The sequence below is a fragment of the Agromyces sp. Soil535 genome (assembly GCF_001428255.1).
Lineage (GTDB): Bacteria > Actinomycetota > Actinomycetes > Actinomycetales > Microbacteriaceae > Agromyces.
Genome location: NZ_LMRW01000025.1, coordinates 167,103 through 224,155 on the forward strand (window position 1 = coordinate 167,103; position 57,053 = coordinate 224,155).

Genomic DNA, 57,053 nt, shown 5'->3' on the forward strand with positions numbered 1-57,053 from the left:
CGTTCTGGCCGCCGACGTACAGGGTGGTCGATGCGCCGCGAACCAGCACCCCCTGGCTGAACGCCGGATTCGAGAAGAGGGACTCGGGGTTCAGGTGTGTGATCTCCATGGCTCTGGTCTAGCGCGCCCCTCCGACACCTCGCCCGGTCGCCGCATGAGCCGGGAGCCGGGTCCGTCGAGCGGACCCGGCTCCCTGGCGTGCGTTACTGCACCGGTGCATCCGGTGGCGGCAGCTGCACGTCGCTCTCCGGCTCGACCGTGACGCCGTCGATCGACCGGAGCCGCTCTACGGTCTCCTCGTCGGCCCAGCCGGTGACGATGCCGATGGCGTCGAGGCGCTCGTCGACATCGAATCCGGCCGCGGCGAGCTCCTCGGTGGTCGGTGCCGGGCCGGGGCCGCCGAGGGTCACGTGGACCCGGCGCTTCCGCTGGTTCTCCACGGCCTCACCCTCCCGTCCATCGCCGCATCACGGCGCCGGCGGGATCGGGCCCGGGTCGATGATCGGACCCGGTCGCCACGGGGTGGGCGGCTGCACGACGATGCCCATCCGTCGCGTCGGCACGACGGCGAGGCCCTTGCCCACCTCCTGGGCTGACTGTGGAAGCGGCACAGCCGTGCGCTCGAGCTCGCTCCAGAGGGCGCGGCCGCGGAAACCGGTCTTCTGCGCGAGCGATGCCGCGATGCCGGCGACGTGCGGCGTCGCCATGCTCGTGCCGTTCTTGAACCCGTAGGAGCCCTTGTCGACCGGAACCGACGAGTACGTCGCCACGCCGGGCGCCGCGACGTTGATCTCGCCGCCGCCGCCGTTCAGCGCGACGCACGAGAACGACGCGCGCTGCAGCGACTGGTCGAGTGCGGCCACCGCGAGCACCGACGGGCTGTTCGCCGGTGCGCCGACGGGCGCCCAGCCGGAGTTGCCCGCGGCGGCCACGATGAGCGACCCCGCGTTCAGGGCCGCGACCGCGGCCTGCTCGTAGTAGACGAAGTACGTCTGCCCGACGGCCACCGCCGAGCCGAGCGACATCGAGATGACGTGGGCACCCTGCCGGATCGCCCAGTCGATGCCCGCGAGGATCTGGCCGCTCGTGCCGCTGCCCGAGTTCGACAGCACCTTGCCGATGAGCAGGCGCGCGCCATGCGCGACGCCGTAGCGGCGCTGGCCGCCCGGAGGCTTCTTGATGCCGGCCGCGGTCCCCGCGCAGTGCGTGCCGTGCGAATGCCCGTCCTGCACGGCCTGGTTGGGGATGAACGACTGGCTCGCCAGCACGCGCCCGACGAAGTCGGGGTGACCGAGATCGATGCCGGTGTCGAGCACCGCGATCCGGATGCCGGTGCCCGACCAGGGCGCCGTGTGCAGGATCGGCGGGACGGCACGCACGGCCTTCAGGCCCCATGCGTACGTCGCCGTGTCGACGTACGTCTCGGCCGCGTCCACCTCGTCGTCCTGCGTGTCGTCGCCGGTCTCGAGGTCCTCGAAGGTCGTCGTCTCCTCGATCGTGTCGAAGGCGTACACGTAGACCTCGGGCTCGACGGCGAGGATGGGGCTCGCCGAGTCGTCCACCGCCCGCGAGAGCGCGCCGGCCCGGTCGGGGGGAGCATCGACGATCGCGATGTTGAGCGCCTCCAGGTAGACGCCATCGGCGTCGACCTCCTCGAGCGTGCCGAACGCGCCGACGTCGCGGGCGTTCGCGAGGTCGAGTCCGGCGACGTCGTGCAGCTCGCGCATGGCCGTGCCGGGGTCGACCTCGGCGAACGTGATGATCTGCCGCCCAGTCGGGCCTTCGGGGACCCGACCGGAGGCGGTCTCAGTGCTCATGATCTGTTCCTCCATTCAAGGGGCGTCGTCACATGCCCCAAGAAGGGGTCGGGGTGCAACGCCCGTGTCGCACACAGTCTCCATCCGGATGGCGCGCGTAGCATCGGGGGACACCCCGAACCGTGTCGAGCCGGACGGAAACGCTCCGGGGCGAACCCGGTCCGAGCGCGATTTTGCCGCGCCCGCGGCATCCGGTACCCTTGTCTGAGCCGAAGACCGTTGGTTGTCGTGCCCACCACTGTGTTGATCACAGCTGTTGGAATCGACCGAAGTCTTGCGAAAGCAAGTGCCCACGCAGGTGTGACGAAGACTTTCCGGAGCGATCCGGGCCGAGCTCCGCGCGTCTGCGCCGGAGCTCTTTTCTTTCCCATTGCCGTTGTTCATGAGAACCCGCCAACGCTCCGAGGCCGTGCACCGCCACCGCGATGCACGTTGAAGACACAAGGAGTGGCCATGGCGAACAAGGAAGCCTCGGTTGCCGAACTCACGAACCTGTTCGAGAGCTCGACCGCCGTTCTGCTGACCGAATACCGCGGCCTCACTGTTGCCCAGCTCAAGACGCTGCGCAAGTCCATCAGTGGGGACGCGAGCTACGCCGTGGTGAAGAACACGCTGACGAAGATCGCGGCCAACAACGCCGGGATCTCCTCGTTCGACGACGAGCTCAAGGGCCCGTCGGCGATCGCGTTCGTGCATGGCGACCCCGTCGCCGTCGCGAAGTCGCTGCGTGACTTCACCAAGGCGAACCCTCTCCTCGTGGTCAAGGGCGGCTATTTCGATGGCAAGCCCCTGACCGCCGAAGAGGTAGGCAAGCTCGCCGACCTCGAGTCCCGCGAAGTGCTGCTGGCGAAGCTCGCCGGCGCCTTCAAGGCCTCGCTGTTCGGAGCCGCATATCTGTTCAACGCACCGCTGTCGAAGGCCGTTCGCACGGTCGACGCGCTGCGTGAGAAGCAGGAGTCCGCTGCGTAGGCGCGAGCCTCTCAAGCGGTGAGTAACCAACAAAGGAGATTAGAAATGGCAAAGCTGTCCACTGAGGAGCTGCTCGAGCAGTTCAAGGGCCTCACCCTCATCGAGCTCTCGGAGTTCGTCAAGGCGTTCGAGGAGACCTTCGAGGTCACCGCCGCTGCCCCGGTCGCCGTTGCGGCTGCCGGCGCCGGCGCCGCCGCCCCGGTCGAAGAGATCGAGGAGCAGACTGCTTTCGACGTCGTGCTCGAGGCCGCTGGCGAGAAGAAGATCCAGGTCATCAAGGTCGTCCGCGAGCTCACCTCGCTCGGCCTCGGCGAGGCCAAGGCCGTCGTCGACGGTGCCCCCAAGGCCGTGCTCGAGGGCGCGACCAAGGAAGCCGCTGACAAGGCGAAGGCCGCCCTCGAAGAGGCCGGCGCGACCGTCACCCTCAAGTAGTCGCGGCCCTCGCGAGAGGGTCGCAGCTTGAGGTGACGAGCGTCACCTGAATACACGGATGCCCCGTGGTCGATCATCGGCCACGGGGCATCCGTCGTTCTCAGGCTGCATTCGCCGCGTCAGCGATCGAAGCGGGCACCCGCCTCGACGGGCGGCAGCAGGAAGAAGACGAGCAGGATGATCCAGCCGACGAACGGGATGAGGCCGATGAACCACCACGCGCCCGACCGGTTGGTGTCGTGCAGGCGGCGCCACGAGAGCGCGAGCCACGGGATGATCACGGCGAGGTTCCAGAGGGTGTACGGGATCAGCGCCGCCGTGTAGACCGGCGTGGGGACGCCGCTCTCGTTGACCGTCATCGGTGCGCCCATCGTGTACGAGATGCCGTAGAGCATGCCGCTGATGACCCAGTTGGCCAGGAACCACCACCAGAACTCGCTGCGGCTGGCCCGCCCGTGGAAGGTCACGTACTTCTTGAAGAACCGGGTGAAGGCCTGCCCGAAGCTCGCTCCACGGAGCGGAGCGTCGAGCGGAACCTGGCCGCTGTTGGCGGTGACGTCGGTCACGGGAACTCCTTGCGTCGAGTGGAATCACGCCCCGGCGTGGCTCGCGGAGCTCAGGGTCATGATGGCGCGCACCGGAGCCCATGCGTGCGCGCCGCGCCGGAACGGCGCATGCTTCGGCGGCCAGACGGGTCACCCCTCGAGGCTCGATGTGAGCGACCGCGGGAGGACTCAGCGAGGCGCGCTCGTCGTCGCCCGCACCACGAGCCGGGTCGTCAGCGGCGCGCCCGAGTCGGGGAGCGGGTCGGCCGTCGCGTCCTCGCCGAGCAGGCGCAGCACCACGTCGACGGCGAGCCGCCCCTGCTCGCCTGGGTACTGCTCGACGGTCGTGAGCTCGAACATCTCGGCGTACTCGTGCCCGTCGACGCCGATCACCGAGAGGTCGCCGGGCACGTCGATGCCGAGCTTCTCGGCGGCCCGGATGGCGCCGATGGCCATCTCGTCGGATGCCGCGAACAGCGCCGTCGGGCGCGGGCCCGGGTGGCCCAGCAGTTGAAGTGCGCCGGTGTAGCCGCCCGGCAGGCTCACCTCCGCCTCCAAGATGTGCGTCTGCCCCTCGGCTGGGATCCCCGCCGCGGACATCGCGTCGAGGAAGCCCTCGCGACGCTGCCCCTGCACGCTCGCGGGTGTCTCGGACGCGCCACTGCCGGCGAGGTGCGCGATGCGCGCGTGGCCGAGGTGCAGCAGGTGCTCGGTGGCGAGCTGCCCCACGGCCCGGTCGTCGACCGAGAGGCGGGCATCGGCGCCGCCCGTGCCGCCGAGGGCGACGAGCGGCTTCTCGCGCTTCTCGAGGGACGCGACCTCATGCTCGTCGAGGTCGACGCTCACGGCGATGACGGCATCGACGCGCTTGCGCGCGAGGAAGAAGTCGAACACGCGCGCCCGCCCGGGCCCGCGCTCCGAGAGGTTGTAGAGCGTGAGGTCGTACCCTGCCGAGAGGAGCGCGCGTTCGATGCCCTCCAGGACCTCGCCGAAGAACCAGCGGTTCACGAACGGGATGATCACCCCGACGTTCTTCGTGCGCCCGGTGACCAGACTCGCCGCATCCGGCGAGACGATGTAGCCGATCTTCGCGGCGGCCGCCTCCACGCGCTGCCGCGTCTCCTCCGCGACGTAGCCGCGACCCGAGAGTGCCCGCGAGGCGGTGGCCTTCGAGACGCCGGCAAGGCGCGCGACGTCGCCGATGGCGGCCATCAGCGCCTCCCTCCTTCGGGCTGCTCCGATGCAGAGTGTAGTGCTCACGGGAGCGAATGTGGAACCGTTTCCCGACCGTGCCCCGATCGGCCGTCGCAGGCGACGATCATGGCGTGGGAGCGCTCTCGCGGAGCATCCTCGCCGATCGGGGTCGGTTGCCGAACCGTGACCTCTGCTCTCTTGTGAGGAGTCGCCCGCTTGTCCTACCGTGGAGGCTGGAACCGGTTCCCGGCTTCCCCTGCATCACACTCAACGAGGAGATGGACATGAGACTCACACGGCATCGCCGTTGGATGGCCCCCGTCGTGGCGGCCGCAGCGGTCGGCCTCGCACTCACCGCCTGTACTGGCGACGTCGCCGAACAGGACGCGGCCGACGTCGACTGCGGCGACTACGAGCAGTACGGCACGTTCGACGGCGCCGAGGTCACGGTCGGCGGCACGATCCTCGACCTCGAGGCCGACCGGCTGAACGAGTCCTGGGCCGACTTCGAGACCTGCACGGGCATCTCGGTCGAGTACCAGGGCTCGAGCGAGTTCGAGGCCCAGATCGCTGTGCTCGCCGAGGGCGGCAACGCGCCCGACGTCGGCTTCGTGCCGCAGCCGGGCCTGATGAACCGCCTCGCGGCAGGCGGCTGGCTCATCCCGGGCTCCGAGGCGGTCGAGGCGAACACCGACGAGTTCTGGTCCGCGGACTGGAAGCAGTACGGCACCTTCGAAGACACCTTCTACGGGGCTCCGCTCATGGCGAGCATCAAGGGCTATATCTGGTACTCGCCAGCGGAGTTCGAGGAGAAGGGCTACGAGATCCCCGCGACGCTCGACGATCTCACTGCGCTCTCCGAGCAGATCGCCGCCGAGGGCGACCACAAGCCCTGGTGTGTCGGCCTCGAGTCAGGTGAGGCCACCGGCTGGCCGGGCACCGACTGGGTCGAGGACTACATGCTGCGCCTGCACGGCGCCGACGTCTACGACCAGTGGGTGACCCACGGGATCCCGTTCAACGACCCCCAGGTCGCTGAGGCATTCGACGCGGTCGGCGCGTACCTCAAGAGCGAGGACATGGTCAACGGCGGCATCGGAGACGTGTCGACGGAGATCACCGAGGCGTTCCAGACGGGTGGCCTGCCGATCCTCGACGGCACGTGCTCGCTGCACCACCAGGCCTCGTTCTACGAGACCTTCTGGAACCCCGAGGGCGGCGACGAGAACGTGGTGGCCTCCGACGGCACCGTGTTCGCGTTCCTGCTCCCGCCGGAGAACGCCGACGACCCCCTGTCGGTCACGGGCGGTGGCGAGATCGTCGTGGCCTTCCGCGACGCGGAGGAGGTGGAGGCGTTCCGCGCGTACCTCTCGAGCGACACCTGGGCGAACAACCGGGTGAGCCTCGGCGGCGTGATCAGCGCGAACAAGGGGCTCGATCCCCAGGTCGCGTCGAGCGAGCTGCTGACGCAGTCGATCGAGATCCTGCAGGACCCCGAGACGACGTTCCGCTTCGACGGCTCCGACCTGATGCCGGGCGCCGTCGGTGCCGACTCGTTCTGGAAGGGCATCGTGGCCTGGGTCGGCGGTGAGAGCACGCAACAGGTGCTCGACACGATCGAGTCCAGCTGGCCGGCGAGTTAGTAGCGGATATCAGGCGACAGGGCGCATGATGAGGGGCGGGGTTTCACACCCCGCCCCTTGTCACCCCAGCTTCAACGACGAACCCGGGAGGCACGATGACCACGGCCGATCTGCTCGGCAAGCTCCTCCAGGTGGTGATGGCGCTCGTGATCTTCGCAGCGATCGTCGGCCTCCTGATCTTCTTCATCGACAAGGCCCCGAAGAGGGGCCGTGACTACTGGCAGCTGCTGGGGTTCCTCGCGCCCGCCCTGCTCTTCGTGGCGGTCGGCCTGGTCTATCCGGCGATCCGCACGAGCATCCTCGCGTTCCAGGACTCGAGCGGCGACTGGACCTGGGACAACTTCATCTGGGCGTTGACGCAGCCGGCGGCGATCCGGACGCTCCTCAATACGATCGTCTGGGTGCTGCTCGTACCCACGTTCGCGACCGCAGTCGGCCTGGCCTACGCGGTGTTCATCGACCGGTCGCGCGGTGAGCGGTACTACAAGGTCGTGCTCTTCATGCCGATCGCCATCTCGTTCGTCGGTGCCAGCGTGATCTGGAAGTTCGTCTACGAGTACCGCTCGGGCGAACGCGAGCAGATCGGTCTGTTGAACGCGATCGTGGTCGCGTTCGGCGGTGAACCCGTGCAGTGGCTGCAGACCGACCCGATCAACACGATCCTCCTCATCGTGGTGATGATCTGGGTGCAGACCGGGTTCGCGATGATCGTGCTGAGTGCGGCGATCAAGGGCATCCCGACCGAGCAGCTCGAGGCGGCGCAGCTCGACGGCACGAACGGATGGCAGCGCTTCACCAACGTCACGCTCCCGGGCATCCAGGGGGCGCTCGTGGTGGTGCTCACGGCGATCTCGATCGCCTCGCTGAAGGTCTTCGATATCGTGCGCACGATGACCGCCGGAAACTTCGACACGAGCGTCATCGCCAACGAGATGTACACGCAGGCGTTCCGGGCGAGCGAGATCGGGCGGGGTTCGGCGCTCGCGCTCATCCTGTTCGTGCTCGTGCTGCCGATCGTCATCTACAACGTCAACGTGCTCCGCAAGCAGAGGGAGATCCGATGAGCAGCGTCGCCCCCGCCGATCTTCCCGTCGGCAAGGACCTCGGCACCCTCGAGGCCGTCGAAGAGACCGAGTACGCCCAGCCCAAGACCGCGCGCGTCAAGAAGCGCCTGACGTCGCGCACCGCGACGATCGTGTCGCTGATCATCGCGGTCCTCTGGACGATCCCCACGTTCGGGCTGTTCCTCTCGTCGTTCCGTCCGGCGGAGCTCATCCGCACCACCGGGTGGTGGACCTACTTCCAGAACCCGGGCCTCACGCTCGAGAACTACGGGAGCGTGCTGTTCTCGGCGTCCTCGTCGTCGCCGCAGCTCGGCGCCTACATCGTGAACTCGATCGCCATCGCGCTGATCGCCACGATCATCCCGCTGGTGTTCGCGTCGATGGCCGCGTACGCGTTCGCGTGGATGAAGTTCCCCGGCGTGAACGTGCTCTTCGTCCTCATCTTCGCGCTGCAGATCATCCCGCTGCAGATGGCGCTCGTGCCGCTGCTGCAGATCTTCTCGACGATCTTGCGGCCCATGCAGGCCTGGCTGCACGACGTGGTCCCGATCATCCCCGAGCAGAACTACCTGCCGGTGTGGCTCGCCCACTCGATGTTCGCGATCCCGCTCGCGATCTACCTGTTGCACAACTTCATCTCGCAGATCCCGGGCGACATCATCGAGGCGGCGAGGGTCGACGGTGCGAGCCACGGCCAGATCTTCTTCCGGATCGTGCTGCCGCTCTCGGTGCCCGCGCTCGCCTCCTTCGCGATCTTCCAGTTCATCTGGGTCTGGAACGACCTGCTCGTCGCCCTGATCTTCTCGGGTGGCACGCAGGACGTTGCGCCGCTCACGCAGCGGTTGGCGGAGCTGACCGGCACGAGGGGCCAGGACTGGCAACTGTTGACCGCGGCCGCCTTCATCTCGATCATCGTCCCGCTGATCGTGTTCTTCGCCCTGCAGCGGTACTTCGTGCGCGGGCTGCTCGTCGGCGCGACGAAGGGCTGATCGAGGGACTCCACCCGAATGGGCAGGGGGAGACGGATGCCGCGTGCGGGGGCACGCGGCATCCGCCGTGTCCATGGCGACCACTGCCCCCCGGTCGTCGAGTAGCGCCGCCCGGTCGTCGAGTAGCGCGCCGCACAGCGGCGCGCAGGAGATCAGCCCCCATACCCGCGTGACAGCGCGGCGGGCGGATGTCGCGACGAACGGACGGAGGCGGGCACCCGATCGGGCGCCCGCCTCCGTCCGCTGTGCGGATCGCAGGTCAGCTCACGTCGCGCGAGCCGGCCTCACGTCGGCGGGCGGCGACGAGAGTCGCACCGCCGAGGCCGAGGAGCAGCAGCCCGCTCAGCACGAGCGGACCCACGCCGTCGACACCCGTCGCGGGCAGCGTCGTGGTCGATGCGGGCTTCACCGGGGCGGCCGGGCAGGCCGCGAGCGCGAAGTCGGCGCTCACCGAGAGCATCACCGTCTCGAGCGGCGTGAAGTTCCCGCTGCCGACGAACGGCGGCTCCTCCCACGGCGGGATCGCCTGCCACACGCCCTCGACCCAGACGGTGTAGGCGCGCCCGCCGGGTAGCGACGAGAGGTCCAGCTCCGCCGTGCCCGTCGGGTCACCTGTCACGGTCTGCACCTCACCGTACGGCGTGCCGTCGATTACGCCCTGGTCGGTGACCCAGACCAGGTACTCGACGCCGTCGACAAGGCTCGAGAGGGCAACGTGCACCGCGCCGGTGCCGACGGCCGACGTGCATTCAGTAGCGTCCACCGCGATGGCGGGCTGGCAGGGCTCGATCGCGAAGCCGACCCAGTCGTAGACCGGCGGAGCAGGCGCGGCCGCCTGCCCCGGACCCTCCGGACCCCGCAGGTGCTCGGCGTAGGCGTAGTAATTGCCCGGCGGGAGGCCGACGAGTTCGATGTCCTCGGTCTCACCGACCTCATCCAACTGGCCGCCCGCTGAGAAGTTCGGTCCCTGCACGTCGTACACGTAGAAGTCGCCCGGCACGAGCCCGGTGAGTGTGAGCAGCGCTTCGCCATTGCGATCGGTGCTGCATGCCAGGGGCGTCACGGCGACGCCCAGCTCTGGCGCGCAGGCCTCGACCGTGAACTCGCCCAAGACGGGGTCCAGGCCCTCGACCTCGGCGCTGGTGGAATACACCCCGGGCGCCAGGCCCTCGATCGCGATTTCCGTCTCGGCACCGGAGGCGACGAAGGACCCGCCGACCGAATACCCCTGGCCCGTCACCGTCCAGGCGTAGCCGTAGCCTTCGAACAGCCCGAACAACTGCAGCACCCCCGCGCCGTCGTCGCCGGTGCTGCAACCGACACTCACCTCCACCCAGGGGTCGGGGAGGGCTTTGGCAGCGGCCGGTGCCGCGGCGGCCAGGCCCGCGCCCGCGAGCAGCGCCACCGCGATGGTCGTCAGTAGCGCACGCCATCGCGACCGGGTCCGAGAGATCGCGTTCACGGGCAAGTTCGATCGAGGCATGGCGGACTCCCTCGGGTTGGAGCCGAACAATGCTCACTGTATTCCTGTCACGCCATGCGCGAACGCCCCACTTCGGGGCCGTCGTGCAGGCGGTGGTGTTTCAGACGCAGCTTAGGCTGGAGCGCATGAGCATGCACGGGAGCGCGCCGGGCGGGCAGACCGGCACATACGGAAAGGCGCGCACTCGCATCGCGTCGGCCGACGAAGTGACGCAGCGGGCCGAGAACGCGGTTGCGCCGAAGGTGCCGCACCTGCTCCGCCGCATCACGGAGTTGTTCGCGCCGCACAAAGCCGCACTCGTCACCACGGTCGTGCTCGTGCTGGTCGGTGCGGCCCTCAGCGTCATCCCGCCGCTGCTCACCCAGCGGGCGTTCGACGACGGGCTGTTCCCGGTCGGCGCCGACGGCCAGGTCACCGGGCCCGATCTCCCGGTGCTCATCCGGATCGTGGCCGCCATGGTCCTGGTGTACCTCGTGTCGGCACTGCTCGGCGTGTGGCAGACCTGGCTCACCGCCACGATCGGCAACAAGGTCATGGGCGCCTTGCGAGTGCGCCTCTTCACTCACCTGCAGTCGATGGAGCTCAGCTTCTTCACGCGCACGAAGACCGGTGTCATCCAGTCGCGGCTGCAGAACGACGTGGGTGGGGTCGCGAGCGTGCTCACGAACACGGTGTCGAGTGTGCTCGGCAACACGGTCACGGTGATCTCGGCGTTCGTGGCGATGCTGCTGCTGAACTGGCAGCTCACGATCATCGCCCTCGTGCTCATGCCCTTCATGGTCATCGCGCAGCGCCGCGTCGGCCGCGTCCGCGCACGTATCGCCGGCAAGACGCAGGAGTCGCTGTCGGAGATGACCGCCATCACCCAGGAGACCCTGTCGGTGTCGGGCATCCTGCTCTCCAAGAGCTTCACGCGTCAGAAGAGCGAGATCGATCGCTACGACGACGAGAACCAGAACCAGATCCGGCTCCAGGTCAAGCAGCAGATGACGGGCCAGTGGTTCTTCGCCATGGTCAGCATCTTCATGTCGTCGATCCCGGCGATCGTGTACCTCGCATCGGGGTGGCTGATGGCGGACGGTGCGGCGGATGTCACGGCGGGCACCATCGTGGCGTTCACCACGGTGCAAGCGCGACTGCTCTTCCCGCTCATGGGGCTCATGCGCGTCGCCCTCGACCTGCAGACCTCGAGCGCCCTCTTCGCGAGGATCTTCGAGTATCTCGACCTGAAGCCCGCGATCACTGATGCCCCCGGCGCGCGCGAGGTGCCGACCGATGGCGCCCTCGGCCGAGTCGAGTTCGACGACGTCACGTTCCGCTACCCCGACGCCGATGGCGAGACGCAGCCCACGCTCGACGGCGTGAGCTTCACGATCGAGCCCGGCCAGTACGCGGCGTTCGTGGGGCCATCGGGCGCGGGCAAGACGACGGTGTCGTACCTCGTGCCGCGACTGTACGAGGCATCCGGCGGCGCGGTGCGGTTCGCGGGCGACGACGTGCGGGAGCTCCGCCAGGAGTCGCTCATCTCGAACATCGGCATCGTGAGCCAGGAGACGTACCTCTTTCATGCGACCATCGCCGAGAACCTCCGGTATGCGAGGCCCGACGCCACCGACGCGGAGCTCGTGGCCGCGGCGAGGGCCGCGAACATCCACGAGACGATCGCTTCGTTCCCCGAGGGCTACGACACGGTGGTCGGCGAGCGCGGCTACCGGCTCTCCGGCGGCGAGAAGCAGCGTATCGCCATCGCGCGCGTACTGCTGAAGGACCCGCCCGTGCTCGTGCTCGACGAGGCGACGAGCGCGCTCGACACGATCTCTGAGCGCGTCGTGCAGCAGGCGCTCGACGATGCCGCGCGCGGCCGCACGACCATCGCGATCGCGCATCGCCTGTCGACCGTGGTCGCGGCCGACGTGATCTTCGTGGTCGTCGCGGGCCGCGTCGTCGAGCGGGGCACGCACGCCGAGCTCGTGCTCGCCGACGGCGTGTACGCCTCGCTGTACCGTCAGCAGGAGGAGCGCCCCGTCTTCGAGTCCTGAGTCGGGTCGGTCACGCGCCCGAGGTCGTCAATCCGGCTAGGCTGTGGCCGTGAGTTCATCCATGCTGTGTTGTCGTCGCTGAGACGAGGCGACCCCTTTTCAGCGTCGAGCACCGCATCCGGCGCCCAAGACGCACTGACACGAGGAAATGAACACGGCATGAAGTATGCAGAGACCATCGTCGATCTCGTCGGCGACACCCCGCTCGTCAAGCTCCACCGGGTGACCGAGGGGGTGACGGATGCCACGGTGCTCGTGAAGCTCGAGTACTTCAACCCGGGCGGCTCGGCGAAGGACCGCATCGCCGCGCGCATCATCGACGCCGCCGAGGCCGAGGGCAAGCTGAAGCCGGGTGGCACCATCGTGGAGCCGACGTCGGGCAACACCGGGGTGGGCCTCGCGCTCGTGGCGCAGCAGCGCGGCTACAAGTGCATCTTCGTCTGCCCCGACAAGGTCGGCGAGGACAAGCGCAACGTGCTCACCGCGTACGGCGCCGAGGTCGTGGTGACGCCGACGGCGGTCGCCCCCGACAGCCCCGAGTCGTACTACGGCGTCTCGGATCGCCTGGCCCGCGAGATCCCCGGCGCGTTCAAGCCCGACCAGTACTCCAACCCGAACGGGCCGCGTTCGCACTACGAGACCACCGGCCCCGAGATCTGGCGCGACACCGACGGCAGGGTCACGCACTTCGTCGCGGGCGTCGGCACCGGCGGCACCATCACCGGCGCCGGACGCTACCTGCGCGAGGTCTCGGGCGACACCGTGCGCATCATCGGCGCCGACCCCGAGGGCTCCGTGTACTCGGGCGGCACCGGGCGCCCCTACCTCGTGGAGGGCGTCGGCGAGGACTTCTGGCCCGCGGCCTACGACCCCGCGGTGCCGCACGAGATCATCGCCGTGTCCGACGCGGAGTCGTTCGAGATGACCCGGCGGCTCGCGCGCGAGGAGGGCATCCTCGTGGGCGGGTCGAGCGGCATGGCCGTCGTCGCGGCGCTGAGGGCAGCGGCATCCGCCGGCCCCGACGACGTGTTCGTCGTGCTGCTGCCCGACGGCGGCCGCGGCTACCTCGGCAAGATCTTCAACGACAAGTGGATGCGCGCCTACGGCTTCTCGAACGCGCCCGCCGGCCACACCATCGCCGAGCTGCTCGCCGCGAAGGCCGACCGCACGCCGCCCATCGTCTACGTGCACCCGAACGACACGATCCGCGAGGCCATCGACACGATGACCGAGGCCGGCGTCTCGCAGCTGCTCGTGCTGGCTACGGAGCCGCCAGTGGTGCTCGGCGAGGTGGCGGGCGCGCTGCACGAGGAGGAGCTGCTCGACCTCGTGTTCTCGGGGCGGGCGAAGCTCACCGACAAGGTCTCGGGCGTGATGGGGGAGTCGCTGCCGCTCATCGGCGTGAACGAGCCCATTGCCGCTGCACGCTCGGCCTTCACCACGGCGCCGGCGATGCTCGTGACCGACGGGGGCAAGGCCCTCGGCGTCATCAGCCGGACCGACCTGCTGACCTACCTCTCGGCCTGACAGAAAGCACCAGGTACGACCATGACCACTCCTGAATTCGGGAAGGGTTTCGACACGCGCGCCATCCACGCGGGCCAGGAGTTCGACCCCACCACCGGCGCGGTCATCCCGCCCGTGTACCTCACGTCCACCTACGTGCAGGACGGCATCGGCGGCCTCCGCAACGGCTACGAGTACTCGCGCGGCGGCAACCCGACCCGCACGGCGCTCGAGACCCAGCTCGCGTCGCTCGAAGGCGGCATCCGCGGCCTGTCGTTCGCGTCGGGCCTCGCCGCAGAAGACGCGCTGCTGCGCACCGTGCTCGTGCCCGGCGACCACGTGGTCATCGGCAACGACGTGTACGGCGGCACGCACCGGCTCATCCGCCGGATCTTCGGCGACTGGGGCATCCGTCACTCCACCGTCGACACCAGCGACCTCGACGCGGTGCGCGCCGCGATCGAGCTCGGCACGACCAAGGTGCTCTGGGTCGAGACACCGTCGAACCCGCTCATGAAGATCTCGGATGTCGCCGCGCTCGCCGAGCTCGGCTACGAGGCGGGCGTGCTCGTGGTGGTCGACAACACGTTCGCGTCGCCCGCACTGCAGCAGCCCCTCGCGCTCGGCGCCGACGTGGTCATCCACTCCACCACGAAGTACCTCGGCGGCCACTCCGACATCGTCGGCGGCGGCCTGGTCTTCGCCGCCGGGCAGGAGGAGCTCGCCGAGCGGGTCACGTTCACGCAGTTCGCGGCCGGTGCGGTCTCGAGCCCGTTCGACGCGTTCCTCACCTCGCGCGGCATCAAGACCCTCGGCATCCGGATGCAGCGGCACAGCCAGAACGCGCTCGCGATCGCGCGGCGCCTCGAGGAGCACGCGGGCATCGAGCACGTGTTCTACCCCGGCCTCGAGTCGCACCCCGGGCACCAGCTCGCCGCGCGCCAGATGTCGGGCTTCGGCGGCATGGTGTCGATCTCGCTCACGGGCGGCGCCGGGGCGGCGCGCAGGTTCGCGGAGTCGACCACGCTGTTCCAGCTCGCGGAGTCGCTCGGCGGGGTGGAATCGCTCGTGAACTACCCGTCGGAGATGACGCACGCGTCGGTGCGCGGCACCGAGGCCGAGGTGCCCGAGTCGGTCGTGCGCCTCTCGGTCGGCATCGAGGACGTCGACGACCTGCTCGCCGACATCGACGAGGCGCTCGCGCGGCTGTAGCGGCGCCTGCCCTGCCGACTCCTCGCCGGTGGGAGAATGGGAGCAGCGGCGCGCGGCACGTCAACGGGCGCCCCGGGGAGATGAGTTCTCATGGTCTGGCTCTGGGTCACTCTCGTCATCGTGGGCGTGCTCGCGATCGTGCTGTTCTTCATGTCGGTGAAGATCGTGAAGCAGTACGAGCGCGGCGTGGTGCTGCGGTTCGGGCGGTTGCACAACGTGCGCGAGCCGGGCATCCGGTTCATCATCCCGATCGTCGACGTGATGACCAAGGTGTCGCTGCGCATCGTGACCGTGCCGATCCAGTCGCAGGGCATCATCACGCAGGACAACGTGAGCGTGGGGGTCTCCGCCGTCGCGTACTACCGGATCGTGGACCCCGTGAAGTCGGTGATCGCGATCGAGAACGTGCAGTCCGCGATCGACCAGATCGCGCAGACCACGCTCCGTAAGGTCGTCGGCCAGCACCACCTCGACGAGACGCTCGCCGAGACGGCGAAGCTCAACGTGAACATCCGCGAGATCCTCGACGAGACCACGGTCGAATGGGGCGCGCAGGTCACGCTCGTCGAGCTCAAGGACATCCTGCTGCCCGACTCGATGAAACGCGCCATGGCGAAGCAGGCCGAGGCGGAGCGCGAGAAGCGCGCGAAGATCATCGCCGCCGAGGGCGAGTCGCTCGCTGCGACGCAGCTCGGCGTCGCATCGGACACGATGATGTCGCATCCGCTCGCCCTGCAGCTGCGTACACTGCAGACCCTCGTCGAGATCGGCGTGGACAAGAACACGCTCGTGATCGTGCCGGCGCCGCTCCTGGGCTCGATCGGGGAGCTCACGAACTTCCTCGACCGCGAGTCGGCGGTGGCGCAGGTGAGAGGGGGCGCAGGACTGGCAGGATCTTGACGAAACGGGTCAGTCCTGCCAACGGCGCATGTCGGTGGGATGCCGCAGAATGAGCGGGTGACTTCGAGCGACACCACCCCGGCGCGGCTGCCGGATGCCCCCGACCCCACGGCCCCGGGAGCGACGCATCACGGCACGCTCGGCCTCGGTCAGGGCACTGCGCTCTACATCGCCAGCGTGCTCGGCACCGGCATCCTCGTCCTGCCCGGCCTTGCGGCGGCAGTGGCCGGGCCGGCGTCCATCCTTGCGGTCGCGGCCGTGCTCGTGCTCTCCATCCCGCTCGCCGGCACGTTCGCCTCGCTCGCCGCGCGGTACCCCGACCCGGGCGGCGTCGCGAGCTACGTGCGGCGCACGCTCGGCGACACGGCCGCGCGCATGACGGGGTACTGGTTCTACTTCGGCGTCTGCATCGGCGCGCCGGTGCTCGCGGTGCTCGGGGGCGAGTACGTCGTCGCGGTGCTCGGAGTCGACCGAGCCGCAGTCCCGATCATCGCGTTCGCGATCTTCGTGCCGCCGTTCGTGGCGAACTGGTTCGGCGTCCGGGTCGCCGGCTGGGTGCAGTTCGTCCTGACGGGCCTCCTGATCACGGTGGTCGTCGGCGTCGTCGCGGTGACGTTCCCCGCGGTCGAGCCGGGCAACTTCCAGCCGTTCCTCCCCAACGGGTGGTCGGGCGTCGGCACCGCGATCAGCCTGTTCGTGTGGGCGTTCGCCGGTTGGGAGGTCGGCACGCACATCGCGGGCGAGTTCAAGAACCCTCGGCGCATCATCCCCCTCGCCACGGGCATCGCGATCGTCGTCGTCGGCGCCGGATACCTCGCCCTGCAGGTGGTGACCGTCGGCGTGCTCGGCGACCAGGCGGGCGTCGGCGTCGTGCCGCTCCTCGATCTCGTCGAGACGACCGCGCCCGGCATCGGGTCCACGCTCGTGGCGATCGTCACGGCGATCGTCTGCCTCGGGGTGATGAACGCGTACCTGCCCGCGTTCGCCAAGCTCGGCGCGGCGCTCGGCCGCGACGGCGATCTGCCGCGCTTCCTCGCGAAGGGTGCCGGCAGCGGCGAGATCCCGCGCCGTGCGCTGATGCTCACCGCGGCGATGGTCGCCGTGTACTTCGTGCTGATGCTGGTGAACGGCATGAACCTCTCTGCGTTCATCCTCATCCACACGAGCAACATGGTCGCGATCTACGCCGCGGGCATGCTCGCCGCGACCCTGCTCCTTCGGCGGTGGAGCTTCGGCTGGTGGCTCGCGGTCATCGCGACGATCATGACGGCGGGCCTCCTGGTGCTCGCCTGGGCGAACCTCCTCGTGCCGCTCATCCTCGCCGCGGCGGCCGTGCTCGTCACCGTCGTGCGCCGCGTGCGTCGGGCCCGCGCGAAGCGCGCACCGGCGACAAACCCGAACGCCACCGAGTTGCCCGAATCTGCACGGATCCAGGCAACTCGGTGAGGGCTCACACCGACTCGGTGAGCGCGCACACCCGAATCGCAGAGGACTGCACATGACCGAGTACCGCGCCCACTTCGACGCCGAGATCACGTTCGTGAACGGGGGCGCACTTCGCGCGGAGGCGTTCCGCCTCGACCTGCCGTCGGCCGAGCTGACGACGGAGGAGATCGGCGATCTGCTCGTGCGACACCTCGGGCTCGCGCTCGTCGGCAGTGTGGCGCTGTCGAACCTCGAGATCGTGGAGGAACTGCACCGGGGTTCGCGCGGCGTCATCGATGCGACCGACGCGATGACCGGGTCATCCGTCGCCCCTGCCGGCGTGCGCGGCGAGCTCGTCGACCTCAGCCAGCCCATCCGCGCCGGGCTGGTGACCTACCCCGGCATCCCGGCCCCCACGATCACGCCGCACCTCACTCGCGAGGCGTCGCGCGAGCACTACGCGCCCGGCACCGAGTTCGCGATCGACATCATCACCATGGCGGGCAACACGGGCACCTACCTCGACAGCCCCTACCACCGGTACCCCGACGGCGGCGATCTCGCGAGCCTCAGCCTCGACACGCTCGTCGGCGTGCCGGCCGAGGTGTTCCGGTTGACGGATGCCGCGAGCCGCGGCATCCCGGCCGAGGTCTTCCTCGACCGCGAGCTCGCCGGCACCGCCGTGCTGCTGCACACCGGATGGAGCCGCCACTTCGGCACGCCCGCGTACGCGCAGGGATCCCCGTTCCTCACCGAGGCGGGCGCACGGCATCTCGCCGACGCCGGCGTTGCGCTCGTGGGCATCGACGCGCTCAACATCGACGACACCGAATCAGGCGGCGAGCGTCCCGCTCACTCGATCCTGCTCGAGGCGGGCGTGCACGTCGTGGAGCACCTCACGGCGCTCGAGCGCGTGCCGGTGCGCGGCGCGCGGTTCACGGCGGTGCCACCGCGCGTCGAGGGCTTCGGCACGTTCCCGGTGCGGGCGTTCGCGGAGCTGCCCCCTCGCTGAACGCGCTGCGTCGGGCGGCGCGGGGCAGTGGCATCCGCCGCCCCTTGTGGGTGAGGATAAGGGGATGACCGCTCCCGAGTACTCCCTCCGCGACGGCAACTCCATCCCGGCCATCGGGCTCGGCACGTTCGGGCTCAACGAGCAGACCGGCATCGGGGCCATCGTGTCGGGCATCGCCGACGGGTACCGGCTCATCGACACGGCGTACAACTACGGCAACGAGGACGTCGTGGGGGAGGCCGTGCGTCGCGCCGACGTCGACCGCAGCGACCTCGTCATCACGACGAAGCTGCCCGGCCGACACCACGGCTTCGACGAGACGATCGCGAGCCTCGGGGAGTCGCTTCGTCGGCTCGACCTCGAGTGGGTCGACCTCTACCTCATCCACTGGCCTCTCCCGCGCATCGACAAGTTCGTCGACAGCTGGCGTGCGATGATCCGGTTGCGCGAGAGGGGGCTCGCGCGCTCGATCGGCGTCTCGAACTTCACCCCCGCGATGCTCGACCGGCTCGAGCGCGACACGGGCGTCGTGCCCGTCGTGAACCAGGTGGAGCTGCATCCGTACTTCCCGCAGGAGGAGCTGCGCGCCTACCACGACGAGCACGACATCCGCACCGAGAGCTGGAGCCCGCTCGCCAAGCGCAGCGAGCTCCTGAAGGAAGGCGTCATCACCGCGATCGCGGCCGAGCACGGGGTCTCGCCGGCGCAGGTCGTGCTGCGCTGGCACGTCGAGCTCGAGGCGGTGCCGATCCCGAAGTCGGCGGATGCCGCACGGCGGCGTGAGAACCTCGACGTGTTCTCGTTCAGCCTCTCGAACGACGAGATCGAGGCGATCACCGCCCTGTCGCGCGGTCGGCTGTGGGGCGGCGACCCCGACACGCACGAGGAGTTCTGACCGCCGCGCCCTGAGCCGTCGGGATGCCGCGTGCTCAGGCGTGCGGACGGCGGCCCGCGCGGGCGCGCAGGTGCTTGTCGAGCGCGTCGACCGCCAGCAGGATCGGGATGGACGCGAAGGCGACGGCCCATCCCCAGAGCGGCGGATTCGCCTGTCCGAGCGCCCGCGCGACCGGCGGAACCCAGAGCACCAGGAGCGAGACGGCCACCCCGATGGCGATCCCGGGGATGAGCAGGCGGTTGGTCGTCCAGCCCAGGGCGCCCGGCCACTTCGTGGACGAGCGGCAGGCGAAGGCGTTCGCGGCCTGCGCGAAGACGACCGTGATGAACGCGGCGCCCGAGGCGGCCATCAGGTCTGGGCCTGTCGGGAACGGATCGCCGGGCCGCCAGCCGAACGCCGCGAGGGACACGACGAAGGCCGCCATGCTGAGGGCGGCCTCGAGCGGCCCCAGCACGCCGAAGGCGCGCCGTAGCACGGTGCCGTTCATGAGCCGGCCGCGCACGGGCGGCCCGTCGAGGAGGTGCTTCGCGGGCGGCTCGGCGCCGAGCGCCACCGCCGAGAGCGTGTCGGTGCCGATGTCGAGCGCGATGATCTGGAGCACGCCGAGGGCGAGCGGGAACTGGCCGCCCGAGAGCGCCCACACGAGGAACGGCGTGAGCTCGGCGACGTTGTCGGTGAGGTGGTACGTGAGGAACCGGCGGATGTTCACGAACGTCGCGCGCCCGTGCTCGATGCCCGCCACGATGCCGGCGAACGAGTCGTCGAGGAGCACGAGGTCGGCCGCCTCGCGCGCCACGTCGGTGCCCGACCGGCCCATCGCGACGCCGATGTCCGCCTCGTGCAGCGCCGGGGCGTCGTTCACGCCGTCGCCGGTCATCGCCACGACGTGCCCACGCGACCGGAGCGCGCGGGCGATGCGGAGCTTGTCCTCAGGCGAGACGCGGGCGATGACCACGCCGTCGTGGTCGAGCAGCGCCGCGAGCTCCGGCTCGCCCGCGGGCAGTTCGTCGCCGACCAGCACGGGCGCGCCGGGGAGTCGCAACCCAACCTCGTCGGCGATGGCCGCCGCGGTCACAGGGTGGTCGCCCGTCACCATCGCGACCTTGACGCTCGCCCGTCGGCACGCCTGCAACGCCTCCCGCACGTCGTCGCGCGGCGGATCCTCGAGGCCCACGAAGCCGAGGAGGTGAAGGCCCTCCTCGCACTCCTCGAGGCTCCGCGGCGTGCGGCCGCCGCGCGGCGCAACCGCAACCGCGAGCACGCGCAGACCCCGGGCCGTGAGGTTCTCCACCGCCTGCCGAGCGGTCGGGTCGTCGCCGCAGAGGGGGAGCACGCCGTCGGGTGACCCCTTCACCACGACCTCGTCGGCGAGCACCACGGCCATCCGGCGGCGCCGCGGGTCGAAGGGGAACCGCAGCTCGGCGAGCGCCGCAGCACGGTCGGCCGAGGTGTCGAAGCCGAGGCGCATGGCGAACGTGTCGAGCGCCGCCTCCATGGGGTCGCCGTGGGCGCGCCACTGCCCGCCGACCTCCTCGGTGTACCCGGTTGAGCAGCGCGTGCCCGCGAGTGCGAGCTTGCGCAGCGACTCCGAGGCATCCGGTGCCGACCAGCGCAGTTCGGCGGTCGGACCGTACCCGCCGCCGTCGACCGAGACGGAGCCGGCCGGCGACCATGCCTCGACGACGGTCATCTGGTTGCGGGTGAGCGTGCCGGTCTTGTCGGTGCAGATGAACGTCGTCGAGCCGAGCGTCTCGACGGCCTCGAGGTTTCGCACGAGGATCTGTCGCTTCGCCATCTGCTCCGAGCCCCACGCGAGCGACAGCGTCACCGTGGGGAGCAGTGCCTCGGGCACGAGGGCGACGGTCACGCCGATCGCGAAGACGAGCGCGTCCTGGATCGGGTTGCCCACGATCACCGAGATGAGGAGGAACACCCCGCCGACCGTCACGGCGATCGCGGCAGTCAGGCGCACCACGCCGCGCAGGCCGCGCGTCAGCGGCGTGTCCGGCTTGGTGGTCGACGTCGTCAGGCGGGCGATGCCCGCGAGCCGGGTCGCCTCGCCGACCGCCGTGGTGACGGCGCGGGTGTCGCCCTCGACCACGAACGTGCCGGCGAAGAGCGGTTCGCCCTCGGAGACCGCTCCGGCCTCGCTCTCGCCCGTGAGCATGGACGAGTCGACCAGGAGCCGGTTCGCGGTGCTGACGATCGCGTCCGCGGGCACCCGGTCGCCGGCCTCCAGCAGCAGGATGTCGTCGACCACGACGTCCTCGGCCTCGATGACCCGGCGCCGTCCGTCGCGCCAGACGGACACCCGCGTGGGGAGCATCGCCTGCAACCGGTCGGCCGCCCGATCGGCGCGGGCCTGCTGCACCGCGGCGAACACCGCGTTGAGCACGATGACCGCGACGATCGCGATCGAGAGCTCCGGCAGCCCCGCGAAGAACGCCAGGACGGCGGCGATCCACAGCATGATCGCGAAGAAGTGGGTGAGCTCGCCGAGCAGCCGGCGGAGTGCGGACGGGCGCCGCGCGACGGGCAGCCGGTTGGCACCGCCCTCTGCTCGCCGCTTGCTGGCCTCCGCGGTGGTCAGTCCGGGCGGCGCCATGCTCCCCGACATGGGCCCTCCCCTCGGTGCTCCCAGCGTAGGGGCTGAACGCCGGCACGGGGGGTCGGGCACGGGCCGTGCGAGCGACGGCTGGCGCCGGTGGCGTTGTGGGTGGCCCGGGATAGGCTGGATCGAGTGAGCGACTCGACGACGAACCCGGCCCCCGAGACCTCGGAGCACTCGGTCGTTCCCGCGGCCGAGGCCTTCGCGTCGGCTGAGGCATCCGCTCACGCCGAGCACGGCACCGACGCCCGCGGGCCGCTGTCCAAGCCGTTTCGCTGGCTGTCGATCGGCATGTTCGCGATCATCTTCATCGCGGCGTTCGAGGCGATGGCCGTCACCACGATCATGCCCCTCGTGGCGCGCGACCTCGACGGCATCGCCCTGTTCGCGCTGGCATTCGCCGTGCCGCTGGCCGCCGGCATCATCGGCATGGTGCTCGCCGGCAACTGGACCGACCGCTCCGGCGCCCTTCCGTCGCTCGTGACGTCGGCCGTGCTGTTCGTCGTGGGACTGCTCATCGCCGGCACGGCACCGAACATGATCGTGTTCATCATCGGCCGCTTCGTGCACGGGCTCGCCGGCGCCGCGGTGATCGTGCCGTTGTACGTCATCGTCGCGCGCATGTATCCGGAGCGACTCCGTGCCCGCGTCTTCGCCGGGTTCGCGGCCGCGTGGGTGATCCCGTCGATCATCGGCCCCGCGCTCGCCGGCGCCGTCGCCGAGACCGCGAGCTGGCGGTGGGTGTTCCTCGGCGTCATCGTGCTGCTGCTTCCGGCCGCGGCGATGATGCTGCCGCCCATCCTCCGGGTGCGCGACCAGGTGCAGGGCGACCCGTCGGTGCCGTGGAGTCTCGGCCGAGTCGGCTGGGCGGTGCTCACGGCGGCATCCGCACTCGCGCTGTCGCTGTCGAAGGAACTCGCCGACCCGTGGCGATGGATCGTCGCGATCGCCGCCGTCGTCCTCGTCGCGGTCGCGGCGCGTCCGCTCATGCCTGCGGGCACCCTCCGTGCCGCGCGCGGCATGCCGGCAACGGTGCTGCTCCGGCTCATCGTGGCGGGAGCGTTCTTCGGCAGCGAGATCTACCTGCCATACCTCTTCATCGAGCGCTACGACTTCTCGCCGAGCCTCGCCGGCGCTGTGCTCACGGGCGCGGGCGTCACCTGGGCGGCGGCGTCCTGGTTGCAGGGTCGACTCGGCGACCGGGTGTCGAACACGCAGGCGGTGCAGATCGGCGCCGGGCTGCTGGCCGTCTCGCTCGTGGTTGTGCTGCTCGTGGCCGCGTTCACCCTGCCGCCCGTGATCGCCTTCGTCGCGTGGACCCTCGCGGGCGGCGCGATGGGCTTCATGTACCCCCGGTTCTCGGTGGCGGTGCTGAAACTCTCGCCCGTGTCGTCGCAGGGATTCAACAGTGCCGCGCTCTCGATCGGTGAGTCGCTCGGCGCGGCCGTCGCCCTCGCGATCACCGCGCTCGCCTCGAGCGCGATCGTGGGCGGCGCGTTCACGGCCGACTTCGCGGTGACCGTGGCGATCGCCGTCGTGGCCGTCGTGCTCGCGCCGCGCGTGCGGCCGCGGGGTGCTGACGTGGCATCCATCGACGCCTGAAGACGATCGTCCGAACGCCTGCGGGCTTAATGTGACGTCACATCTGTGACAGTCACATTCCCGCAGAGTTGTGCATAATTGAAGACGACGACGGATGTGACCGTGCACATGCCGTGAATCGATCGGGGGGCGTCGTGCCTGAGGAGCTGCACCGGGGGAGGCCCCCGAGCATCCGCGATGTCGCGCGGCTCGCCGGCGTCTCGCACCAGACCGTGTCCCGGGTGCTGAACCACCACCCGAGCATCCGGCCCGAGACGAAGCAGCGCGTGCTCGATGTCATGGCCGAGCTGCAGTACAAGCCCAACCGGGCGGCACGGGCGCTCGTCACGAGCCGCTCGCACACCATCGGCATCCTGTCGGCATCCAGCACCTGGTACGGCCCCGCCTCGAGCATCGCCGCGATCGAGGAGGCCGCGCGCGCGGCCGGCTACTGGGTCAGCACCGCGAACATCGAGTCGTCCGATGCGCGTTCCATCGCCGACGGGCTCGCGCACCTCGCGGCCCAGGGGATCGAGGGCCTCGTCGTCATCGCCCCGCAGGTGCGCGTGTTCGACACCCTCGCGCAGCTCTCGATCGACGTGCCCTACGTGACCCTCCAGTCGACTGGACGAGCCCCCGGCCACGCGCTCTCGGTCGACCAGATCGCCGGTGCGCGCATGGCGACGAGGCACCTCATCGACCTCGGCCACCGCAGCATCTACCACCTCGCCGGCCCTCAGGACTGGATCGAGGCCGAAGCGCGGATGCTCGGCTTCCTCGAAGAGATGAGCGCCAGGGACGTGCCCACCACGGCGCCGATCCTCGGCGACTGGACCGCGGACTTCGGCTACTACGCAGGCCGTGAGCTGCTCACGGTGCGGGACTTCACCGCGATCTTCTCGTCGAACGACCAGATGGCGCTCGGGCTCATGCACGCGATCCGCGATGCCGGGCTCGAGATCCCGCGCGACGTCTCGATCATCGGCTTCGACGACATCCCCGAGGCGGCGCATTTCTGGCCACCGCTGACGACCGTGCGCCAGGACTTCGCCGAGTTGGGCCGCCGCTGCGTGGCCCTGCTCCTCGGCGACCTCGACCCCGCCGCGCCCGATTACCGCGGCACGATCACGCCCGAACTCGTGGTGCGGGGCACCACAGGTGCACCGCTGTTCTGACCGCGGGGCGTCGCCGCGTGCTCGTCTCGGAGGGTCTGTTGTTACCGATCCGTGACAACTCGGATTTGACAGCAGCTTCATCGATGTGGCTAACATGAGTGTCGCCATGTGAACGGTCACATCGACTGGCGCATGGGACGCCCCATCCTGATCGACGAAGGAGTCACCGTGCCGACAGCCCCCATCGCGCACGACCGTCCGTGCGGTTCCGGCCGGTCCAGCGCGTGCTGCGGGGCATCACGATGAGCACGTTCGGGCCGCAGGTCGAGGTCGCCGTGGCGCGGGTGCGTGCGGACGTGGCGCGGTTGCACGGGGAGCTGACCCGGTACCGCCTCGTGGTGTGGACGGGCGGCAACGTGTCGGGCCGGGTGCCGGGTGCCGACCTGTTCGTGATCAAGCCGTCAGGTGTGTCGTACAACGACCTGGCGCCGGAGAACATGATCCTCTGCGACCTGGACGGGAACGTGGTGCCGGGTACGCCGGGCAGCGATCGGGCCCCTTCGTCCGACACGGCAGCGCACGCCTACGTGTACCGGAACATGCCGGAGGTCGGCGGGGTGGTGCACACGCATTCGACGTATGCGACGGCGTGGGCGGCGCGGGGGGAGGAGATCCCGTGCGTGATCACGGCGATGGCGGATGAGTTCGGGGGGCCGATCCCGGTGGGTCCGTTCGCGATCATCGGAGATGACTCGATCGGTCGGGGGATCGTGCAGACCCTGTCCGGGCACCGGTCCCGGGCGGTGTTGATGCGGAATCATGGGCCGTTCACGATCGGCGCGAACGCGAAGGACGCGGTGAAGGCGGCGGTGATGGTCGAGGATGTGGCCCGCACCGTGCAGCTGGCTCGTGAGGCGGGTCCGTTGGTCCGGATCCCGCAGGACGCGATCGACCGCCTCTACGACCGCTACCAGAACGTCTACGGGCAGGCGAACGACGCCCGCCGGACGAGCACAGACGGGCGGGCGAACGACGCCCGCCGAACGGAACCCGCCGACGCATGAGCGAGGCACCACGGGTTCTCCGAGAACTTGCGACCACCGCAGGGATGGCGCGAGCGAGGCGGCTTGCATGGACGAAGCCGGCTCCGACTGTCACCAAGACAACGACGTCCATGAATGACACAGTGAAAGGACACACCGTGAAGAACACGAAGAAGGTGCTTCTCGCCACCCTCGCGGCCGGTTCCATGCTCGCGCTCGCCGCGTGCTCGGGCACGGGCGCCTCGGGCGAGGAGGGCGGCGGCGGCGGCCTCATCGGCGTCGCGATGCCGACCAAGAGCTCGGAGCGCTGGATCCAGGACGGCGACTCCGTCAAGGAACAGCTCGAGGAGCAGGGCTTCACCGTCGACCTCCAGTACGCCGAGGACGACATCCCCACCCAGGTCTCGCAGATCGAGAACATGATCACGAAGGGCGCCGAAGCACTCATCATCGCCTCGATCGACGGCACCACGCTGTCACAGGTGCTGCAGGATGCCGCAGACGCGGAGATCCCCGTCATCGCCTACGACCGCCTCATCCGCGACTCGGAGAACGTCGACTACTACGCGTCGTTCGACAACTACATCGTGGGCGTGCAGCAGGCCACGTCGCTCCTCGCTGGCCTCGGCCTCACCGACCTCGAGGGCGAAGCGGCAGCGGATGCCCCCGCCGGTCCGTTCAACATCGAGCTGTTCGCCGGTTCACCCGACGACAACAACGCGACGTTCTTCTGGAACGGCGCCATCGACACGCTGCAGCCGTACATCGACGAGGGCACCCTCGTGGTGAAGTCGGGCCAGACCGACTTCGAGCAGGCCGCCATCCTCCGTTGGGACGGCGAGGTCGCGCAGGAGCGCATGGAGAACCTCCTCACCTCGACGTACTCCGACGGCTCGACGGTCAACGCTGTGCTGTCGCCCTACGACGGCCTCTCGCGTGGCATCATCTCGGCGCTCACCGACGCGGGCTACTCCGTGGGCGAGGGCTGGCCGGTCATCTCCGGCCAGGACGCCGAGCTCGACTCGGTCAAGGCGATCAACTCGGGTGAGCAGTACTCGACCATCTTCAAGGACACCCGCAACCTCGCGACCGTGGCCGTGGACATGGCGACCGCCCTCCTGAACGGCGAGGAGCCCGAGGTGAACAACACCGAGGACTACGACAATGGCGTGAAGACGGTGCCGTCGTACCTCCTCGAGTCGGAGATCGTCGTGAAGGACAACATCATCGAGGTCCTCGTCGACAGCGGCTACTGGACCGAAGAGGAAATCAACGGCTAGTCACCACCGGAACACGGCGGTCGGATGACGCGACCCCCGCGTGCCGGGGCCCGGTGCGGGAGTACACTCTCGCCTCAGGTCCCGGCCCGGCGGCATCCGTCATCCGACCGGCCCCACCCGGCAATGAAGCAGGAGCAAGGATGACCACCAACATTCTCGAGATGCGCGGCATCACGAAGACGTTCCCCGGCGTGAAGGCGCTGTCGAACGTCAACCTCGAGGTCGAGCGCGGCGAGGTGCACGCCATCTGCGGCGAGAACGGCGCCGGCAAGTCGACCCTCATGAAGGTGCTCTCAGGCGTATACGCGCACGGCACCTACGGCGGCGACATCGTCTTCGAGAACGAGACGGTGGAGTTCAAGGACCTCAGCGACTCAGAGGCCAAGGGCATCGTCATCATCCACCAGGAGCTCGCTCTCAGCCCCTACCTGTCGATCGCCGAGAACATCTTCCTCAACAACGAGCAGAAGGGCCGCGGCGGCCTGATCGACTGGAACAAGACGAACTTCGAGGCGTCGAAGCTCCTCGCCCGCGTCGGCCTGCGCGAGAACCCCACGACGAAGATCATGGACATCGGGGTCGGCAAGCAGCAGCTCGTCGAGATCGCGAAGGCGCTCTCGAAGGAGGTGAAGCTCCTCATCCTCGACGAGCCCACCGCCGCGCTCAACGACGAGGACTCCGACCACCTGCTCGACCTGATCCTGCACCTCAAGGGGCAGGGCATCACGTCGATCATCATCAGCCACAAGCTCAACGAGATCAAGAAGGTCGCCGACTCCGTCACGGTCATCCGCGACGGCAAGACGATCGAGACGATCGCCAAGGCGGATGTCACCGAAGACCGCATCATCAAGGACATGGTCGGCCGCGACCTCGAGCACCGCTATCCCGACCACACGCCGCACATCGGCGAGGAGCTGCTGCGCGTCGAGGACTGGACGGCCCACCACCCGCAGGACTCCTCCCGCGTGATGGTCGACAACGTGAACCTCAACGTACGTGCAGGCGAGATCGTCGGCATCGCGGGCCTCATGGGCGCCGGCCGCACGGAGTTCGCGATGAGCCTGTTCGGCCAGTCGTACGGCTCGCGTATCTCGGGCAAGGTGTTCCTGCGCGGCGAGGAGATCAAGACCCGCACGGTCGCCGAGGCGATCGGGCACGGCATCGCCTACGCCACCGAGGACCGCAAGACCTACGGCCTCAACCTCATCGAGGACATCAAGCGCAACATCTCGATGGCGTCGCTGAAGAAGCTCGAGAGGTACGGACTCGTGCACGACAACGAGGAGTACGCGGTCGCCAACGAGTACCGCAAGTCGATGAACATCAAGGCGCCGAGCGTGCTCGTGAAGACGGGCAAGCTCTCGGGCGGCAACCAGCAGAAGGTCGTGCTGTCGAAATGGATCTACGCCGACCCCGACGTACTGATCCTCGACGAGCCGACCCGCGGCATCGACGTGGGTGCGAAGTACGAGATCTACACGATCATCAACCGCCTCGCGGCGGCCGGGAAGGGCATCGTCATGATCTCTTCGGAGCTGCCCGAGCTCCTCGGCATCTGCGACCGCGTGTACGCCCTCTCGGAAGGCCGCATCACCGGTGAGCTCCCCGTCGAGGAAGCCACCCCCGAGGCGATGCTCAAGCTCATGACCATGGAAAAGCCCCGCTGACGCGCGGATGACCCAGGAGACACCATGTCGAATCCGAACCCCCCCATCCTCGAGGAAACGCACGTCGGCGGCGGCAACGTCAACCCCGTCGAGAACACGTTCACCGACCGCCTGAGCCACGTGCTCGCCGATCTCGGCAAGAACGGCATCTTCATCGCGCTCATCGCGGTGGTGGTGCTGTTCTCGATCCTCACCAACGGCATCCTGTTGCGGCCTCAGAACATCTCGAACCTGGTCGTGCAGAACGGGTACATCCTCGTGCTCGCGATCGGCATGGTGATGGTGATCATCGCCGGCCACATCGACCTGTCGGTCGGGTCGGTCGCGGCGTTCGTCGGCGCCTGTTCCGGCGTGTTCGCCGTGCAATGGGGCCTGCCCTGGTGGCTGTCGGTGATCCTCTCGCTCGGCATCGGCGCGCTCGTCGGCGTGTGGCAGGGCTTCTGGGTCGCCTTCGTTGGCATTCCAGCGTTCATCGTGACCTTGGCCGGCATGCTCATCTTCCGCGGCCTCGCGCTCGTCGTGCTCGGCAACGCGAACATCGGCTCGTTCCCCGCGGAGTACCGCGCCCTCGGCAACGGCTTCCTCTCCGACGTGTTCGGCGACTTCGAGATCGACCCGCTCACGCTCGGCGTCGGCGCCCTCGCGATCGTCATCCTCATCGTGCAGCAGGTGCGCACCCGCCGCGGCCGCCAGAAGTACGGCCAGGACGTCGAGCCCATGGCGTGGTTCATCACCAAGCTCGTGCTCGTGTCGGCGGCGATCGGCTTCTTCGCCTACTCGCTCGCCTCGTACAAGGGCATCCCGGTCACGCTCATCATCCTCGCCGTGCTCGTGCTCGTGTACGGCATCGTGATGAACCGCACGGTGTTCGGCCGCCACATCTACGCCATCGGCGGCAACCGCCACGCCGCGGAGCTGTCGGGCATCAAGACGCGCCGCGTCGACTTCTGGCTGTTCGTCAACATGGGCGTGCTCGCCGCGCTCGCCGGCCTCATCTTCACCGCGCGCCTGAACCTTGCAGGTCCGAAGGCCGGCGACGGCTTCGAGCTCGAGGCGATCTCGGCGGCGTTCATCGGCGGCGCGGCCGTGCAGGGCGGTGTCGGCACGATCGGCGGCGCGATCGTCGGTGGCCTGATCATCGGCGTGCTCAACAACGGCATGTCGATCCTCGGCATCGGCATCGAGTGGCAGCAGGCCGTGAAGGGCCTCGTGCTGCTTCTCGCGGTGGCGTTCGACGTGTACAACAAGCGTCGTTCCGGCGGCCAGTAGGGTGTGGTGACCCTGAAGAGGGCGGATGCCGCGGCATCCGCCCTCTTCGCCGTTCCCGGCCGTGGTCGTGGTGGCAGGGACCGGAGGCCCAGCGGATGCCGCGTGCGGAGTGTCCGGGCCGCCCTCCGGCCCTGACCTCGCCCCAGCCCACCGCTCGCCGCTGCCTCGCAGGAGGGAGCAACGCAGGAACTTCTGGCGTGCTCGCGGCAGTTCGCGGCCCTGGCCGGCGGCGTGTCCCGCCACTCTTCCTGCAGTTGGTCATGGAGCGAGCGGATGCCGCGTGCGGAGTGTCCGGGCCGGCTTGAGCGAAGGCTTCGTTAGCGCTAACATCTTGGTTCGTTAGCGCTAACGAAACGCCATGACGAAGGAGTCTCCGTGCCGGACCAGGATCAGCACGTGATCGGTGTCGACGACGGCACGCTGTCGGGGCGGGCCGACCGGGCGGTGGCGGCGTGAGCGGCACGGCCCACGAGTTCGCGCCCGAGGTCGAGGCGGCGATCGCGCAGGTGCGCGAAGACGTCGCGAAGCTGCACGGCGAACTGATCCGCTACGGGCTCGTCGTCTGGACTGGCGGCAACGTCTCGGGCCGCGTGCCCGGCGCCGACCTGTTCGTGATCAAGCCGTCGGGCGTCTCGTACGACGAGCTCGTACCCGAGAACATGATCCTCTGCGACCTCGACGGCAACGTGATCCCGGGCACGCCCGGCTCCGATCGCAGCCCGTCGAGCGACACCGCGGCGCACGCCTACGTGTACCGGCATATGCCCGCGATCGGCGGCGTCGTACACACCCACTCGACCTTCGCGGTCGCCTGGGCGGCGCGTGGCGAGGAGATCCCGTGCGTCATCACGGCGATGGCCGACGAGTTCGGCGGGCCGATCCCGATCGGCCCGTTCGCGATCATCGGCGACGACTCGATCGGCCGCGGCATCGTCGACACCCTCACGGGCCACCGTTCCCGCGCGGTCCTCATGCGCAACCATGGTCCGTTCACGATCGGCGCGAACGCGAAGGACGCGGTCAAGGCCGCCGTCATGGTCGAGGATGTCGCGCGCACCGTGCACTTCGCCCGCGAGGCCGGCCCGCTCGTGCCGATCCCGCAGGACGCGATCGACCGTCTCTACGACCGATACCAGAACGTCTATGGCCAGAACGGAGATGCACGCCGATGACCGAGTCCACGAGTCCGCAGACAGAGGCCGATGCGCGGGCGACGATCCTCGCGGGACGCACGTCGCTCGGCATCGAATTCGGTTCGACCCGCATCAAGGCGTGCCTGGTCGGCGAGGATCCGACCGACGTACTCGCCGTCGGCAGCCACGAGTGGGAGAACCGGTTCGTCGACCGCGTCTGGACCTATTCAATGGAGGACGTCTGGTCGGGACTCCAGGCGGCGTACGCCGACCTCGTCGCCGACGTGCGACGCCGCCACGACGTGCAGCCGCAGACGTTCGGCGCGATCGGCGTGTCGGCGATGATGCACGGCTACCTCGCGTTCGACGAGGGCGACGAGCTGCTCGTGCCGTTCCGCACGTGGCGCAACACGTCGACCGGGGTGGCCGCCGCCGAGCTCAGCGAGCAGTTCGGCCTCAACATCCCGCTTCGGTGGTCGATCGCCCACCTGTACCAGGCCGTCCTCGATGAGGAGCCGCATGTCCCGCAGATCGCGTTCCTCACCACGCTCGCCGGCTACGTGCACTGGCAGCTCACCGGCCGCAAAGCGATCGGCGTGGGCGACGCGTCGGGGATGTTCCCGATCGATTCCGCGACGAACGACTACGACGTGCCGTTGCTCGAGGTGTTCGACCGGCTCGTTGCGGACCGCGCGCCCGGACTGCACCTCGTCGAGCTGCTCCCCGAGGTGCTGCCGGCCGGCCGGCCGGCCGGGGAGCTGACCGCCGAGGGCGCCGCGCTTCTGGACCCGTCGGGCACGCTCCGGCCCGGAGCCGCGCTGTGCCCGCCCGAAGGCGACGCCGGCACCGGCATGGTCGCGACCTGCTCGGTCGCGCCCCGGACCGGCAACGTCAGTGCCGGCACGAGCATCTTCGCGATGGTCGTGCTGGAGCGGCCGCTCGAGCACGCCCACCACGAGCTCGACGTGGTCACGACGCCGGCGGGCGATCCCGTGGCGATGGTGCACTGCAACAACGGCGCGAGCGAATTGGCGGCTTGGGCGGGCGTGTTCGCGCGGTTCGCCGCCGTCGCCGGTCTCTCGGTCGACACCGATGTCGTGTTCGAGGCGCTCTTCCGCGAGGCGCTCGACGGCGAGCCCGACGCTGGCGGATTGCTGGCGTACAACCATCTCGCGGGAGAGCCGATCGCGGGCCTCGCCGAGGGCCGGCCCATGATCGTCCGCACCCCCGACAGCCGACTCACGCTCGCGAACTTCATGCGTGCGCAGCTGTACGGCGTGTACGGCACGCTCGCGCTCGGCATGCGGGTGCTCGCCGACGAAGGCGTCGAACTCGACCGGATGTTCGCCCATGGCGGCATCTTCCGCACCGCCGGCGTCGCCCAGCGCCTGCTGGCGGGCGCCCTCGACGCGCCGGTCGCCGTCGGCGAGACGGCCTCCGAGGGCGGCGCCTGGGGCATCGCGGTACTGGCGTCCTACCTGTCGGCGGCCTCCGAGGTCGACCTCGGCACGTACCTGAGCGAGCGGGTCTTCGCGGATGCCGCGTTCGACACCGTCGACCCCGTCGCCGAGGACGTCGCCGGGTTCTCGGCATTCCTCGACCACTATCGGGCGGGCCTGGCCGTCGAGGCGGCCGCCGTCGAAGCGCTGTGACCACGCGCACCCCCGATCAATCGAACGCCGCACCAAGGAGACACGTATGACCCGCACCCCGCTCACCACCTCCCTCGACCACTACGAGGTCTGGTTCCTCACGGGAAGCCAGCACCTCTACGGCGAGGAGACCCTTCGGCAGGTCGCCGCGCAGTCGCAGGCGATCGCCGAGACGCTCGATGCGGCATCCGGCGTGCCCGTGAAGGTCGTGTGGATGCCGGTGCTCACCGACTCCGCCGCCATCAAGCGTGTCGCGCTCGAGGCCAACGCCGTCGAGAACGTGATCGGTGTCGTCGCGTGGATGCACACCTTCAGCCCGGCGAAGATGTGGATCGCCGGCCTCGACGCGCTGCAGAAGCCACTCGCGCACCTGCACACCCAGGCGAACGTCGAGCTGCCGTGGGGCGAGATCGACTTCGACTTCATGAACCTCAACCAGGCCGCGCACGGCGACCGCGAGTTCGGGTACATCCAGACCCGCCTCGGAGTGCCCCGCAAGACGATCGTCGGCCACGCGTCCGACCCGCGCGTGCAGCGCGAGCTCGGCACCTGGCAGCGCGCGGGTGCCGGCCTCGCGGCATCCCGCAGCCTGAAGCTCGCCCGCTTCGGCGACAACATGCGCTACGTCGCGGTGACCGAGGGCGACAAGACCGAGGCCGAGCTGCGGTTCGGCGTGCAGGTGAACACGTGGGGCGTGAACGAGCTCGCCGAAGCGGTGTCCGCGGCATCCGACGCCGAGGTCGACCTCCTCGTCGCCGAGTACGAGGATCTCTACGAGGTGGTGCCCGAGCTGCGTCGCGGCGGCGACCGTCACCAGTCGCTGCGCGACGGCGCCGCGATCGAGCTCGGCCTGCGGTCGTTCCTCGAGGAGGGCGGTTTCGGCGCCTTCACCACGAGCTTCGAGGACCTCGGCGCGCTCAAGCAGCTGCCCGGCCTCGCCGTGCAGCGGCTCATGGCCGAGGGCTACGGCTTCGGCGCGGAGGGCGACTGGAAGACCGCCGTGCTCGTGCGCATCGCGAACGTGATGGGTGCCGGCCTGCCCGGCGGCGCGTCGCTCATGGAGGACTACACGTACGACCTCACGCCCGGCGACGAGCTCATCCTCGGCGCGCACATGCTCGAGGTGTCGCCGTCGCTGACGACCGCGAAGCCGACCCTCGAGGTGCACCCGCTCGGCATCGGCGGCAAGGAGGACCCGGTGCGCCTGGTCTTCACCGCCGACCCGGGTCCCGCGGTCGTCGTCGCGATGAGCGACATGCGCGACCGGTTCCGCCTCACGGCGAACGTGGTGGAGAACGTCACGCCGCGGCATCCGCTGCCGAACCTCCCCGTCGGCCGCGCGGTCTGGAAGCCCGCCCCTGACTTCCAGACGAGTGCCGCGGCGTGGCTCACCGCCGGCGCCGCCCACCACACCGTCATGTCGACTGCGGTCGGCGTCGACGTCTTCCGCGACTTCGCCGAGCTGGCGAAGGTCGAGCTGCTCGTCATCGACGAGCACACCACGCTGCCCGACTTCCAGCGCGAGGTGCGCTGGAACCAGGCCTACTACCGCCTGGCACAGGGCCTGTGAGACGGTTCCGATGACCGACACGGATGCCGCGCATGAGGCGGATGCCACACGCGAGGCCTCCGTGTCGGACCAGGTGAGCCCGTCGGGCCCCCCGGCCCCCGACGTCGACGAGCCGGTGGGCGTGCCCACCATGTTCGACGTAGCCCGCCGGGCCGGCGTTTCGCATCAGACGGTCTCGCGGGTGCTCAACGACCTCACGGGCGTGGCCGCGTCGACGAGGCTGCGTGTGGAGCAGGCGATCGCCGAGCTCAACTACACGCCGTCGCCGACCGCCCGTGCCATGGCGAGGCGCCGATCGGGGTTGATCGGACTCATACAGGCGGGTCGGCCCGACTACGGCCCGTCGAACGCGGCGCTCGGCTTCAACGAGGCCGCCCGCGACGCGGGCTACACCGTCAGCCAGGTGAGCATGCGCTCCCTCGACGCGAGCTCGCTCACGCAGGCCGTGCACCGCCTGGCACTGCAGCGCGCGGAGGCGATCGTGCTCATCTCGGGCGAGCGCGAGGGCGTGGAGGTGCTGCGCGGGATCGACGCCGGCGTGCCGCTCGTGGCGGTGGCATCCGAGGACGAGCCCGGCATGCACCGCGTCTCGATGGACCAGTACCAAGGCGCGGTGCGGGCGACCGAGCACCTCATCGGGCTCGGGCACCAGGAGATCCGGCACGTCGCCGGGCCGGCGGACTCGATGGATGCCGCGGAGCGCCTCCGCGGCTGGGCCGACGCCATGCGCGCCCACGGGCTCGATCCGCGTGAACCGGCGGAGGGCGACTGGCTCGCGGCATCCGGATACGCCCTCGGACGGGAGCTCGCCGACGACGCGACAGTGACGGCCGTCTTCGTCGGCAACGACCAGATGTCGATCGGACTGCTGCACGCATGCCGGGAGGCGGGGGTGCGAGTGCCCGAGGACCTCAGCGTGATCGGCTTCGACGACATCCCCGAGGCGGCATACTTCGCGCCGCCGCTCACGACCATGCGCCAGGACTTCGAGGGGCTCGGCCGCGACATCATGGCCACGGTGCTCGATGTGCTGCGCGACGAGCCGTCGGCGCCCGACCGCACCGCTCGGGTGCCCGAGCTGGTCGTGCGCGCGAGCACTGCGCCACGGGGCTGAGCCCGGTCCGGGCCGCACGGCTCGCGTCGCACCCACGCGATCGGCGCAGCGAGCCGCGGCGCGCCGGGCTACTCGGCCCTTTGGATCTCCTGCAGCGTCCAGCGGTTGCCGTCGGGGTCGGTGACGCTCACGAAGCGGCCCCATGGCTGCTCGTCGACGCCCTCCGCGTCGACCCCCTTCGCGCGCAGGTCGGCGAGCACGGCGTCGGCATCGGGGATCACGACCTGGATGCTGTCCTGCTGCCCCGGCTGCATGGTGCCGCCGAGCCCCGTGCCGATCGCGATCGAGCACGCGGATCCCGGAGGCGTGAGCTGCACGAAGCGCATCTCGTCGCTGACCTGGAAGTCGTGGTCGGCATTGAAGCCGAGCTTGTCGACGTAGAACGCCTTCGCACGGTCGACATCGCTGACGGGCACGTGGATGAGTTCGATCTTCCAGTCCATGATGGGCCTTCCTCGGTGAGGGTCTTCGATGGCGCGATTCGACTCGATCGAATCGTCATGCCATCAGGCTAGGCAAAATAGCGGTCGGTTCCTGTCCGCTAAAGAGCACGTCTTCCCTTCGTCATCTTGGCACCCGCTCGTCACGTGACGGCCGCGCGGCGCGATGCGAGGATGGACGACATGGCACTGCATATCACCGGAGACACCGCGGCCGACGAGCTGCTCAGCACCGACGCGTTCGCCCTCCTCACCGGCATGCTGCTCGACCAGCAGGTCCCGATGGAGACGGCCTTCGCCGGGCCGCTCAAGATCAAGCAGCGGGTCGGTTCCATCGACCCCGTGACCGTTGCCGGTTACGACCCCGAGCGCTTCGTCGAGGTGTTCAAGCAGACGCCGGCGGTGCACCGCTTCCCGGGCTCGATGGCCGGGCGAGTGCAGTCGCTCGCACAGGCGGTCGTCGACGACTGGCGCGCGGATGCCTCCGCGATCTGGACCCAGGGCGATCCCAACGGTGCCGAGGTGCTGAAGCGGCTCAAGGGGCTGCCCGGCTTCGGCGAACAGAAGGCGAAGATCTTCCTTGCCCTGCTCGGCAAGCAGGTCGGCCTGAACGCGCCGGGCTGGCGCGAGGCCGCGGGTGCGTACGGCGAGGACGGATATCACCGTTCCGTCGCCGACATCACCGATCCCGAGTCGCTCGCCAAGGTGCGCGCCACGAAGCAGGCGGCGAAGGCAGCGGCCAAGTCCGCGAAGGGCTGAGTCGGCACTGGGCGCCAGCCGCAGCCGCCCAGCCCCACTGCCGTCCACGGTCGCCGATCGAAGCTTGCGACGACAGCCACCAGCCGCCGACCACAGCCGCCGAAGCTAGCAGCCAGCAGCCGCCGCCGAAGCTAGCCGCCGCCGCCGAAGGCCACTAGCCGCCGCCGGAAACCACCAGCCGCCGACCGCAGCCGCCACTTCCGGCCGCCAGGTGCCGACCACCGACCGCTGAAGGCTTGTTCGCGCGCGCCGGATGGTGTTTCCCTCTCCACAAGCTGCGGCACTTCGGCACTTCGGCACTTCGGCACTTCGGCACCACGGCACTGCGGCACTGCGGCACTGCGGCACTGCGGCACTGCGGCACTGCGGCACTTCGGCGCCTCGACCCTCCAGCGCATCGACACCTCGGCACGTCAACACCTCGACGCCGCGGCATCGTTCGACGCCGGCAACCTTCACACCGCGCCGCGTCGTACAGCCGCCGATGATGGCATACGTTCGATGCGATTTGAGCGCTCACATCCGCAACGGGCACGGCCAGCGCCCGACGCAACGCGCGACTCGTCGGCATCATGCGACGATTGCCCTGATCCGCGCCCAGAGCCGTGCGTGCGCGGGCAAACACGGGCGTTATGCATCCGTTATCAAAATTGGACTTGTGAGCGCTAACAAGTGAGCGCTAACATCCTGAATGCGGCCAGGATGATCTGGCCGCCCGGCGCACCAGGAACGCAGCAACGCAGACGCCGCCGGCACCACGAACAAGGAGGTTCACACTGATGAAGAAGCTCATCGGAATCGCGGCCGCCGGCGCGATGCTCGTCGCCCTTGCGGGATGCGCGAGCGGAGGCGCCGCGAGCGAGGGCCCCAAGCCGCTCGACGAGCTCGTCGTCGGCTTCGCCCAGGTCGGCGCGGAGTCGGGCTGGCGCACCGCGAACACGAAGGACATCCAGGCGTCCTTCGAGGAGGCGGGCATCGAGCTCAAGTTCTCCGACGCCCAGCAGAAGCAGGAGAACCAGATCAAGGCGATCCGCTCCTACATCCAGCAGCAGGTCGACGTGATCGCGTTCTCTCCGGTCGTCGAGACCGGCTGGGACGCCGTGCTCAACGAGGCCAAGGCCGCCGGCATCCCCGTCGTGCTCACCGACCGTGCTGTGGACTCGAAGGACGAGTCGCTCTACGAGTCGTTCCTCGGCTCCGACTTCATCGTCGAGGGCGAGAAGGCCGGCGCATGGGTACTCGAGGAGTTCGCCGACGCAACCGAGCCCGTTGAGATCATCCAGCTCGAGGGCACGACCGGCGCCGCTCCGGCGATCGACCGCGCCGAGGGCTTCGCCGAGGTCATCGCCGAGAACCCCAACCTCGAGGTCGTCGCGAGCCAGACTGGTGACTTCACTCGTGCCGGTGGCAAGCAGGTCACCGAGGCGCTGCTCAAGTCGAACCCGGGCGTCGACCTCATCTACGCGCACAACGACGACATGGGCCTCGGCGCGATCGAGGCGATCGAGGCGGCCGGGCTCGTTCCGGGCGTCGACATCAAGATCCTCACGATCGACGCGGTGAAGGACGGCATGCAGGCCCTCGCCGACGGCAAGATCAACTTCATCGTCGAGTGCTCGCCCCTGCTCGGCAAGCAGCTCGTCGAGATCGTGAAGCAGATCAACGACGGTGAGACGCCCGAGAAGCGCATCATCACCGAGGAGACCACCTTCACGCAGGAGCAGGCCATCGAGGCGCTGCCCGACCGCCAGTACTGAGTTCCGAGCGAGCGGATGCCGCGGCATCCGCTCGCCGGAGTCTCGGCGGGTGCGTGGTCGTCCAGGCCGCGCACCCGCACCCCTATCCTCGGAATCGGGACCGCCGCATCCGTCGCACCGCACGAACCACCCGAACCAACCGAGCGGATGCCGCGCCGCAGGCGCGTCCCGCCGACTCGATGGAGAGCATCGTGACCCACCACCCCGACCCAGCACCCGTGATCGAGATGCGCGGCATCTCGATCACGTTCCCCGGCGTCAAGGCGCTCGACGGCGTCGACTTCCGCATGTTCCCGGGCGAGGTGCACTCGCTCATGGGCGAGAACGGCGCGGGCAAGTCCACGCTCATCAAGGCGCTCACCGGCGTGTACGGCATCGACGCCGGCACCATCACGCTCGCGGGCGAGCAGGTGTCGTTCAGCGGACCCGCCCAGGCACAGGCATCCGGCATCTCAACGGTGTACCAGGAGGTCAACCTCCTGCCGAACCTGTCGGTGGCCGAGAACATCATGCTCGGCCGGGAGCCGCGCCGGTTCGGATCGATCGACTGGCGCGCCATGCGCCGACGCTCCGCCGAGCTGCTCGCGGGCCTGAACCTCGACCTCGACCCGGCGTCGCTCCTCGGCGACCACTCGCTCGCCGTGCAGCAGCTCGTGGCGATCGCCCGCGCCATCGACGTGCAGGCGAAGGTGCTGATCCTCGACGAGCCCACCTCGAGCCTGGACGCCGACGAGGTCGCCGAGCTCTTCCGCGTCATCCGCTCGCTGAAGGAGCAAGGCGTCGCGATCCTCTTCGTCTCGCACTTCCTCGACCAGGTGTACGAGATCTGCGACCGCCTCACCGTGCTGCGCAACGGCAAGCTCGTGGGGGAGTACCTGGTCGAGGAGCTGCTGCGCATCGACCTCGTGCAGAAGATGATCGGCAAGGAGCTCACCGCGCTCGACGACCTCGAGCAGCGCGCGCGGTCGGTCGTCGTCGACGAGTCGGATGCCGCGCTGTTCGTGAACGCCGCGAAGCTCGGTCGTCGCGGGGCGATCCACCCGGCCGACCTGCCCATCGCGGCGGGCGAGGTCGTGGGCCTCGCCGGCCTGCTCGGATCGGGCCGCACGGAATTCGCGCGCCTCCTCGGCGGCATCGACCGCGCCGACACGGGAGAGCTGTCGATCGGCGGGAAGCCCACGAAGCTCCGCACCCCGCGCCAGGCCATCTCCCACCGCATCGCGTTCTCATCGGAGAACCGCCGCGACGAGGGTGTCGTCGGCGACCTCACCGTGCGCGACAATGTCGTGCTGGCGTTGCAGGCCGACCGGGGCTGGTTCCGGCCGATCCCCAAGAAGCGGCAGGACGACCTCGCGCAGAGTTACATCCAGGCCCTCAACATCCGCCCGGGCAACCCAGACGCGCTCGTGCGAAATCTCTCCGGCGGCAACCAGCAGAAGGTACTGCTCGCGCGATGGCTCGCCATCGCACCCCGGCTCCTCATCCTCGACGAGCCCACGCGCGGCATCGACATCGGCGCGAAGGCCGAGATCCAGAAGCTCGTCTTCAACCTCGCCGAGAACGGCATGAGCGTGCTGTTCATCTCGGCCGAGCTCGAGGAGGTGCTGCGCCTCAGCCACCGCATCGTCGTGCTGCGCGACCGCCACGTCGTCGCCGACCTCGAGAACGACCGGCTCACCGTCGACTCGCTGCTCGCCCTCATCGCCGACGGCTCCGGTGACGACGATCCGGATGGCACGGATGCCGCGGATGCCGCGGGCACCCCGGACGGCGAACCGGTCGCCGCGCTCGCCGCGCCCGAGGCATCCGCATCCGATTCCACCACCACCCACTCCACAGGAGGCAGCCGATGAGCGCCCTGCTCGCCCGGCTCGTCGCGCACCGGCTGTTCTGGCCCGTCGTGATGCTGCTCGTGCTCTTCACGATCAACCTGATCGCGTTCCCCGGCTTCTTCACGGTGACGGTGCGCGACGGGCACCTGTTCGGGAGCCTGATCGACATCCTGCGCAACGGTGCGCCGACGCTGATCATCGCGGTGGGCATGACCCTCGTCATCGCGACCCGGGGCATCGACCTCTCGGTCGGCGCGGTCGCCGCGATCGCGGGCGCGGTCGCCTGCTCGATCATCCTCGGGTCGCCCGAGCCGGGCAGCCCGGCCACGGTGGCGGTCGCCGTGACGGTGGCGCTCCTCATCTCGCTCGTGCTCGGCGTGTGGAACGGATTCCTCGTGGCGGTGCTCGGCATCCAGCCGATCATCGCGACGCTCATCCTCATGACCGCCGGCCGCGGCGTCGCGATGCTCATCACCGAGGGGCAGATCCTCACGGTGAACAGCCCGCCGTTCAAGGCCCTCGGCTCGGGCTTCTGGCTCGGCATCCCGATCGCCGTCATCATCGCGGCCGTCGTGTTCGGCGTCGCCGCGCTCGTCACCCGCCGCACGGCGCTCGGCATGTTCATCGAGTCGGTCGGCATCAACCCCGAGGCCAGCCGCCAGGCCGGCGTGCGGGCGAGAGGGCTGCTCTTCGTCGTCTACACGTTCAGTGCGTTCTGCGCGGCGATCGCCGGCCTCATCCTCACGGCGAACACCGCCGCGGCCGATGCGAACAACACCGGCCTCTTCATCGAGCTCGACGCGATCCTCGCCGTCGTCATCGGCGGCACGTCGCTGGCCGGCGGTCGGTACTCGCTCGTCGGCACCCTCGTGGGCGCGCTCGTCATCCAGACGCTCGTCACGACGGTGTACACGGTCGGCATCCCGCCGATCGCGACGATGGTGTTCAAGGCGGCGGTGGTGACGATCGTGTGCCTGCTCCAGTCGCCCACCACGGCCGACGCGCTGAGCGGGTTCCGACGACGACTGGCCGTGCGAGCCGGCAAGGGGGTGGCAGCATCATGACGAAGCTCCTCGAAGCGCCCGAGCGTCCCATCCGCACCGGAGGCCCGGTCGGCCCGCGCCCACGCGCGGGTCTCGCGCGCAGCATCCGGAACCTGCTCACCAGCCCGAAGTACGGCCCGGTCACGGTGACCGCCGTGCTGTTCGTCGCGATCTTCATCATCGGCGGCGTGCGCTACCGCGGCTTCTTCTCGGGGCAGGTGTTCCTCAACCTGCTCGTCGACAACTCGTACCTCATCGTGCTCGCGGTGGGCATGACGTTCGTGATCCTCACCGGCGGCATCGACCTGTCGGTCGGCGCGGTCGTCGCGCTCAGCGGCATGATCGCGGCCAGCCTGCTGCAGACGGGGTGGTCGCCCGCCGCGGTGATCCCGCTCATCCTGGTGCTCACGAGCGTGCTCGGGCTGCTGGTGGGGCTCATGATCCACGTCTTCAAGGTGCAGCCGTTCATCGCCACCCTGGCGGCGATGTTCCTCGCGCGAGGCCTCTGCTACGTCATCAGCCAGAACTCGATCTCGATCACCGACCCGACGTTCGTGCAGCTCGCCGTCGCCCGCATCCCGCTCGGCGGGAACCTCTCGATCACGCCGAGCGTCATCATCGCGCTCGTGGTCGTCGCGATCGCCGTGTGGGTGCTGCAGGCCACCAGGTTCGGCCGCACCGTCTACGCCATCGGCGGAGGCGAGCAGAGCGGCCTGCTCATGGGCCTTCCGGTGGCGCGCACCAAGGTGCTCGTGTACGTGATCTCGGGCTTCTGCTCCGGACTCGCCGGCGTGCTCTTCACCTTCTACACGCTCTCGGGGTATCCGTTGACCGCGATCGGCACCGAGCTCGACGCGATCGCCGCGGTCGTGATCGGCGGCACGCTGCTCACCGGCGGCTATGGGTTCGTGCTCGGATCGGTGCTGGGCGTGCTCGTGCTCGGCGTCATCCAGACGATCATCACGTTCGAGGGCACGCTCTCGTCGTGGTGGACGAAGATCTTCATCGGCGCCCTGCTGCTCGTCTTCATCATTCTGCAGAAGGTGCTCACCGCCAGAAGACGCTGAGCCTCCGGGGCTCGGACACCCCCGGGCAGGATAATCAACGAGAACGATCGCGCCGACGGCGCGGGACAGGGGGCGGCACCGAGTGAGCGACCGGGACGACAAGGCGCGGGCCGCGACGATCTTCGACGTCGCGCGACTCGCAGGCGTGTCCCATCAGACCGTCTCGCGCGTGCTCAACGACCTGCCGAACGTGCGGCCCGCCACGCGTGCGCGCGTCGAGCAGGCGATCAAGCAGCTGCGCTACGTGCCGTCGCCCGCGGCGCGGGCCCTCGTCACGCGCCGCACCCGCACCCTCGGCCTCATCGTCACGGGCGCGCCCGACTACGGCCCCTCGAGCACGGCCCTGCATTTCAACGAGGCGGCGCGCGACGCCCGGTACGCCGTCATCACGGCGAGTATGCTCGAGACGGATGCCCCGAGCATGCGCTCGGCGGCCGAACTGCTCGTGCGCCAGAACGTCGAGGCGATCGTGCTGATCGCCGCGCAGCGTGCGGCGCTCGACGCCCTCGACGGGGTGGAGCTCGGCGTGCCGATCGTCGCCGTGGCATCCGAGGACCGCGGCGGCATGCACCGCGTCTGGCTCGACCAGTACGCAGGCGCCCGGCTCGCGGTCGAGCACCTCATCGGCCTCGGTCACCGTGAGATCCGCCACGTCAGCGGCCCGACCAACGCCATGGACGGCGCGGAACGAGTGCGCGGCTGGTCGGCCGTGCTCAGCGAGCACGGGCTGGCGGCGCGTGAGCCGCTCGTGGGTGACTGGTCGCCGGGCAGCGGATACGTGCACGGACGCACCCTCGCTCGCGACACCGTGATGACGGCGGTATTCGTGTCGAACGACCAGATGGCGCTCGGCGTGATGCACGCGCTCGCCGAGGCCGGCCTCTCGGTGCCGGGCGACGTGAGTGTCGTCGGATTCGATGACATCCCCGAGGCGGCGCACTTCGTGCCGCCTCTCACGACGATTCGCCAGGACTTCGATGCGCTCGGACGTGACGCCATGGCCGGGGTGCTCGCGGTGCTCGGCGACGACGAACGACTGATGCCGACGCCGCGCGTGCCCGACCTCATCGTGCGCACGAGCACCGCCGCGCCGAGCATGGAGCGGGTCGCAGTCACGTCCTGACGCCGGTCGCGGCTCGACGCGGATGTCGCGGCTCGGCGCCGGCGTCTCGGCAGCGCACACGGAGGGGGCAGCGGAGAAATGGCGCGGCCTCTTCCCGCCGGATGCGATCACGTCGACGGATGCCTCGTGCAGCGCGCCACGATGGGAGCAGCGCGCCATGATGGGAGAGGAGTTCCTCGCTGCAGAACCAGTCCATTTGTCGACGTGTATACCGATTCTCAGGCGGGACCTCCCGTGCCGACAGAGACGGCCGCCGCCCCGCTCACCGTGACGGCACCGCAGGTCCATCGGCGCATCGGCGCTGCGGTACTTCGGTACTTCGGCACCCGCGCACGCGGAGAGGCGGTGCCATGAGGAGGGACGGTGGCGGGCGCGCCGCGGACGGGTGACACACCGGGGCGGCTGGCGGGTTCGGCGGACGCCGTGGCATCCGTGGCATCCGTGGTATCCGCTCAGACCGACACCGCCCGACCTGGAGCCAGCCCGGTGAGCCCCACTAGTCGACGAGGAACTCCGCGATGGTGAGCGCCATCGTGCGCGGTTCCCACGAGTGGTTCGCCGCGGGGATGGTGCGCGTCTGCGCATTCGGCATCGACGCTACGACGGATACCGCGGCCGACGTCATGGTGGGCAGCGTCTCCTCGCCGACGAGCGCGAGGGTCGGCGCCGTGATGCTGCGGCAGAGCTCCGCGCGCGGGGCGGATTGCGTCCAGGCGAGCGACTCGGCGTCGGGCTCGAGGCTCGGCGCGATGTCGAGCATGAGCTGCCACGCGGGGCTCTGCTTGGCGCCGTCCAGCCACTCGCGTGGCATGTCCTCCATGTAGAACTCGATCGTTCCCGCTCGGTCGCCGGCGGCGATGCGCTCGCGCAGGCCGGCAAGGTACTCGGCGCCCTCGGTGCCGCTCTCCTCGTCGAGCGGGACCTCGAAGAACACGAGCCGCGACACGGGCAGCCCGGCGGCCGCGGCCGCGAGCGCGATCGACCCGCCCGACGAGTTGCCGAAGAGTGCGACGGCGTCGTCCGCGCCTTCGGTGAGCGCGTCGGTGAGCGCGCGCAGGTCGTCGATCGTCTGGGCGAGGGTGATCGGGGCATCCGCCGGGCTCTCGCCCCGCCCGCGGCGGTCGTAGTTCACGACGGTGAACCCGTGGCCGGCGAGCAGGTGCGCCATCTCGACGGTGACGGGGTCGAACCCGCGGAACTGCATCGCCCCGCCGATGAGGATCACGGGCGGCCCCGACCCCTCGACGTCGTAGGCGATGCGCGTGCCGTCGGCGGATGTCACGAACTCGGTCATCGGGCCCCCTTCGCCGCTCGGGCGACAGGTTACGCCGACCCGGCGACGTCCTCCACCGACGGATGCCGCAGGGCCCCGCACCGCGAAGTGCAGGAACTTTCGCGCGGCACGCCGGGTCACACCAGGGTGCCGCGCCGGGGTGTCGAGTGGTTCTTCCTGTAGAAGCCGGCTGGCGGATGCCGCGGCAGCCGCGAGGGGGGTCTCGAGACGCCGCTGCGCGGCTCCTCGACCCGCGTCTGCGACACACGCGCGACGCCCGCAATGTCGGTGGGTAGTGGCATCGTGAGAGTTACAACACCATATGTAGGGGTCGCGGCATCCGGGAGCCCCAAGGTGTCGGGATTCGCGACACGCCGGGGAATCTGTCCACAGGCGAGATTTTCCGAAGTGGGCGGCCTGTGGATAACCCGCCCGGGCTCCGCGGGAATCCGCGGGTCACCGGGGCATCCGCCTGGGGATGAACGGTGGAGAAATCGGTGGAAAACTACAGAGATGTAACTACAGCATGTTGTGGCGGTTCAGTTCCGCAGACACTAGATGTAGTATTGAAGGAACGAATACGCAGTACGGGGGCGGGCTCCTCCGGAGCTCGAGAACACGAAAGAGAACGAGGGGAACCATGACGGTCACGGTCTACACCAAGCCTTCTTGCGTCCAGTGCAACGCCACGTATCGCGCGCTCGACAGCAAGGGCATCGAGTACGAAGTGCTCGACCTGTCTGTCGACGAGAACGCCCTCGCGCAGGTCAAGGAGCTTGGCTACCTGCAGGCCCCGGTGGTCATCACCGACGAAGGCCACTGGTCGGGCTTCCGTCCCGACAAGATCGCCGAACTCGCCTCGCGTCTCGCATAGGCCACTCCGGCCCGGTCCCGAGAGGAGCTGACCTCGGGGTCAGGCCGGAGGCCATCTCGATCTGCACGACCTCCTCGATCGGCAGCACTCCCCACGACTATGGGAATCCGGCGAAGGATGCACCATGACGAATCTCGTCTACTTCTCGAGCGTCTCGGGTAACACCAAGCGCTTCATCGAGAAGCTCGGCCGCCCTGCGACCCGGATTCCGCTTCACGCACGCGAGGATGCCCTCCACGCCGAGGAACCCTACGTGCTCGTCGTACCCACCTACGGTGGGGGCGACGGCAAGGGCGCTGTGCCCAAGCAGGTCATCAAGTTCCTGAACGACCCGCAGAACCGCGCACTCATCCGGGGCGTCATCGCCGCGGGCAACACCAACTTCGGGAAGGCATACGGCCTCGCCGGCGACATCATCGCCGCGAAGACCGGCGTGCCCCACCTCTATCGCTTCGAAGTATTCGGAACCCCCGACGACGTTCGCGCCGTCAATGAAGGATTGGACGCATTTTGGGTACAACAAGCACAGCGGCGAACTCGGCAGCAGCAGCAGACGGCGTAGCGCTCATGGACGCTCCGCGCACGACCGTCGCGATGGACTACCACTCGCTCAACGCGATGCTGAACCTCTACGGCGACGACGGCAAGATCCAGTTCGACAAGGACCGCGAGGCCGCTCGGGAGTACTTCCTGCAGCACGTCAACCAGAACACCGTCTTCTTCCACTCCCTCAAGGAGCGCCTCGACTACCTCGTCGAGAAGCAGTACTACGAGCCCGAGGTGCTCGCGCAGTACGACTTCGCCTTTATCCAGAAGCTCAACGACCTCGCCTACTCGAAGAAGTTCCGCTTCGAGACATTCCTCGGCGCGTTCAAGTACTACACGAGCTACACGCTGAAGACCTTCGACGGCAAGCGCTACCTCGAGCGCTTCGAGGACCGCGTCGTCATGACCGCACTCGGCCTCGCCCAGGGCGACGAGCAGCTCGCCACCGACCTCGTGGAGGAGATCATCGGCGGCCGCTTCCAGCCGGCCACGCCCACGTTCCTCAACACGGGCAAGGCGCAGCGCGGCGAGCTCGTCTCGTGCTTCCTGCTCCGCATCGAAGACAACATGGAATCGATCGCGCGCGGCATCAACTCGGCACTCCAGCTGTCGAAGCGCGGTGGCGGCGTGGCACTGCTGCTCAGCAACATCCGCGAGTCGGGTGCCCCGATCAAGCAGATCGAGAACCAGTCGTCGGGCATCATCCCCGTGATGAAGCTCCTCGAAGACAGCTTCAGCTACGCCAACCAGCTCGGCGCACGCCAGGGCGCCGGCGCGGTGTACCTGAGCGCGCACCACCCCGACATCATGCGGTTCCTCGACACCAAGCGCGAGAACGCCGACGAGAAGATCCGCATCAAGACGCTGAGCCTCGGCGTGGTCGTGCCCGACATCACGTTCGAGCTCGCCAAGAACAACGAGGACATGTACCTCTTCTCGCCCTACGACGTCGAGCGCGTCTACGGCAAGCCGTTCGGCGACGTGCCGATCACCGAGCACTACCGCGCCATGGTCGACGACCCGCGCATCAAGAAGACGAAGATCAACGCGCGCGAGTTCTTCCAGACCCTCGCCGAGATCCAGTTCGAGAGCGGATACCCCTACATCGTGTTCGAGGACACGGTGAACAAGGCCAACCCCATCAAGGGCCGCATCAACATGTCGAACCTGTGCTCCGAGATCCTGCAGGTCAACACGCCGACGACCTACAACGAGGACCTGAGCTACAACCAGATCGGCAAGGACATCAGCTGCAACCTCGGTTCGCTGAACATCGCCCTCACGATGGACTCGCCCGACTTCGGCAAGACCGTCGAGACCGCCATCCGCGGACTCACGTCGGTGTCGAACCAGAGCCACATCTCGTCGGTGCGCTCCATCGAAGACGGCAACGACAAGTCGCACGCCATCGGCCTCGGCCAGATGAACCTGCACGGCTACCTCGCCCGCGAGCGCATCTTCTACGGCAGCGAGGAGGGCATCGACTTCACGAACATCTACTTCTACACGGTGCTCTTCCACGCGCTGCGCGCCTCGAACACCATCGCGATCGAGCGCGGCGAGGCCTTCGACGGGTTCTCCGAGTCGAAGTACGCGAGCGGTGAGTTCTTCGAGAAGTACACGGATGCCGCGTGGGTGCCCGCGACGGCTCGGGTGCAGGAGCTCTTCGACACGGCCGGCGTGCACATCCCGACGCAGGACGACTGGCGTGAGCTCGCGGCATCCGTGAAGGAACACGGCATCTACAACCAGAACCTGCAGGCCGTGCCGCCCACCGGATCGATCTCGTACATCAACAACTCGACGGCGTCGATCCACCCGATCGCGTCGAAGATCGAGATCCGCAAGGAAGGCAAGCTCGGACGCGTGTACTACCCGGCGGCGTTCATGACGAACGACAACCTGGAGTACTACCAGGACGCCTACGAGATCGGCTACGAGAAGGTCATCGACACGTATGCCGCGGCGACGCAGCACGTGGACCAGGGCCTCTCGCTCACGCTCTTCTTCAAGGACACGGCGACGACCCGCGACATCAACAGGGCGCAGATCTACGCGTGGAAGAAGGGGATCAAGACGATCTACTACATCCGCCTGCGGCAGCTGGCGCTCGAGGGCACGAACCTGAGCGAGTGCGTCAGCTGCATGTTGTGACAAAGCTTGGGACAAAGGGCAGAGATGAGTGAAGTCGAGATCGTTGCGCCGAAGACGTTCATCGGCGGAATCTACGGGTTCCGCACCTACGACAGCCGTGAGATCCGTTATGTCGGGATGACGACCGCTTCTGTGACGGTGCGTGAGCGGCAGCACTTCAAGACCGCTGCGTCTGGTCGAAAGACGCCGTTGTATGACTGGCTGCGGAAAGAGGGGCGAGAGCACGCGATCGCGGTTCCGCTCGAGGTGGTCCTCACGGGTCTCGATGATCTCGCGGAGGCTGAGATCCGTTGGATCGCCAGGCTCCGGCGCGGAGGTCATCGGCTTCTGAATCTCAGTGAGGGCGGCAAAGGCCCGAACGGTCACATCTGGACCGAGAAGCAACGTAGGGCGGCCGGTGATCGGGCCAGGGGGCGACCGACAGGCGTGCACCGTCGTGGGCCGGAGTCGCCGATCTGGGGTCGTGCCATCCATAGCGAAGAGCAGAAGGCCAAGTGGTCTGCGATGCGCAAGGGCACGAACACCGGCGCAGCGAATCCGAACTACGGCAAGTTCGGGCCTGACCACCCGAGCTTCGCGCACACGATGTCGGCTGCGTCGCGCGCTCGACTCTCTGAGATGCGTCGGGGAGAGTTGAACCCGAACTTTGGCAAAGTGGCGAGCGAAGAGACGCGTGCAAAGCGGTCCGCGGCGCTGAGAGGTCGACCCATGCCGTCCAGCGTCCGAAACGCCCACACTCGACATCACACCAATAAAGGCGTCTTCAAGGAGACGTGCCGGCATTGCATCGATGACCGCAACAACGAAAGAGACGGCAAATGACTCTGACTGACCCGGTGAACTCCGCCAGCAACGACCCGGCGCACGGCGGCAAGATCAAGCTCGTCGATCACGTCAACGCGATCAACTGGAACCGGATTCAAGACGACAAGGACCTCGAGGTCTGGAACCGCCTGGTCAACAACTTCTGGCTGCCCGAGAAGGTGCCGCTGTCGAACGACGTGCAGTCGTGGAACACGCTGACGCCCGAGGAGCAGACGCTCACGATGCGCGTCTTCACCGGGCTCACTCTGCTCGACACGATCCAGGGCACCGTTGGTGCAGTTTCACTGATCCCTGACTCGCTGACCCCGCACGAGGAGGCGGTGTACACCAACATCGCGTTCATGGAGTCGGTGCATGCGAAGAGCTACTCGTCGATCTTCTCGACGCTGTGCTCGACGAAGGAGATCGACGACGCCTTCCGCTGGTCGGTGGAGAACGAGAACCTGCAGAAGAAGGCTGCGATCGTCATGGAGTACTACCGTGGCGACGAGCCCCTGAAGCGCAAGGTCGCCTCGACGCTGCTCGAGTCGTTCCTCTTCTACTCGGGCTTCTACCTGCCCATGTACTGGTCGAGCCGGGCGAAGCTCACCAACACGGCCGACCTGATCCGCCTCATCATCCGTGACGAGGCCGTGCACGGGTACTACATCGGCTACAAGTTCCAGAAGGGCCTCGAGCTGGTCGACCAGGCCAAGCGCGACGACCTCAAGGACTACACGTTCTCGCTGCTCTACGAGCTCTACGACAACGAGGTGCAGTACACGCAGGACCTCTACGACGGCGTCGGCCTCACTGAGGACGTCAAGAAGTTCCTGCACTACAACGCGAACAAGGCCCTCATGAACCTCGGCTACGAGCCGATGTTCCCGAAGACGGTCACCGACGTGAACCCGGCGATCCTCTCGGCGCTCTCGCCGAACGCCGACGAGAACCACGACTTCTTCTCGGGGTCGGGGAGCTCGTACGTCATCGGCAAGGCCGTGAACACCGAGGATGAGGACTGGGACTTCTAAGTCTCGCGATACTGCAGCAGCGGCCGTGAGCTCGAGGTCGGCGCTCGGCCATCCGTCGAGCCCCGAGGCGGGCATCCGCCTGATCGTCGGCCCTCGCGGTGACGGAGAATCGAAGCATGACGACGCCGGCCGAGTTCATCGACCGCACGCTCCGAGCCGAAGGCAGTGAAGTGCGGGCGGATACGGACGCTGATCGGATCGGGGTGGGCCTGAGATTCTACGGCGCCTCGGTCGGCGCAGTGCGCGGAACGGTACGGGACGCGGATCGGCGCTATCCCGGGATGTCGCACGACGAGGTCACGGCGCTCGCCGCCGAGTTGTGGTCGGAGCCGGTGTACGAGCGCCGGCTCGCGGCGATCGTCCTCCTGCAGCGCTATCTGGCGGTGTTGCGAGGGAGCGACCTCACCCGGGTCGAGCAGTTCCTTCGTGACGCGCGTGTCCCGGAGCTTGTGGACCCACTCGCCACCGATATCGTCCGTCCCCTGCTCGAACGACTGGATGACCCGGAGGCGACGCGCGCACGACGGATCATCGATCGATGGTCGGTGGCGGACGACTCGAACCTGCGCCGTGCCGCCGGGTTGCTCTGAGTGTGGATGAAGGGGAGACTGCACCGGTGGCGGACATCGAGCTGACACGCATCGCGACCGGCTCCATCACGCTGCACGACGCGCGCCGCAAGGTGCGTTGGAGCGTCGACCTCGAGCCGTTCGAGATCGGGGTGTACCCGGTGACGCAGGAGCAGCTCGCCGAGATGCTCGGGGTGACGGCGTCGCATCCGCGCCGGCCGGCGACCGGCGTGAGCTGGCTGCGCGCGATCCGGTTCTGCAATGCGGCATCCGAGTGGGAGGGGCTCGACCCCGTGTACACGTTCGACGGCGAGGACGTGACGTGGCACGTCGACGCCGACGGGTACCGCCTGCCGACCGAGGCGGAGTGGGAGTTCGCGTGCCGCGCCGGGTCGACCGGCCCGCACTACGGCCTGCTCTCCGAGGTCGCCTGGACGACTGCTGACGGGGTGACGACCCCGCAGGAGGTCGGCGTCAAGCTGCCGAACCTCAACGGACTGTTCGACACCCTCGGGAACGTGTGGGAGTGGTGCTGGGACCTGCTCGATCCCGCCCGATACGACGCCTACCGCGTGTTCCGCGGCGGCGGGTTCGCGGATGACGCCTGGAGCGTCAGGGCGTCGACCCGGCGGGGCGGTGCTCCGCGCATGCACCATGAGGACGTCGGGTTCCGCGTCGCGCGGGGTGGCTTCGATGCGACGGATGCCGCGCAGGGGTGGTCTGCGGATGCGGATCGGGAGAGGGCCGCGATCGACGGCCCGCTCCCATCCGGCTGGACGCCGCGCCGCGCGTAACCGCTGGCCTCGATCACGTCGAACTCAGCTCATCGTGGCCGCCGATGATGGATTCAGTCCGCGGCCGATTCTCGGGGCGGGTTGTACATGAACTCGATGCGGATGCCGTTGTCGTCCTCGACGAAGGACGCGTAGTAGCGGTCGTTGAACCGCGGGTACAGCTTGGGCTCGCGCACGGCCGTCCAGCCCGCGCCGAGCGCGATCGCGTGCAGACGATCGACCTCCTCGCGTGAATCGACGGCGAAGGCGAGGTGCTGCCAACCGACCTGGCCGTGCCGGTGCGGGCCGCTGCCCGCTTCGCGGGCGGGGTGGAGGATCAGCTCCTCCTCGCCCTTGTACCAGGACACGCCGTTGTCGGCATCGAGCCGGGTGCAGCCGAGCCCCTGCATCACCGGATCGAACTGTGCGATCGAGCGAGGCAGGTCGTCGACGGTGATGCCGATATGGTCGAAGAGAGGCATCCCGCCATCCTATTGAGGCGCGTTCCCGGCTACTCCACGAGCTTGCCCGCCGTCGAGACCTCGCGCATGAGGGCCGCGATCTCGGAGGGGATGGGCGGGATCTCCTCGCGGGTCACGCCGGTCGAGGGCGACCAGACCAGGTTCACCTGCATCGACTCGTCGAGTTCGGGGTGATCGCTGCGGTTGTGGCATCCGCGGGTCTCGCGCCGTTCGAGCGCCGCCTCCAGGGTCGCCCGAGCGGCCAGAGCGGCCGACTTGAGGTCGAAGGCGTGAGCCAGGTCCTGGTACCCGGCGATGTCGGGGTGGACGCCGATGTCGCCCATGCGGGCCTCGATCGCGTCGAGCTCGGCGAGCCCGGCGAGGAGGCCGGCTTCGTCGCGCACCACTCCGGCGTGCTCGGTCATGGTGTTGCGGATGGCGCGCTGCAGGGCGCGCACGTTCTCCGAACCATCCGATGCGAGCAGCGAGGCGATCTCGTCGCGAGCGGTCTGCACCGCAGTCGCCGACCGCTGCTGTGCCGAGAGCGCAGCCGAGTACGACGCTGCGGCCCGGCCCACGATGCGTCCGAAGACGAGCAGTTCGATGAGCGAGTTGCCGCCGAGGCGGTTGGCGCCGTGCAGCCCGGAGGATGCCTCGCCGATGGCGTAGAGCCCCGGGACATCCGTGCCGTGGTCGTCGGGTCGCACCCACACGCCGCCCATCGAGTAGTGCGCGGTGGGCGCGATCTCGATCGGTGACTTCGTGATATCGAGCATCTGCAGCTCGAGCATCGTCTGGTAGACGCGGGGGAGGCGGGTCATGATCGTCTCGCGGGGGAGGTGCGAGACATCCAGCCACACTCCGCCGTTCGGGGTGCCGCGCCCCTCCTTGATCTCGGTGTAGCAGGCCAGGGCCACGCGGTCGCGCGTCGACAGCTCCATCCGCTCGGGGTCGTAACGCGCCATGAAGCGCTCGCCGAGCCCGTTGGTGAGGATGCCGCCTTCACCGCGAGCCGCCTCGCTGATGAGAGTGCCGGCCGCGCTCTCGGGCTCGATGATCCCCGAGGGGTGGAACTGCACGAGTTCGGGGTCGCGCAGCCGGCCGCCCGCCTCGACGGCGAGCCGGAACGAGTCGCCCGTGTTCTCGTCGCGCCGCGACGAGGTGCGCCGCCAGATGCGGTTGTGCCCGCCGGCGGCGAGGATGACCGCGTCGGCGTGGATGAGGTAGCGCGTGCCGTCCTCGAGGTCGAAGCCATAGGCGCCGAACACGGCACCGTCGTCGTTGACGAGGATGCGCGTGACGTAGACCGTGTCGAGGATCGGCACGTTCAGCTGCGCGGCCCGGATGATCAGCGTGCGCTGGATCTCGAGCCCGGTGTAGTCGCCCGCGAACGCCGTGCGGCGGTACGTGTGAGCGCCGAAGAAGCGCTGCGAGATGCGGCCGTCCTCCTCGCGGGCGAACGGCATGCCGTAGCGTTCGAGGTCTTCGATGCCGCGCGCCGCGCCCGAGGTGACGATCTCAACCGTGCGCGGGTTGGCGAGCAGGTAGCTCTCCTTCAGCGTGTCGGCGGCGTGCTGCTGCCAGCTGTCGTCGGCATCCATCGTGGCGAGGGCGGCATTGATGCCGCCGGCCGCGAGCGAGGTGTGGGCGTCGGACTTGGGGCGCTTTCCCAGGGCGAGGACGTCGACTCCCGCCTCGGCGAGCTCGATGGCGGCGCGCAGGCCCGATCCGCCGGTGCCGATCACGAGGACGGTCGTGGAGATCTGACGTTCTGAAGCACTCATACGGTCCACGCTAGGTTCGGTCGTTGGATTACGCCAATGCATATATATCGTGGTAATGATGCGCGTAGGCTATCGATATGAACTTCGAGCAACTGCGCAGCTTCGTGGAGGTGGCTCGGTTCGGCAACTTCACCCGAGCCGCCGAGGAGTTGTATCTCGCCCAGCCCTCGCTGAGCCGCCAGATCGCCGCGCTCGAGCAGGATCTCGGTGCCGAGCTGGTCCACCGGGCCCGCGGCGGAAGCACCCTGACAATCGCGGGCGAATCGCTGCTGCCGCTCGCGCGCCGCATGCTCGCCGACGCCGACTCGGTGCGCCGCGAGCTGGCCGAACTGGCCGGCCTCGAGCGCGGCCGGGTGCGGCTCGGCGCCACTCCTACCCTGTGCATCAGTCTTGTCGCAGAGGTGCTCAGCGCGTTCCACGCGGAGCATCCGTCCATCGAACTGCACCTGTCGGAACAGGGGTCGCGCCGGCTGCTCGACGAACTCGCCAGCGGCGAGCTCGACCTCGCACTGATCACCACGTCGGATGCCACGACCGCCGAGCGATTCACCGTGGCGCCATTGCTCGTCGAGGAGCTCGTGGTGATCTCGTCGGCCGGCGCGCCGCCGGTCACCACCCGCGCCACCATCGGGCTCGAGGAGGTCGCGGGCCTGCCGCAGATCGTCTTCAGCTCGAGTTACGACCTGCGCAGCGCGACGGATGCCGCCTTCCGCGCGGCGGATCTCACGCCCGATGTCGTGCTCGAAGGGGCGGAGATGGACGCGGTGCTGCGGTTCGTCGAGCGCGGACTCGGCGTCGCGATCGTGCCGGCTATGGTGCTCATCGATCGCCCCGGACTGCGATCGGTCCGACTCGACGGGCCGACGCTCGACCGGACGATCAGCGTCGCCCACCCCGCGGACGTCGCGCCGACCGCTGCGGTCGAGGTCATGCGGCACACGATCACTGCCAGCGCCACGGCCTTCGCGGCACGAGCGGGGGCGACCATGCGACTCGCCGGTGCGAGCGCGTGACACTCGGAGAGCAGCGGCGGGGAGAACCGAGAACCAGCGGCGGGACGGGTCGGCGCCTCGCGGCTTCTCAGCGGACTCAACTTCGCGATGTCGACCAGACTAAGCGCGACGACCTCAAGGACTACACGTTCTCGCTGCTCTACGAGCTGTACGACAACGAGGTGCAGTACACGCAGGACCTCTACGATGGGGTCGGCCTCACCGAGGACGTCAAATAGTTCCTGCACTACAACCGAACAAGGCCCTCATGAACCTCGGCTACGAGCCGATGTTCCCGAAGACCGTCACCGACGTGAACCCGGCGATAATCTCGGCGCTCTCGCCGAACGCGACGAGAACCACGACTTCTTCTCGGGGTCGGGGAGTTCGTACGTGATCGGCAAGGCCGTGAACACCGAGGACGAGGACTGGGACTTCTCGGTCGCTGTGGATCACGCAGGGCGTGAAGGGGCAGCAGTGGTCGCGCGAGTGAGATCTCGCACGAGGTGATCCGACGTGGCATCCTTTGAGCGTTCGCTGACTCGAAGGCCGCAGAGATGAACATCCCCACCCTGATGATGAAGGTCGCCGCGCTGCGGGGGCATCCCGTCCCGATCTCGAAGCAACCTGCGCCGTATGACGCGGGCGACAGCGTGGTGATCCCCGCGGATGCCGCAGGTCAGATCGGTCGGGTCGGAGGAGTGCGCGAGTTCAGGAATCGCGCCTATGCCCGCTACGAGGACGCCGGGAGGGGTGGCGCCCCGCTGGTGCTGCGAATGGACATCCTGGTTCCCGAAGCGCCGGGCCCGCATCCGCTCGTGGTCTTCGTCCCTGGGGGCGGGTTCATCATGTCGGCCAAGGCAGGCGGTCGACGGATGCGACGTGCGCTCGCCGCCCCCGGCTACGTGGTCGCGAGCATCGAGTACCGCACCACTCGCCACGGCGCCACCTACGTGGACGGACTGGCCGACGTACGAGCGGCCGTCCGGTTCCTGCGTACGCGCGCCGATGACTATCACATCGACCCCGCGCGTGTTGCGCTGTGGGGTGAATCCGCCGGCGGCTACCTCGTCGCCCTGGCCGGGGCGACCAACGGCGACCGCCATTTCGATCCGGATGGCGACGCTCAGGTCCAGGCGATCATCGACAAGTTCGGAGGCTCCGACCTGCGTCGACTCGGCGACGGATTCGATCAGGCCACCATCGACGCCGTCTACGCCCCCGGAAACGCCATCGCGCGATACGTGCACGGACCGCAGGCGGTGAGCATCGACGATGATCCCGTAGCCGTCACTGCCGCCGACCCCGCGACGTACGTGAACTCATCGATACCGCCATTCTTGATCCTCCATGGCAGCGACGATCGGATCATCTCGCCGGTGCAGACTGCGTTGCTGCACCGCGCGCTCCTGAGGGCCGGAGTCAGCAGCACCCGGTACCTCGTCACGGGCGCCGGGCATGGGGACTTGGCGGTCAAGGGCGGCGAAGAGAGGTTCTGGACGACGGCGTCGATGATGAAGATCATGACGGACTTCCTCGCTCTGAGCTTCTCCGCCGTCGGCCGGGACGCCCGATGACGGTGGCAAGGCCGTGAACACCGAGGACGAGGACTGGGACTTCTCGAAGCCCTGACCACGGCGGCAATCCTGTCATCGCTGTCAAGGATGCGGTGCGCCCGCGGTTGAGCGCGAATGAGACCGATCTGCCTACATTCCGCTGGAGGAATGCAAGGGCTTTGATGAGGTTATTGCGCCACGCGGAGCTGCTCGGTTCCCGTCGATTACCCCGGCGACGAACGGCTGGACTGACTTGTCATCGCGCGCCCCACCGCGCCGAATGCGAACTGTTCGCCGTCACAATCCGAGCGCCTGAATCGTGTGAGCGATTCCATTGCTGCTTGTCGGGACGCAGCGCATGATCGATTTGTCACCCCCAATCCAACCGATCAGAGGCATCGTCATGAGCATCTTCGCCCCAAGCCCACTCGCCGCCGTCGCGAAGAGACTGGGCAGTTCATGGTGGGCACTGCTGATCGTCGGAATCGCCTGGATCGTGATCGGCTTCGTCGTGCTGCGGTTCGACAACTCGACCGTCTATGTCATCTCGATCGCCTTCGGCATCCTCGTCCTACTGTCCGCGATCGGCGAGATCTTCCGCGGCGTCGCCGAGATCGCGGCGGCGTTCACCGTGCGCCAGGTCGCTCAGGCTGCGGGCCAATAGCTCAATATCTGTCCCCCATCCGGCAACAATGAAAGGAAACATCATGGCACTCTCGGAACACCTCGAAAAGCTCTCCAAGCAAGCGAAGTCGCTCGAGGACTCGGTCGCCTCGTTCAACCAGGACACAGAGCAGGCGATCACCGCGAAGCGCGTGGAGGCCAAGAAATCACTCGATGAGGCGAAGACCAGGTTCGGCGATCAGATGAACGCCGACGCCGACGAGTTCACCGCATCGTGGGCCGAGCTCCAGAAAGAGGTCTCCGACAGCTTCGACTCGTTGCAGAACGACATCGCCAAGAAGCGCGCCGATCGCGCCGCGAAGAAGGCGGAACGTACAGCCGAGTACGCCGAAGGCGATGCGGAGGATGCCGTCGACTGGGCCGTTTAC

The 57,053-nt window shown here is 68.6% G+C and carries 50 protein-coding genes and 1 pseudogene (2 of these 51 cut by a window edge); 40 read left to right on the forward strand and 11 right to left on the reverse strand.

Features of this window, described 5'->3' with window-relative positions:
* From ASG80_RS17915 to ASG80_RS17925, 3 genes are all read right to left on the reverse strand, one after another.
* Nucleotides 1-109, reverse strand: partial view of a RidA family protein gene (locus tag ASG80_RS17915; RefSeq protein ID WP_056733203.1) — the 5' portion only. 281 nt of this gene lie to the left of the window's left edge; 109 of the gene's 390 nt are visible here — the first part of the coding sequence; it begins with the start codon at nucleotides 107-109; its stop codon lies off the left edge, out of view.
* 94 nt (nucleotides 110-203) lie between these two features.
* On the reverse strand, nucleotides 204-440 hold the full coding sequence (locus tag ASG80_RS17920) for a hypothetical protein (protein WP_056733206.1): 237 nt from the start codon (nucleotides 438-440) through the stop codon (nucleotides 204-206).
* A gap of 27 nt (nucleotides 441-467) precedes the next feature.
* Nucleotides 468-1,817 (reverse strand): S8 family serine peptidase, encoded by a 1,350-nt coding sequence (locus ASG80_RS17925; RefSeq protein ID WP_156401935.1) that lies wholly within the window; start codon nucleotides 1,815-1,817, stop codon nucleotides 468-470.
* 453 nt (nucleotides 1,818-2,270) lie between these two features.
* Between ASG80_RS17925 and rplJ the strand changes: the two genes are divergently transcribed.
* Together rplJ and rplL are read left to right on the forward strand one after the other, a co-directional pair.
* On the forward strand, nucleotides 2,271-2,786 hold the full coding sequence (gene rplJ, locus ASG80_RS17930; RefSeq protein WP_056733209.1) for a 50S ribosomal protein L10: 516 nt from the start codon (nucleotides 2,271-2,273) through the stop codon (nucleotides 2,784-2,786).
* 45 nt (nucleotides 2,787-2,831) lie between these two features.
* On the forward strand, nucleotides 2,832-3,218 hold the full coding sequence (gene rplL / locus ASG80_RS17935) for a 50S ribosomal protein L7/L12 (RefSeq protein ID WP_056733211.1): 387 nt from the start codon (nucleotides 2,832-2,834) through the stop codon (nucleotides 3,216-3,218).
* A gap of 119 nt (nucleotides 3,219-3,337) precedes the next feature.
* On the opposite strand, the gene ASG80_RS17940 is transcribed toward rplL, so the two are convergent.
* A complete protein-coding gene (locus ASG80_RS17940; protein WP_056733213.1) occupies nucleotides 3,338-3,784 on the reverse strand; it encodes a DUF805 domain-containing protein in 447 nt (148 codons plus the stop codon).
* A gap of 168 nt (nucleotides 3,785-3,952) precedes the next feature.
* The gene (locus ASG80_RS17945) at nucleotides 3,953-4,975 is read right to left on the reverse strand and encodes a LacI family DNA-binding transcriptional regulator (protein WP_056733215.1); all 1,023 of its coding nucleotides are present in this window, start codon (nucleotides 4,973-4,975) and stop codon (nucleotides 3,953-3,955) included.
* A gap of 266 nt (nucleotides 4,976-5,241) precedes the next feature.
* Here ASG80_RS17945 and ASG80_RS17950 point away from each other — a divergent pair, with 266 nt between their 5' ends.
* From ASG80_RS17950 to ASG80_RS17960, 3 genes are all read left to right on the forward strand, one after another.
* Nucleotides 5,242-6,600 carry an ABC transporter substrate-binding protein gene (locus tag ASG80_RS17950; RefSeq protein ID WP_369816279.1) on the forward strand — a complete coding sequence of 453 codons (1,359 nt, stop codon included), beginning with the start codon at nucleotides 5,242-5,244 and terminating at the stop codon, nucleotides 6,598-6,600.
* 95 nt (nucleotides 6,601-6,695) lie between these two features.
* A complete protein-coding gene (locus ASG80_RS17955) occupies nucleotides 6,696-7,664 on the forward strand; it encodes a carbohydrate ABC transporter permease (protein WP_056733220.1) in 969 nt (322 codons plus the stop codon).
* Entirely contained in the window at nucleotides 7,661-8,653 is a 993-nt protein-coding gene (locus ASG80_RS17960) for a carbohydrate ABC transporter permease (protein ID WP_056733222.1), read from the forward strand. The genes ASG80_RS17955 and ASG80_RS17960 overlap by 4 nt, the downstream gene beginning before the upstream one ends.
* Before the next feature lie 259 nt (nucleotides 8,654-8,912).
* Here ASG80_RS17960 and ASG80_RS17965 read toward each other — a convergent pair whose 3' ends face one another.
* Entirely contained in the window at nucleotides 8,913-10,136 is a 1,224-nt protein-coding gene (locus ASG80_RS17965) for an LPXTG cell wall anchor domain-containing protein (RefSeq protein WP_082590610.1), read from the reverse strand.
* A 131-nt stretch (nucleotides 10,137-10,267) separates the two neighbouring features.
* On the opposite strand from ASG80_RS17965, the gene ASG80_RS17970 reads away from it, so the two are divergent.
* From ASG80_RS17970 to ASG80_RS18000, 7 genes are all read left to right on the forward strand, one after another.
* Nucleotides 10,268-12,175, forward strand: a complete 1,908-nt coding sequence (locus ASG80_RS17970) for an ABC transporter ATP-binding protein (RefSeq protein WP_082590647.1) — start codon at nucleotides 10,268-10,270, stop codon at nucleotides 12,173-12,175.
* Between the two features lie 159 nt (nucleotides 12,176-12,334).
* Nucleotides 12,335-13,702 carry a cystathionine beta-synthase gene (locus ASG80_RS17975; protein ID WP_056733226.1) on the forward strand — a complete coding sequence of 456 codons (1,368 nt, stop codon included), beginning with the start codon at nucleotides 12,335-12,337 and terminating at the stop codon, nucleotides 13,700-13,702.
* A 21-nt stretch (nucleotides 13,703-13,723) separates the two neighbouring features.
* Nucleotides 13,724-14,893, forward strand: coding sequence for a cystathionine gamma-synthase (locus ASG80_RS17980; RefSeq protein WP_056733228.1), 1,170 nt, complete (start codon nucleotides 13,724-13,726; stop codon nucleotides 14,891-14,893).
* A gap of 90 nt (nucleotides 14,894-14,983) precedes the next feature.
* Nucleotides 14,984-15,793: a slipin family protein gene (locus tag ASG80_RS17985; RefSeq protein WP_056733230.1), complete on the forward strand. Its 810-nt coding sequence runs from the start codon at nucleotides 14,984-14,986 to the stop codon at nucleotides 15,791-15,793.
* Between the two features lie 57 nt (nucleotides 15,794-15,850).
* Complete coding sequence (locus ASG80_RS17990) at nucleotides 15,851-17,239, forward strand: APC family permease (RefSeq protein ID WP_235508384.1); 1,389 nt, start codon at nucleotides 15,851-15,853, stop codon at nucleotides 17,237-17,239.
* Nucleotides 17,240-17,291: 52 nt separating this feature from the next.
* Nucleotides 17,292-18,230, forward strand: a complete 939-nt coding sequence (locus tag ASG80_RS17995) for a cyclase family protein (RefSeq protein ID WP_056733234.1) — start codon at nucleotides 17,292-17,294, stop codon at nucleotides 18,228-18,230.
* Between the two features lie 64 nt (nucleotides 18,231-18,294).
* Nucleotides 18,295-19,125 carry an aldo/keto reductase gene (locus tag ASG80_RS18000; protein WP_056733236.1) on the forward strand — a complete coding sequence of 277 codons (831 nt, stop codon included), beginning with the start codon at nucleotides 18,295-18,297 and terminating at the stop codon, nucleotides 19,123-19,125.
* Between the two features lie 34 nt (nucleotides 19,126-19,159).
* Here ASG80_RS18000 and ASG80_RS18005 read toward each other — a convergent pair whose 3' ends face one another.
* Entirely contained in the window at nucleotides 19,160-21,742 is a 2,583-nt protein-coding gene (locus tag ASG80_RS18005) for a cation-transporting P-type ATPase (RefSeq protein ID WP_056733239.1), read from the reverse strand.
* Nucleotides 21,743-21,865: 123 nt separating this feature from the next.
* Between ASG80_RS18005 and ASG80_RS18010 the strand changes: the two genes are divergently transcribed.
* The 10 genes from ASG80_RS18010 (at nucleotide 21,866) to ASG80_RS18055 (ending at nucleotide 35,160) form a co-directional block, all read left to right on the forward strand.
* Nucleotides 21,866-23,335, forward strand: a complete 1,470-nt coding sequence (locus ASG80_RS18010) for an MFS transporter (RefSeq protein WP_235508385.1) — start codon at nucleotides 21,866-21,868, stop codon at nucleotides 23,333-23,335.
* A 134-nt stretch (nucleotides 23,336-23,469) separates the two neighbouring features.
* Complete coding sequence (locus ASG80_RS18015; protein WP_082590612.1) at nucleotides 23,470-24,489, forward strand: LacI family DNA-binding transcriptional regulator; 1,020 nt, start codon at nucleotides 23,470-23,472, stop codon at nucleotides 24,487-24,489.
* A 242-nt stretch (nucleotides 24,490-24,731) separates the two neighbouring features.
* Nucleotides 24,732-25,493 carry an L-ribulose-5-phosphate 4-epimerase gene (locus tag ASG80_RS18020; RefSeq protein ID WP_056733441.1) on the forward strand — a complete coding sequence of 254 codons (762 nt, stop codon included), beginning with the start codon at nucleotides 24,732-24,734 and terminating at the stop codon, nucleotides 25,491-25,493.
* Between the two features lie 185 nt (nucleotides 25,494-25,678).
* Complete coding sequence (gene chvE / locus ASG80_RS18025; RefSeq protein ID WP_200952621.1) at nucleotides 25,679-26,752, forward strand: multiple monosaccharide ABC transporter substrate-binding protein; 1,074 nt, start codon at nucleotides 25,679-25,681, stop codon at nucleotides 26,750-26,752.
* Between the two features lie 140 nt (nucleotides 26,753-26,892).
* The gene (gene mmsA / locus ASG80_RS18030) at nucleotides 26,893-28,422 is read left to right on the forward strand and encodes a multiple monosaccharide ABC transporter ATP-binding protein (protein ID WP_056733246.1); all 1,530 of its coding nucleotides are present in this window, start codon (nucleotides 26,893-26,895) and stop codon (nucleotides 28,420-28,422) included.
* A gap of 24 nt (nucleotides 28,423-28,446) precedes the next feature.
* Nucleotides 28,447-29,691: a multiple monosaccharide ABC transporter permease gene (gene mmsB / locus ASG80_RS18035; protein WP_056733248.1), complete on the forward strand. Its 1,245-nt coding sequence runs from the start codon at nucleotides 28,447-28,449 to the stop codon at nucleotides 29,689-29,691.
* A 452-nt stretch (nucleotides 29,692-30,143) separates the two neighbouring features.
* Nucleotides 30,144-30,863 carry an L-ribulose-5-phosphate 4-epimerase gene (locus ASG80_RS18040; protein WP_056733250.1) on the forward strand — a complete coding sequence of 240 codons (720 nt, stop codon included), beginning with the start codon at nucleotides 30,144-30,146 and terminating at the stop codon, nucleotides 30,861-30,863.
* Nucleotides 30,860-32,476 (forward strand): xylulokinase, encoded by a 1,617-nt coding sequence (locus tag ASG80_RS18045; RefSeq protein ID WP_056733253.1) that lies wholly within the window; start codon nucleotides 30,860-30,862, stop codon nucleotides 32,474-32,476. The genes ASG80_RS18040 and ASG80_RS18045 overlap by 4 nt, the downstream gene beginning before the upstream one ends.
* A gap of 46 nt (nucleotides 32,477-32,522) precedes the next feature.
* Complete coding sequence (gene araA / locus ASG80_RS18050) at nucleotides 32,523-34,046, forward strand: L-arabinose isomerase (protein WP_056733255.1); 1,524 nt, start codon at nucleotides 32,523-32,525, stop codon at nucleotides 34,044-34,046.
* A 10-nt stretch (nucleotides 34,047-34,056) separates the two neighbouring features.
* Entirely contained in the window at nucleotides 34,057-35,160 is a 1,104-nt protein-coding gene (locus tag ASG80_RS18055; protein ID WP_156401936.1) for a LacI family DNA-binding transcriptional regulator, read from the forward strand.
* 68 nt (nucleotides 35,161-35,228) lie between these two features.
* On the opposite strand, the gene ASG80_RS18060 is transcribed toward ASG80_RS18055, so the two are convergent.
* Nucleotides 35,229-35,603 (reverse strand): glyoxalase superfamily protein, encoded by a 375-nt coding sequence (locus tag ASG80_RS18060; RefSeq protein WP_056733257.1) that lies wholly within the window; start codon nucleotides 35,601-35,603, stop codon nucleotides 35,229-35,231.
* Between the two features lie 171 nt (nucleotides 35,604-35,774).
* Here ASG80_RS18060 and ASG80_RS18065 point away from each other — a divergent pair, with 171 nt between their 5' ends.
* The 6 genes from ASG80_RS18065 (at nucleotide 35,775) to ASG80_RS18090 (ending at nucleotide 43,181) form a co-directional block, all read left to right on the forward strand.
* Nucleotides 35,775-36,359 (forward strand): HhH-GPD-type base excision DNA repair protein, encoded by a 585-nt coding sequence (locus ASG80_RS18065; RefSeq protein ID WP_056733258.1) that lies wholly within the window; start codon nucleotides 35,775-35,777, stop codon nucleotides 36,357-36,359.
* A gap of 779 nt (nucleotides 36,360-37,138) precedes the next feature.
* Nucleotides 37,139-38,116 carry an ABC transporter substrate-binding protein gene (locus ASG80_RS18070; protein ID WP_200952611.1) on the forward strand — a complete coding sequence of 326 codons (978 nt, stop codon included), beginning with the start codon at nucleotides 37,139-37,141 and terminating at the stop codon, nucleotides 38,114-38,116.
* 179 nt (nucleotides 38,117-38,295) lie between these two features.
* Nucleotides 38,296-39,969, forward strand: coding sequence for a sugar ABC transporter ATP-binding protein (locus ASG80_RS18075; RefSeq protein WP_082590616.1), 1,674 nt, complete (start codon nucleotides 38,296-38,298; stop codon nucleotides 39,967-39,969).
* Nucleotides 39,966-41,012, forward strand: coding sequence for an ABC transporter permease (locus tag ASG80_RS18080; protein WP_056733261.1), 1,047 nt, complete (start codon nucleotides 39,966-39,968; stop codon nucleotides 41,010-41,012). The genes ASG80_RS18075 and ASG80_RS18080 overlap by 4 nt, the downstream gene beginning before the upstream one ends.
* Nucleotides 41,009-42,058, forward strand: a complete 1,050-nt coding sequence (gene yjfF / locus ASG80_RS18085) for a galactofuranose ABC transporter, permease protein YjfF (protein WP_082590618.1) — start codon at nucleotides 41,009-41,011, stop codon at nucleotides 42,056-42,058. Before ASG80_RS18080 ends, yjfF begins: the two co-directional genes overlap by 4 nt.
* 82 nt (nucleotides 42,059-42,140) lie before the next feature.
* A complete protein-coding gene (locus ASG80_RS18090; RefSeq protein WP_056733263.1) occupies nucleotides 42,141-43,181 on the forward strand; it encodes a LacI family DNA-binding transcriptional regulator in 1,041 nt (346 codons plus the stop codon).
* 496 nt (nucleotides 43,182-43,677) lie between these two features.
* Here the strand turns inward: ASG80_RS18090 and ASG80_RS18095 are convergent, their stop codons facing one another.
* Nucleotides 43,678-44,475 carry an alpha/beta fold hydrolase gene (locus tag ASG80_RS18095; RefSeq protein WP_056733265.1) on the reverse strand — a complete coding sequence of 266 codons (798 nt, stop codon included), beginning with the start codon at nucleotides 44,473-44,475 and terminating at the stop codon, nucleotides 43,678-43,680.
* 619 nt (nucleotides 44,476-45,094) lie between these two features.
* Here ASG80_RS18095 and nrdH point away from each other — a divergent pair.
* The 7 genes from nrdH (at nucleotide 45,095) to ASG80_RS18125 (ending at nucleotide 51,229) form a co-directional block, all read left to right on the forward strand.
* Nucleotides 45,095-45,328, forward strand: coding sequence for a glutaredoxin-like protein NrdH (gene nrdH / locus ASG80_RS18100; RefSeq protein WP_056733267.1), 234 nt, complete (start codon nucleotides 45,095-45,097; stop codon nucleotides 45,326-45,328).
* Between the two features lie 124 nt (nucleotides 45,329-45,452).
* Nucleotides 45,453-45,890: a class Ib ribonucleoside-diphosphate reductase assembly flavoprotein NrdI gene (gene nrdI / locus ASG80_RS18105; protein ID WP_056733268.1), complete on the forward strand. Its 438-nt coding sequence runs from the start codon at nucleotides 45,453-45,455 to the stop codon at nucleotides 45,888-45,890.
* A gap of 5 nt (nucleotides 45,891-45,895) precedes the next feature.
* Nucleotides 45,896-48,028: a class 1b ribonucleoside-diphosphate reductase subunit alpha gene (gene nrdE, locus ASG80_RS18110; protein WP_056733270.1), complete on the forward strand. Its 2,133-nt coding sequence runs from the start codon at nucleotides 45,896-45,898 to the stop codon at nucleotides 48,026-48,028.
* A 24-nt stretch (nucleotides 48,029-48,052) separates the two neighbouring features.
* Entirely contained in the window at nucleotides 48,053-48,850 is a 798-nt protein-coding gene (locus ASG80_RS23125) for an NUMOD3 domain-containing DNA-binding protein (RefSeq protein ID WP_082590620.1), read from the forward strand.
* Nucleotides 48,847-49,866 (forward strand): class 1b ribonucleoside-diphosphate reductase subunit beta, encoded by a 1,020-nt coding sequence (gene nrdF, locus ASG80_RS18115; RefSeq protein ID WP_056733272.1) that lies wholly within the window; start codon nucleotides 48,847-48,849, stop codon nucleotides 49,864-49,866. Before ASG80_RS23125 ends, nrdF begins: the two co-directional genes overlap by 4 nt.
* A 116-nt stretch (nucleotides 49,867-49,982) precedes the next feature.
* A complete protein-coding gene (locus ASG80_RS18120) occupies nucleotides 49,983-50,456 on the forward strand; it encodes a DNA alkylation repair protein (protein ID WP_056733273.1) in 474 nt (157 codons plus the stop codon).
* A gap of 26 nt (nucleotides 50,457-50,482) precedes the next feature.
* Nucleotides 50,483-51,229, forward strand: coding sequence for an SUMF1/EgtB/PvdO family nonheme iron enzyme (locus ASG80_RS18125; RefSeq protein WP_056733275.1), 747 nt, complete (start codon nucleotides 50,483-50,485; stop codon nucleotides 51,227-51,229).
* 53 nt (nucleotides 51,230-51,282) lie between these two features.
* Here the strand turns inward: ASG80_RS18125 and ASG80_RS18130 are convergent, their stop codons facing one another.
* Both ASG80_RS18130 and ASG80_RS18135 read right to left on the reverse strand, forming a co-directional pair.
* On the reverse strand, nucleotides 51,283-51,690 hold the full coding sequence (locus ASG80_RS18130; RefSeq protein ID WP_056733277.1) for a VOC family protein: 408 nt from the start codon (nucleotides 51,688-51,690) through the stop codon (nucleotides 51,283-51,285).
* 29 nt (nucleotides 51,691-51,719) lie between these two features.
* Complete coding sequence (locus tag ASG80_RS18135; RefSeq protein WP_056733279.1) at nucleotides 51,720-53,453, reverse strand: L-aspartate oxidase; 1,734 nt, start codon at nucleotides 53,451-53,453, stop codon at nucleotides 51,720-51,722.
* 77 nt (nucleotides 53,454-53,530) lie between these two features.
* Here ASG80_RS18135 and ASG80_RS18140 point away from each other — a divergent pair, with 77 nt between their 5' ends.
* The 5 genes and pseudogenes from ASG80_RS18140 to ASG80_RS18160 form a co-directional block, all read left to right on the forward strand.
* Nucleotides 53,531-54,466, forward strand: coding sequence for a LysR family transcriptional regulator (locus tag ASG80_RS18140; RefSeq protein ID WP_056733281.1), 936 nt, complete (start codon nucleotides 53,531-53,533; stop codon nucleotides 54,464-54,466).
* A gap of 104 nt (nucleotides 54,467-54,570) precedes the next feature.
* Nucleotides 54,571-54,883 (forward strand): annotated as a pseudogene (locus ASG80_RS23130) (ribonucleotide-diphosphate reductase subunit beta); the annotation flags it as partial.
* 119 nt (nucleotides 54,884-55,002) lie between these two features.
* Nucleotides 55,003-56,022, forward strand: coding sequence for an alpha/beta hydrolase (locus ASG80_RS18150; protein WP_056733286.1), 1,020 nt, complete (start codon nucleotides 55,003-55,005; stop codon nucleotides 56,020-56,022).
* Nucleotides 56,023-56,404: 382 nt separating this feature from the next.
* Nucleotides 56,405-56,665, forward strand: a complete 261-nt coding sequence (locus ASG80_RS18155; RefSeq protein ID WP_056733288.1) for a hypothetical protein — start codon at nucleotides 56,405-56,407, stop codon at nucleotides 56,663-56,665.
* A 28-nt stretch (nucleotides 56,666-56,693) separates the two neighbouring features.
* Nucleotides 56,694-57,053, forward strand: the 5' portion of a protein-coding gene (locus ASG80_RS18160) for a hypothetical protein (protein WP_156401938.1). The gene runs 78 nt beyond the window's last position; 360 of the gene's 438 nt are visible here — the first part of the coding sequence; it begins with the start codon at nucleotides 56,694-56,696; its stop codon lies beyond the right edge, outside the window.

What these genes read in the sequence shown, in the direction of transcription:
- ASG80_RS18135 (WP_056733279.1), bottom strand. Translation starts at nt 53,453, where the DNA reads ATGAGTGCTTCAGAACGTCAGATCTCCACGACCGTCCTCGTGATCGGC.
- rplL (WP_056733211.1), top strand. Translation starts at nt 2,832, where the DNA reads ATGGCAAAGCTGTCCACTGAGGAGCTGCTCGAGCAGTTCAAGGGCCTC.
- araA (WP_056733255.1), top strand. Translation starts at nt 32,523, where the DNA reads ATGACCCGCACCCCGCTCACCACCTCCCTCGACCACTACGAGGTCTGG.
- ASG80_RS18120 (WP_056733273.1), top strand. Translation starts at nt 49,983, where the DNA reads ATGACGACGCCGGCCGAGTTCATCGACCGCACGCTCCGAGCCGAAGGC.
- yjfF (WP_082590618.1), top strand. Translation starts at nt 41,009, where the DNA reads ATGACGAAGCTCCTCGAAGCGCCCGAGCGTCCCATCCGCACCGGAGGC.
- mmsA (WP_056733246.1), top strand. Translation starts at nt 26,893, where the DNA reads ATGACCACCAACATTCTCGAGATGCGCGGCATCACGAAGACGTTCCCC.
- ASG80_RS17945 (WP_056733215.1), bottom strand. Translation starts at nt 4,975, where the DNA reads ATGGCCGCCATCGGCGACGTCGCGCGCCTTGCCGGCGTCTCGAAGGCC.
- ASG80_RS18020 (WP_056733441.1), top strand. Translation starts at nt 24,732, where the DNA reads ATGAGCACGTTCGGGCCGCAGGTCGAGGTCGCCGTGGCGCGGGTGCGT.
- ASG80_RS18005 (WP_056733239.1), bottom strand. Translation starts at nt 21,742, where the DNA reads ATGTCGGGGAGCATGGCGCCGCCCGGACTGACCACCGCGGAGGCCAGC.
- ASG80_RS18130 (WP_056733277.1), bottom strand. Translation starts at nt 51,690, where the DNA reads ATGCCTCTCTTCGACCATATCGGCATCACCGTCGACGACCTGCCTCGC.
- mmsB (WP_056733248.1), top strand. Translation starts at nt 28,447, where the DNA reads ATGTCGAATCCGAACCCCCCCATCCTCGAGGAAACGCACGTCGGCGGC.
- ASG80_RS17995 (WP_056733234.1), top strand. Translation starts at nt 17,292, where the DNA reads ATGACCGAGTACCGCGCCCACTTCGACGCCGAGATCACGTTCGTGAAC.
- ASG80_RS18045 (WP_056733253.1), top strand. Translation starts at nt 30,860, where the DNA reads ATGACCGAGTCCACGAGTCCGCAGACAGAGGCCGATGCGCGGGCGACG.
- ASG80_RS17925 (WP_156401935.1), bottom strand. Translation starts at nt 1,817, where the DNA reads ATGAGCACTGAGACCGCCTCCGGTCGGGTCCCCGAAGGCCCGACTGGG.
- ASG80_RS17975 (WP_056733226.1), top strand. Translation starts at nt 12,335, where the DNA reads ATGAAGTATGCAGAGACCATCGTCGATCTCGTCGGCGACACCCCGCTC.
- nrdE (WP_056733270.1), top strand. Translation starts at nt 45,896, where the DNA reads ATGGACGCTCCGCGCACGACCGTCGCGATGGACTACCACTCGCTCAAC.
- ASG80_RS17970 (WP_082590647.1), top strand. Translation starts at nt 10,268, where the DNA reads ATGCACGGGAGCGCGCCGGGCGGGCAGACCGGCACATACGGAAAGGCG.
- ASG80_RS18055 (WP_156401936.1), top strand. Translation starts at nt 34,057, where the DNA reads ATGACCGACACGGATGCCGCGCATGAGGCGGATGCCACACGCGAGGCC.
- ASG80_RS17950 (WP_369816279.1), top strand. Translation starts at nt 5,242, where the DNA reads ATGAGACTCACACGGCATCGCCGTTGGATGGCCCCCGTCGTGGCGGCC.
- ASG80_RS17985 (WP_056733230.1), top strand. Translation starts at nt 14,984, where the DNA reads ATGGTCTGGCTCTGGGTCACTCTCGTCATCGTGGGCGTGCTCGCGATC.
- ASG80_RS18140 (WP_056733281.1), top strand. Translation starts at nt 53,531, where the DNA reads ATGAACTTCGAGCAACTGCGCAGCTTCGTGGAGGTGGCTCGGTTCGGC.
- ASG80_RS18065 (WP_056733258.1), top strand. Translation starts at nt 35,775, where the DNA reads ATGGACGACATGGCACTGCATATCACCGGAGACACCGCGGCCGACGAG.
- nrdH (WP_056733267.1), top strand. Translation starts at nt 45,095, where the DNA reads ATGACGGTCACGGTCTACACCAAGCCTTCTTGCGTCCAGTGCAACGCC.
- ASG80_RS18150 (WP_056733286.1), top strand. Translation starts at nt 55,003, where the DNA reads ATGAACATCCCCACCCTGATGATGAAGGTCGCCGCGCTGCGGGGGCAT.
- ASG80_RS23125 (WP_082590620.1), top strand. Translation starts at nt 48,053, where the DNA reads ATGAGTGAAGTCGAGATCGTTGCGCCGAAGACGTTCATCGGCGGAATC.
- ASG80_RS18075 (WP_082590616.1), top strand. Translation starts at nt 38,296, where the DNA reads ATGGAGAGCATCGTGACCCACCACCCCGACCCAGCACCCGTGATCGAG.
- ASG80_RS17980 (WP_056733228.1), top strand. Translation starts at nt 13,724, where the DNA reads ATGACCACTCCTGAATTCGGGAAGGGTTTCGACACGCGCGCCATCCAC.
- nrdF (WP_056733272.1), top strand. Translation starts at nt 48,847, where the DNA reads ATGACTCTGACTGACCCGGTGAACTCCGCCAGCAACGACCCGGCGCAC.
- nrdI (WP_056733268.1), top strand. Translation starts at nt 45,453, where the DNA reads ATGACGAATCTCGTCTACTTCTCGAGCGTCTCGGGTAACACCAAGCGC.
- chvE (WP_200952621.1), top strand. Translation starts at nt 25,679, where the DNA reads ATGCTCGCGCTCGCCGCGTGCTCGGGCACGGGCGCCTCGGGCGAGGAG.
- ASG80_RS18155 (WP_056733288.1), top strand. Translation starts at nt 56,405, where the DNA reads ATGAGCATCTTCGCCCCAAGCCCACTCGCCGCCGTCGCGAAGAGACTG.
- ASG80_RS18070 (WP_200952611.1), top strand. Translation starts at nt 37,139, where the DNA reads ATGAAGAAGCTCATCGGAATCGCGGCCGCCGGCGCGATGCTCGTCGCC.
- ASG80_RS17960 (WP_056733222.1), top strand. Translation starts at nt 7,661, where the DNA reads ATGAGCAGCGTCGCCCCCGCCGATCTTCCCGTCGGCAAGGACCTCGGC.
- ASG80_RS18000 (WP_056733236.1), top strand. Translation starts at nt 18,295, where the DNA reads ATGACCGCTCCCGAGTACTCCCTCCGCGACGGCAACTCCATCCCGGCC.
- ASG80_RS18060 (WP_056733257.1), bottom strand. Translation starts at nt 35,603, where the DNA reads ATGGACTGGAAGATCGAACTCATCCACGTGCCCGTCAGCGATGTCGAC.
- rplJ (WP_056733209.1), top strand. Translation starts at nt 2,271, where the DNA reads ATGGCGAACAAGGAAGCCTCGGTTGCCGAACTCACGAACCTGTTCGAG.
- ASG80_RS18095 (WP_056733265.1), bottom strand. Translation starts at nt 44,475, where the DNA reads ATGACCGAGTTCGTGACATCCGCCGACGGCACGCGCATCGCCTACGAC.
- ASG80_RS17955 (WP_056733220.1), top strand. Translation starts at nt 6,696, where the DNA reads ATGACCACGGCCGATCTGCTCGGCAAGCTCCTCCAGGTGGTGATGGCG.
- ASG80_RS17965 (WP_082590610.1), bottom strand. Translation starts at nt 10,136, where the DNA reads ATGCCTCGATCGAACTTGCCCGTGAACGCGATCTCTCGGACCCGGTCG.
- ASG80_RS18080 (WP_056733261.1), top strand. Translation starts at nt 39,966, where the DNA reads ATGAGCGCCCTGCTCGCCCGGCTCGTCGCGCACCGGCTGTTCTGGCCC.